Source organism: Photobacterium iliopiscarium, assembly GCF_003026395.1.
Taxonomy (GTDB): Bacteria; Pseudomonadota; Gammaproteobacteria; order Enterobacterales; family Vibrionaceae; genus Photobacterium; species Photobacterium iliopiscarium.
In genome coordinates, this window is record NZ_PYOO01000006.1 from 1 (window position 1) to 57,671 (window position 57,671).

Below are 57,671 nucleotides of genomic sequence, written 5' to 3' on the forward strand. Positions count from 1 at the left end.
TCCTTGCAACGTGAATGAAGCCATACAGGTTCGGGGTAGCTCCCCATAAAGAAACCGAATATACGTGCACTTGCCAACACGCTTTCTCAAACTCTTGCATTACACGGGGAGTCCATATACGTGCCTCTCTTCCGAGATGACGGATTATTTCCTTTATGATGAAGGGCTTAGTTCTACTTATTCCATTAATTAAGTGGTCATATTTAAAAAGCTAGATTCCCTATCGCCCTTGCGGACATTCATTGTAGGGAATGACGATATTGAGCCACAAAAAAACCGCTACTAGCATTCACTAATAGCGGTTTTTATTTATTCTTTTTTACGACTGATTAGTTGGTTAAATCGTCGAAAAACTTCTTTACACCGTTGAAGAAACCTTCAGATTTTGGCTTATGCTTACTCGCATCTTTACCACCAAATGTTTCTTCTAGTTCTTGTAATAGTTCTTTTTGACGCTTGCTTAAATGTACAGGTGTTTCAACCACCAACTTACAAATAAGATCACCGCGTAAACCACCACGAACCGAGTCAACGCCTTTACCACGCATACGGAACATACGGCCCGTTTGCATTTCAGCCGGTACTTTTAAGCTTACACGGCCATCAAGGGTTGGTACTTCAACTTCACCACCTAATGCTGCCATTGTGAAACTTACAGGCACTTCACAATGTAGATTATTACCTTCGCGCTGGAAAATGTGGTGTTCTTTAACATGTACTTGAACGTACAAGTCACCCGCTGGTGCGCCTAATTCTCCAGCTTCGCCTTCGCCCGTTAAGCGAATACGATCGCCAGTATCGACACCCGCAGGGATCTTAACTGATAGCGTTTTAGTTTCTTCTACACGGCCTTCGCCATGACACTTACCACATGGGTCTTTGATAATTTGACCACGACCATGACAGTGTGGACAAGCTTGCTGAACCGCAAAGAAACCCTGACGCATCTGCACTTGTCCAGCACCATGACAGGTACTACACGTTGTTGCAGATGAACCTTTTTTAGCGCCGGAACCGTCACAGCTATCACAACCAACTAATGTGGGTACACGGATTTCTTTCGAACAACCGCGAACAGCTTCTTCCAACGTTAGTTCCATGTTGTAGCGAAGATCTGATCCACGCTGTGCGCGTTGTTGACGACGACCACCGCCACCACCAAAGATATCACCAAACACATCACCAAAGATGTCACTGAAATCTGCACCGCCGCCAAAGCCGCCGCCGCCACCGCCCATACCACCTTGTTCAAAGGCTGCATGGCCGTGTTGATCGTAAGCAGCGCGTTTTTGGGCGTCTGTTAGAATTTCATAAGCGTATTTCACTTCTTTGAATTTCTCAGCAGATTCCGCATCACCCTGGTTACGATCGGGGTGGAACTTCATTGCTAAGCGTTTATAAGCTTTTTTAATGTCACGCTCACTTGCGTCACGAGCCACACTTAACACTTCGTATAAATCACGTTTCGACATAACTTGATTGTCACCTAGCTAGATATAGTTACGGGCGTTAGAGTAACCTCAAACGCCCGTAATTTAAACAAGATGTTAATTAATAGATATTAATAACGTCTTATTTGTTGTCTTTAACTTCTTCAAACTCAGCATCAACAACGTCGTCGTCTTGCTTAGCTTGTTGCTCGCCAGTTGCGCCATCAGCTTGTTGTGCTTGCGCTTTTTGTTGAGCAACTTCCATTAGTTTTTGAGATGCAGCAACAAGCGCTTGAACTTTCGCGTCGATTGCTTCTTTATCTTCGCCTTTGCGTGCTTCTTCTAGTTCAGCAACAGCAGCGTCGATTTTTGCTTTCTCATCAGCAGGAAGTGCATCACCAGCTTCTTCAATTTGCTTACGAGTACCGTGAACAAGTTGGTCAGCTTGGTTACGAGCAGTTACTAGCTCTTCAAACTTCTTATCAGTTTCTTTGTTAGCTTCAGCTTCCTGAACCATCTTCTCGATGTCAGCATCGCTTAGACCGCCAGACGCTTGAATAGTGATCTTCTGCTCTTTACCTGTAGTCTTGTCTTTCGCAGAAACGTTTAGGATACCATCGGCATCAAGGTCAAACGTTACTTCGATTTGAGGCATACCACGTGGTGCAGCTTGAATACCTTCTAGGTTGAATTGACCTAGAGATTTGTTAAAGCTTGCTTGCTTACGCTCACCTTGAATAACGTGGATAGTTACCGCGTTTTGGTTATCTTCAGCAGTAGAGAACACTTGGTTCGCTTTTGTTGGGATAGTGGTGTTCTTCTCGATAAGCTTAGTCATTACGCCACCCATGGTTTCAATACCAAGAGATAGTGGAGTAACGTCTAGAAGTAGCACGTCTTTAACATCACCAGCAAGTACACCAGCCTGAACAGCAGCGCCTACAGCAACAGCTTCATCAGGGTTAACGTCTTTACGTGGCTCTTTGCCGAAGAATTCAGTTACTTTAGCCTGAACCATTGGCATACGAGTTTGACCACCAACAAGGATGATGTCGTTGATGTCGCTAACAGATAGACCAGCATCTGAGATAGCTACTTTTAGTGGCTCAAGAGTACGTTGAACTAGATCTTCAACTAGTGCTTCTAGTTTCGCACGAGTCACTTTAACGTTCATGTGCTTAGGACCCGTTGCATCAGCTGTGATGTAAGGTAGGTTCACATCAGTTTGCTGTGCAGAAGACAGTTCGATCTTCGCTTTTTCTGCTGCTTCTTTTAGACGCTGCATTGCTAGCGGATCGTTCTTAAGGTCAATACCTTGGTCTTTTTTGAATTCGTCTACTAAGTAGTTAATTAGACGTGTATCAAAGTCTTCACCACCCAGGTGTGTATCACCATTAGTTGCTAGAACTTCAAATGTCTTCTCGCCATCAACTTCATCGATTTCGATGATTGAGATATCAAATGTACCACCACCAAGGTCGTAAACAGCGATAGTGCGGTCGCCGCCTGTTTTATCAAGACCGTAAGCAAGTGCTGCTGCTGTTGGTTCGTTGATGATACGTTTAACATCTAGACCTGCGATACGGCCAGCATCTTTTGTTGCTTGACGTTGTGCATCGTTAAAGTATGCAGGTACTGTGATAACTGCGCCAGTTACTTCCTCACCAAGGAAATCTTCAGCAGTTTTCTTCATTTTCTTAAGAATTTCAGCAGATACTTGAGGAGCAGCCATTTTTTGGCCTTTCGCTTCTACCCATGCATCACCGTTATCAGCCTTAACAATTTTGTAAGGCATGATTTCAAGATCACGCTGAACTTCTTCGTCTTCAAAACGACGACCAATTAAACGCTTGATAGCGAATAATGTATTTTCTGGGTTTGTTACCGCCTGACGCTTTGCAGGTTGACCAACTAGTGTTTCGCCATCTTGCGTGTATGCAACAACTGATGCTGTTGTACGCTCGCCTTCTGCGTTTTCAATTACACGTGGCTTGCCGCCATCTAATACAGCTACACAAGAGTTAGTTGTACCTAAGTCAATACCAATGATCTTACCCATCAGACAATCTCCGAAATTCGTTATATGTTCTTAACTATACCCAAAATCATAAATGGGTTAGCGGTTCGGGATAACCCCGTGACAAATACATTTAATGTCTTATGACTACTAGATAAGGTCGCCAGATTACTTTTCAAGGGGAGATCCCAAAAAAAATGCAAAAAAATAAAAAAACCCACCGAAGTGGGCCTTATTTTGCGACATTATCAAGTAAGCCTTGCTTAATTCGCTTAAATTACGCTTGAGTATTTACGTTACCCGCAGCAGCTTTTGATACCATAACCATTGCTGGACGGATCACGCGGCCATTTAATTCATAACCTTTTTGCATTACAGCCATCACTGTATTGGGTGCAAAATCAGCACTTTCTTGCATAGCCATTGCTTGATGGAATTCAGGATTAAATGCTTCACCTTGTGGATCAATCACTTTTAAACCAAATTTGCCAACAGTTGATGTCATTGTCATCAATGTTAGTTCAACACCTTCCATCATTGCTTTAGTTGCGTCGTTATTCTTGTCGGCCATATCAATAGCGCGCTCAAGGTTATCAATAACAGGCAATAATTCTTCAGCAAATTTGTTTAATGCGTATTTACGTGCTTTATCAATTTCTTGCTCAGAACGACGACGAACGTTATCGCTTTCAGCACGAATACGTAAAGCCATATCTTTTACTTCGTTCACTTCAGCATCTTTTGCTAATAGAGCAGCTTCTAGTTCTGCAATACGAGCTACGTATAACTCTTGCTCAGATTCAACAAACTCACCCTCGACAGCTTCGACTTCAACAGCTTCAACTGCATCGTTTAGCTGCTCATCCTGTACATTGTGTTTTTTGTTAGTCATGCGTTGGTTCTCCGCCAAGATAAAAGGGTTTTATTCACTCAGTAGCCTTAATTGGATAAGTGCTACTTTTAAAATAGTCTTGAGCATATTATGGGGATGAACTTCAATGATTCAAGCCAATATTAACAACAAACCACGACAAGTTGTTTTTTCTAAGGCTATACTGAGCCACCATCATTTGTCGGAACAGGGACATGAAGCGTATTTTTGATACTATCGCGTTAATTGGCAAACCACGTAATCCTGAGGCATTGCAAACGCATACTAGCCTTTATGAATGGTTAACCGCACAAGGTTATAACGTGTTAGTCGATCATCGATTAGCCAACGATATTGACGTACCTGAACATTGCTTTTGTGATTTACTCACCATTGGCGATAAAGCAGATTTAGCGGTTGTTGTAGGTGGTGATGGCAACATGTTAGGTGCTGCTCGCGTATTATCACGGTTTGATATTTCAGTGATTGGCGTTAATCGCGGTAACTTAGGGTTCTTGACTGATCTTGATCCTGAAGATTTTGAGCAGCAACTTGCGCTTGTGCTTGCTGGCGAATTTATTAAAGAAGATCGATTTTTGCTTGAAGCCGAAGTGCATCGTCATGGTCAAATTAAAAGTCGTAATTCCGCCTTAAATGAAGCGGTGCTACACCCTGATAAAATTGCCCATATGATCGAATTTGAAGTCTATATTGACGATTGCTTCGCGTTCTCACAGCGTTCTGATGGCTTAATTATTGCGACTCCAACGGGCTCAACCGCTTATTCACTTTCTGGTGGCGGTCCTATTTTATCAACCAGTTTAAATGCCATCACACTGGTGCCCATGTTTCCCCACACTTTATCATCACGGCCATTAGTCGTAGATGGTGATCGTTGTATTAAACTATTGGTTTCACCCAATAACGGCAGCACACTAGAAGTTAGCTGTGATGGTCAAGTCTCGCTTCCCGTAAGCCCCGGTGATGAAGTTCATATTTATCAAAGTGAAGATCGCCTGCAATTAATCCACCCTAAAAATTACAGTTACTACAATGTACTACGTAGAAAATTAGGTTGGTCGAGCCGATTATTTTAAGACAACAACGCCCCTATTCCCTTAAACCAGCACATTTTAGTGGCTGGTTTTTTTATAACTGCGCAAAAAGTTAACCTAAGTCACATTTTATCTGAATAATTATCACCCTAGTACTTTACTGGTTATAGATACAGTATATACTGTATGAAAAAACAGGTGTTGATTTAAACAGGTGAACACAATGCTCGCGCATATGACGATCTCTAATTTTGCTATTGTCAAAACTCTTCAATTTGAACTAAAACCGGGAATGACCACTATTACAGGTGAAACCGGTGCCGGTAAATCTATTGCTATTGATGCATTAGGTTTATGTTTAGGTGATCGCGCCGAAGCTTCAATGGTAAGGCCAAATGAAGATAAAGCTGAAATTTCAGCCGCATTTTTATTGGCAAACAACCAAGCAGCTCGACGTTGGCTCGAAGATAATGAGCTCATTGATGGTGAAGAGTGTATTTTGCGCCGAGTGATCACCAAAGAAGGCCGTTCACGTGGTTTTATTAACGGCAGCCCTGTTCCAGCATCACAACAAAAAGCATTAGGGCAACTGCTGATCAATATTCATGGTCAACATGCACATCAACAATTAATGCGCCCTGAATACCAACAACAAATGCTTGATCAATATGCAGGTCATCATCTATTGATCGATCGTACTCGCAGCGCTTATCAACGCTGGCGTCAAGCACATAACGAGCTAAAACGGTTAACCCAAAGCCGTGATGAAAACGAAGCTCAAAAACAATTATTGCAATACCAAGTCAAAGAACTCGATGAATTAGCCTTAGGCGAAGAAGAGTTTAGTGAGATTGAAGAAGAGCATAAACGTCTGTCTAATTCAGGTGAGCTCGCAATTTCAAGCCAAACAGCACTGTCGGTTCTGTATGACAATGACGATGGTAACGCCCTGCAATTATTACAACTCGCTTGCCAAGAGGTAAACAATCTTGGTGAATATGACAGCAGTTTAAGTGCGATTCCGCAGATGCTTGAAGAAGCGATTATTCAAGTTCAAGAGGCAAGCCAAGAATTACGCAGCTACCTTGATAACTTAGATATGGATCCTCATCGGTTAATTTACCTTGAAGAGCGCTTAACTAAAATCATGTCGATGGCACGTAAACACTATGTAATGCCCGCCGAGCTTTATCAAAAGCACCATGATTTACTGAAAGAACTTGAGAACCTTGATTGCAGCGATGAACGCCTAGAAGACATGGCCGCTAATGTTGAAAATCTACGTCAGCAATGTATTGAAGCCGCTGAAAAACTAAGCAAAAGCCGCCAGCGTTACGCTAAAGAGTTAGATCAAAAAATCACCGAAAGTATGCACATGCTAAGTATGGAACACGGTGAATTTGAAATTGCACTAACCAGCGATCCTGAGCGCATGTTAAGCCCATTAGGTTACGACAGCATTAATTTCTTAGTGTCAACTAACCCCGGCCAACCGTTACAGCCATTAGGCAAAGTGGCATCGGGTGGTGAGCTTTCACGTATATCCCTTGCAATTCAAGTGATCACCGCTCAAAAAGTTGAAACTCCAAGTTTGATTTTCGATGAAGTCGATGTCGGTATCAGTGGTCCAACAGCCGCTATCGTAGGCAAAATGCTACGAAAATTAGGTAAATCAACCCAAGTGATGTGTGTAACGCACTTACCGCAAGTCGCCGGTTGTGGTCATCAGCAAATGTTTGTCGCCAAGAAAACCACCGATGGTCAAACAGAAACGCAGATGCGCCCATTAAGCACTGACGATCGTATTGCTGAACTAGCACGTCTATTAGGTGGCAGTGAAATTACTGAGCGCACTCTCGCAAATGCGAAAGAACTGCTAGTTGCGGCTTGATTTAATTTCGCATCTTGCGCGAATATGAAATAAACTAAAACCTTGATGCAACTATTGCCATCAGCAGTAGTCAAATATCAAAATATATTACTTTTTTTCTTTACCGCTTTTTACTTCTGCCAAGACCTTGTTTATCATCGCAGCAGTTAAAGCTAAAAAGCCAGGATGCTATGAGTTGGAAAAACATTGCAGCCCTAACCTTAGTGTTGGGCTTACTTAGCGGCTGTTCAGTCGCTGAACGTTTGGTTTATCGTATTGATATTGACCAAGGCAACTATGTAGAACAAAAAAGTGTTAATACCTTGCGTGTTGGCATGACAAAAACACAAGTTCAATATGTGCTGGGTACACCTATGTTAGTTGACCCAAGTTACCCCAACACATGGAACTACATTTTCTACGAACAAAATGGTCATGATAAGCCAGTCCAAAAGAACTTGTTCTTAACCTTCAACCAACAGGCACAGCTTGTTAGTATGAAAGGCGATTACAAGCAAGGCCCTAACTTCATGGATCCTATGAATTAATTCTATTCATAGAAAATGGTTGTTTTTAAAGCTATAAAAAAAGCTCGCTATAATGGCGAGCTTTTTGTTGTCTGCAATAAAATAAATATTACTTTTCAGCGTCTTTTTTCGCTTGTTCTGCACGCTTACGGCGGATCTCACGCGGGTCGGCCACTAACGGACGATAGATTTCAATCCGATCCCCATCACGCGCAGTCGCATCTAATTTTACATTACGACTATAAATACCGATTTTATTGATATTTAGATCAATCTCAGGGTACATGGTTAAAATGCCCGATTGTTCAATGATCGCCTGAATAGACGTTTCAGCAACAACCGCCAGCTTTAACACTCGTTGTACGTTGGGCAGTGCAAAAACAACCTCAACATGAATTAAGGGTTGATCAGAATGCATACACTTCTCTTGCTCGCTGTGTGAACGCCTGCACCATATTACCGGTCAGATCGCGAAAAATTTTACCAAAGGCAACATCAATCAGCCCACTGGTAAATTCAAACTCTAAGTTTAATTCAATTTTACACGCTGTCGCATCAAGTTCAGTAAATGTCCATCCGCCGACTAATTTTCGAAAAGGACCATCCACCAACTGCATTTGAATCTGGTTAAAATCAACCAATTTATTATGCGTCACAAATGTTTTACGTATACCCGCCTTAGCAACATCAACCGAGGCCATCATATGGCTGGCTGAACTCTCAATAATTTTACTGCCTGCACAGCCGGGTAAAAATATCGGGTAAGATTCAACATCATTTACCAAGTTAAACATTTGTTGTGCGCTAAAAGGCACCAGTGCCGAACGGCTAATTTGTGGCATAGTTTCTCCTTCATCGAACACATCCTCACCCTGAAGATAAAATCTATTCGTTGCGTTTAGTCAATGATACCATTACTGGGCTATCGACCAAAATAACAGTTACCATCAAGCGGTATTATGGTAACGTCAATAGCTTATTCGACCAGAAAAATCACTCACATGAAATTTTGTTCTGGGACTGCAACAATGACTCTACGAGGTCAACATGGCTAAAAAACCAAAGCAAAGTAGCAATACTATTGCCAAAAATAAAAGCGCTCGTTTTGAATTTGCCATCGGCGACGAATACGAAGCCGGTATGGTACTCCAAGGTTGGGAAGTAAAAGCCATCCGTGACGGTAAAGTAAACATGACTGAAAGCTATGTTTTCTTACGTAACGGTGAAGCATTTATTTCAGGCTTAACCATTGCACCATTAAATGCAGCATCAACCCACGTTGTCGCTGATCCTACCCGTGTACGTAAGCTATTGCTTAACCGCCGTGAACTGAGAAAACTAGAAGATTCAGTGAACCGCGAAGGCGATACTATCGTGGCATTGGTAATGTACTGGAGCACTTCTTTCGTAAAAGTGAAGATCGGTACTGCACGTGGTAAGAAACTGCATGATAAACGCGCTGACAGCAAAGCCAAAGATTGGCAACGTGATAAAGCCCGCATCATGAAAGGCACTAACCGTTAAGCTACCTATGCAACATGATGTTAGCATTTGAATAGTAATCAATCACTTGGTCAGTAAATTACAATATAGTTATTGACCTCGTTAAATATTCTGCTAACATCGAACGCATCTGGGGCTGATTCAGGATTCGACAGGATCACGAAGGCTTGTGGAGCATGTCGAGGTGCGGTTTGCCTCGTTAAACAACCGCAAAAAAATAGTCGCAAACGACGAAAACTTCGCACTAGCAGCTTAATACCCTGCTGAGAGCGCTCCTGCCCTAGCTTCCGCTTGTAAGACGGGGAATAACAGGGGTTCAAACCCAAACGAGATAGCGAGGGATTCTTTGACTAGAGAGATGAACCGCGAAATAGAATTCTGGTATGTATTAGCATAGCGTGTCAATTCGCAGTGACGATACGAGAATAAAGATTGACTAAGCATGTAGCGCCATCTGTTAGACTGATTTTGGACGCGGGTTCAAATCCCGCCAGCTCCACCAAACGTTTGGAAAGGGCCACTTCTTTGGAAGTGGCCTTTTTTAATACCTAAAATTCAGTAAAATCATCGTATTAGCTTAAATTCCACTCAAATTATTCACTTCAATCACCAACAAATCTCTTCTTGCTCTCATCATTTTCCAGAAGCTGGTGGCTGTTCACCATGAACCCTTCTGCTACAATGCGCGCAATTATCTTATTGTTACTTTGATTAAGAAGCCTTCATGCCTAATTCTAATTTTACCCAAACCGCTGCCTTCATTTGGTCTGTTGCAGACCTACTTCGCGGTGATTTCAAGCAATCTCAATACGGTCGTGTCATTCTGCCGTTTACCCTGCTACGTCGTCTTGAGTGTGTACTGGAAGAAAGTAAAGATGCGGTTGTTGCTCAAGCAGCAACAATCAATGCTATGAGTATCACGGAAGAAGCTAAAGAAAAAATGCTCAAACGTCATACTGTTTCAGCATCAGCACCTAAAGGCTTGTCGTTCTTCAATACCTCACCGATGGATCTAGGAAAAATAGGTCAAAGTGACATTAAAGATAACCTAGAGAACTACATTCAATGTTTCTCTGCTGATGCTCGTGAAATCTTTGAACACTTCAAGTTTGATGAATTTGTCGGTTTATTGGATGACGCAAACTTACTGTTCAAAGTGGTAAAGAAATTCGCCACCACTGATCTTAGCCCAAGCAACGTATCAAACCATCAGATGGGGTTAATCTTTGAAGAATTAATCCGCCGCTTTGCTGAAAGCTCCAATGAAACAGCAGGTGAGCACTTTACCCCTCGTGATATTGTTCGCTTGACCACATCACTTGTTTTCATGGAAGACGATGAAGCCCTGACTCAAGATGGCATCATCCGTACTATCTATGACCCAACAGCAGGTACAGGCGGTTTCCTATCATCAGGTATGGAATACGTTCACGAGTTGAACCCTAAAGCGGTGATGCGTGCCTTTGGTCAGGAGTTAAACCCAGAGTCTTACGCTATCTGTAAAGCCGATATGCTCATCAAAGGGCAAGACGTTAGCCGTATCAAGCTCGGTAACACCCTATCTAACGACCAACTGCCAGCCGACCAATTCGATTACATGCTGTCTAACCCACCGTTTGGTGTCGATTGGAAGAAAATCGAAGGTGAAATCAAAGACGAACATACCCTTAAAGGTTTTGATGGTCGCTTTGGTGCAGGTTTACCGCGTGTGTCTGATGGCTCATTGCTGTTCTTGATGCACCTTATTAGCAAAATGCGCGATGCCAGTGATAACGGCGGTCGTATCGGTATCATCCTCAATGGCTCTCCACTGTTTACAGGCGGTGCAGGTAGCGGTGAAAGTGAGATCCGTCGTTACATTCTTGAAGCTGATTTATTAGAAGGCATCATCGCCCTACCAACTGACATGTTCTACAACACAGGTATTGCGACCTATGTGTGGGTGCTATCCAACAAGAAAGCGGCTGAACGTAAAGGCAAAATTCAACTAATTGATGGCTCTAACCTATGTGACAAGATGCGTAAATCGTTAGGCTCTAAGCGTAACCTAATGAGCGAAGACGACATCAAACTCATCACCCGTACCTTTGGTAACTTTGAAGTGGTTGATGCTACTTCTCTTGCAGATTTGGGGCTTAATAAGCCAGCAGAACAAAAATCTAACCGTGGTCGTACTTCTTCTGCAACAAAGGGTTCCACCAGCAAAAAAACAGCACCAAAGACATTCGCCAGTAAGATTTTCAATAGCACCGACTTTGGCTACCGTCGTTTAACCATTGAACGTCCATTGCGTCTATCGTCACAAATCACTGATACAGCGATTGAAAGCCTACGCTTTGCACCAAAGCCACTCAATGCACCAATGGATCGTTTATATAACGCATTTGGTACAGTGTGGAATGAAACTGACTACGGCTACCTTGCTGAAGTTGAAACAGAAGTACGTAAGATCATCAAAGCCGAGTTTAGCGAACTGAAAGAAAAACAAATCAAAGATCTGTTAGATAGCAAGCTGTGGTTATTCCAACGCTCACTAATGGATAAAGCTCAACAGCTACAAACAGCAGTCGCTGCTATGTCTGTTGGAAAAGAAATGGCTGGTGGTCGAAATGTGGTAAGCAACGACTTCAACCAATTCGACATCACCATGAAAGGCGCATTCAAAGCAACGGGTATTAAATTTGATACCAAAGAGAAGAAACAATTCTTTGATGCGGTAACGTTCAAAAACCCAGACGCTGAGCCTGTGATCAAGAAAGTCATCAAAGAAGCCGCACAGCCGTTATACGGTTCATTTAACTACAACGGTAAGGTGGTTGAATTCCAAGCAGATGGCGATCTACGTGATAACGAGAACGTGCCGCTTGATTCTAGCGTTACCACCACTGAGTCAATTGAAAGCTACGTCAAACGTGAAGTATTGCCACACGTTGCCGATGCATGGATTAATGCAGATAAGCGTGATGAGAAAGATAGCGAGATTGGCATTGTAGGTTATGAAATCCCATTTAACCGCCATTTCTACGTCTATCAACCACCTCGTGCACTAGAAGCCATAGATGAAGATTTGGCACTAGTCAGCGATGAAATTATGAGCCTACTGCAAGAGGTGCGTTCGTAATGACAGCCATGAGCGAAACAAAAAAGGCAGCCTTGAGCGGAAAATATGCAGCGTATCCAGAATATAAGGATTCTGGTGTTGAGTGGTTGGGCGAAATACCTGAACATTGGCAATCAACAAAAATCAAATATGGCTATGATGTTACGTTAGGTAAAATGCTTCAAAAAGCACCAAAATCAGGTACTGATACATACCGGAAATATCTAAAAGCACAAAATATTCAACCTAATGGTATTGATATCTCTAAAGTTGACTCTATGTGGTTTTCTAATGAAGAACTGAAAAAACTGCGCCTTCAGTGTAATGATGTATTAGTCAGTGAAGGTGGTGACGTAGGTCGTTCAGCTATTTGGAAAGACCAATTATCTGAATGCTATATCCAAAATGCGATTAATAGAATCCGTCCTAAAAAAGGAAATTCTCCGTTCTACTTTTATTACTGGATGTGTTCTTTAAAAGCATCGGATTACATTAATATTATTTGTAATAAAGCTACAATAGCTCACTACACCGCTGAAAAAGTGGAAGTAACGCCACTATTGCTACCACCAATAAAAGAACAAACCCAAATAGCAGCTTTTCTCGATTACGAAACGGCAAAAATCGACACGCTTATCGAAAAGCAGCAGAAACTCATCGAACTGCTTAAAGAAAAACGCAAAGCGGTGATTAGCCATGCGGTCACAAAAGGGCTAACCCCTGATGCACCAATGAAAGATTCTGGTATTGAGTGGTTGGGTGAAGTGCCTGAGCATTGGGATATTAAGAAATCCAAGCACGTTTTTGAATTTGTCACCAGTGGCTCTCGTGGTTGGGCTGAGTATTATTCAGATAGTGGAAATTTGTTTTTTAGGATAGCCAACCTTACAAGAGATACGATAGAACCAAAATTAAATTCTATTCAGTGTGTATGCCCACCTAGAGGTTCTGAAGGTGAAAGGTCAAAAATAAAATTAGATGATTTACTCATTTCCATTACGGCAGATTTGGGATCTGTATGTGTTGCAAATAGTGTAATAGCAGATGGTTATGTAAGTCAACATGTGGCTCTATGTCGCCCTAATTCTCTCATTGCATCATCTCGCTGGTTTGCATTCTTTATATTATCTGATGCAGCAAAAGAACAGCTGCTTGGTTCTGGATATGGCGGTACAAAAATACAATTGAGTTTAGAGGATATCAGAGAACTAGTGATCGCATTTCCACCACAAAAGGAGCAATGTGAAATAGCACAATTCATAGATAAATCTTTGAATACGTTTGAACAATTAATCAGTAAAGCAGAAATACAAGTCGACTTATTAAAAGAACGCCGCACTGCCCTTATTTCAGCAGCCGTCACAGGTAAGATTGACGTTCGGCACTTTACCTTGAAAGAAGGGATAGCACCCACCACCAACAGTGATACCAATGAGGCAGTACAAGAGGCAGCACAAGAGGCGATGGCATGAGCAAAGACACCACTCAAGAACGTATATTTCAAGATGAAATGATCGCTCAAATGGTCGCTAACGGTTGGAAGCTTGGTAAACCTGACCGTTATGATCGTGAACGTGCTTTGTATTGCGAAGATGCACTTAACTTTGTGCAAACCACCCAACCTAAAGAGTGGGAAAAGTTTGCCAAAGTGTACCCCAACGACACCGAGCGTCACTTTCTTGATGCGCTGGTGGCACAACTGAAAAAAGCCGACAGTAACGCTACAGATGCCGTTTCTCGCACTTATGGCACATTGGGCGTGCTTCGCCATGGCTTGAAGATTCGTAATGCCCGTTTCTCGCTGTGTCAGTTTAAGCCAGAGCACAACCTAAACCCTGAGACACTGGCGCGTTTTAAGCAAAACATCTGCCGTGTAGTACCAGAGTTAGTTTATAGCCCTTACGCTACCGCAGAGCACTTAGCCCTAACAGGCAAGAAAGCCAAAGCATGGCGTATTGATTTGGTGCTGTTTGTAAACGGCTTGCCTGTATCGACCCTTGAGCTAAAATCTGAGTTCAAACAAGCGGTACACAACGCCATTAAGCAATATAAACAAACTCGTTTACCCAAAGATCCTGAAACCCAAAAGCCTGAGCCATTACTAAGCTTCAAACGTGGTGCATTGGTACACTTTGCTGTCAGCCAATACGAAGTCTTCATGGCAACCAAGCTTGCTGGTGATGACACCTTCTTCCTACCGTTTAACAAAGGCACCAAAGAAGGCGGTAAGGGTAACGATGTACCCGAAGATCAAAACCGCTACGCCACTGATTACCTGTGGAATGAAGTATTACTGCCAGAGAACCTACTCAAGATTTTGAGCAACTACGTTCATCTACAAATTGAAGAAAAAGAAGACTGGCAAGGACTTAAAAGTAAGAAAGAAACGCTGATATTCCCGCGTTACCATCAATGGGATGTGGTGAGTAAACTGATAGGCGCAGCCATTGCCGAAGGGACGGGTAACAAATACTTGATCCAGCACAGTGCAGGTTCGGGTAAATCCAACTCGATTGCATGGACAGCCCACCAGCTCTCTACCCTTTATGATGAGCAAGGTGAAAAGCAGTTCCATTCGGTGATTGTGGTAACAGACCGCACCGTACTCGATGATCAGCTTCAAGATACTATCTATCAGTTTGAACATGCTGATGGTGTGGTAGGACGTATCAACAATAAAGAAGGTGACGGTTCTAAGTCTGAAAAGCTGGCGGCTGCACTTGAGAACTCACAACCTATCATCATAGTGACGATTCAAACCTTCCCGCATGTACTAAAAGCAATTGAAAACAGCGTTAGCTTAAAACAACGTAAGTATGCCGTGATTGCCGATGAAGCCCACTCATCACAAAACGGCTCTACCGCTCGCAAGCTAAAAGAAGTGTTGATGACCGAAGAAGCCGATGATGATGTGATGTTATCGTCAGAAGATATTCTTGATGCAACCATGGCGGCACGTAGAAACAGTAATAATCTTAACTACTATGCGTTCACTGCAACACCGAAAGCCAAAACCTTAGAGTTGTTTGGTCGCTTACCAAACCCTGATGAGCCAGCGTCTAAAGCCAACAAGCCACAAGCCTACCATGTGTATTCTATGCGTCAGGCAATCGAAGAAGGCTTTATTCTAGATGTACTCAAGAACTACACCAGCTATAAAGTGGCGTATAAGCTAGTACAGAAGATGGAAGCCTCTGATAAAGAAGTCGATAGCAAGAAAGCCAAGACCAAGCTTAATCAATGGGTACGTCTGCATGACTACAACATTTCACAGAAAGTAAAAGTGATTGTTGAACACTACAAAAACCATGTGATGGGCTTATTAGGTGGTCAAGCTAAAGCAATGGTAGTAACTAGCTCTCGTAAAGAAGCAGTACGCTATAAGCTGGCGTTTGATAAATACATTACCGATAACAACTACCAACGCATTGCAGCAATGGTGGCGTTTTCGGGTGAAGTGGAATTTAACGACAACGATCCTGATAGCCTTGCGCTGCTTAATAAGAAATTCACTGAAAACAACATGAACCCTAACTTAAAGGGTCGTGATATGCGTAAAGCGTTTGATAGTGATGATTACCAAGTGATGCTGGTGGCTAATAAGTTCCAGACAGGCTTTGACCAACCAAAACTGTGTGCAATGTATGTTGATAAGCCTTTAGGTGGTGTGGAGTGCGTACAGACCCTCTCACGCTTAAACCGTACTTATCTCGGCAAGGCTGAAAGCGGTACATTTGTATTGGACTTCTTTAACGAGCCTGATGACATTCTCGAAGCATTCCAACCTTACTATCAAACTGCTGAGCTGGTGGATGTCACCGATCCTAATCTTGTGTTTGATTTGAATGAAAAGCTACGTTCTAGCGGTATTTTCTTATGGAATGAAGTTGAGCAATTCTGTGTTGCCTTCCTGACTAAAAAGAAATCTAACGCAGCGGTCAGTAATATTTGCAAACCTGCGGTTGATCGTTGGCAACATCGTTATAAATCTGCGATTGATGCTTATATTCAATCAAAAGATATGTTCGAACGCACCAAGAAGACCCAAGATGCGGTATTGATTGCCAATGCAGAGAATGCTTTTAAAGAGTGTAAGCAGGAAAAAGACCGCCTAGAGATCTTCAAGAAAGACTTAGGTAGCTTTGTACGCTTCTTTGAGTTCATGTCACAGATTATCGATTATGAAGATAAAGAACTTGAGAAACTGAGCCTGTTTGCCCGTTATCTACGTCCCCTACTGCATGAACAAAACGTGCAAGAGGATGAGATTGATTTAAGCAACGTCGAAATGAGCCACTACCGCTTATCAAAGATCCGTGAACAAGACATCAAGCTCAAAGAAGACGCAGCAGATTACAAACTAGAGCCAAGTAACGATGTCGGTACGGCTAAACCTAAGAACAAGGAAGAAGACTTCTTATCGCTGATCCTTAACCGCTTAAACGAGTTGTTTAGCACTGAGAACTTAACTGATAGTGACATGATCAACTATGCCAAGACGGTACGTGACAAGTTATCAGAGAACGAATCAGTAATGACCCAGATTAATAACAATACTCGTGATCAAGCCATGCTAGGCGACTTCCCACAAGCCATTGATGATGCGGTAATGGATAGTAATGAATCACACCAAGAAATGATGATGCAATACCTATCAAACCCAGAACTGGCAAAAGGCTTTGCCCGGGTAGTGTTTGATATGTTGAAGGGATCATAGAACCACCAGCACAATGACTGTAGATTAAACTATTACAGTCATTATTTTTGTTCTTAATTTCATAACACAAGGACGGCATATCAGTGAGCGTTAAGGTATCTCATATTACGCACGTTAGTAATCTCAACAATATTATTGCTGAAGGCTGCTTATGGTCTGATGCAAAACGTATTGAACTGAATCTAACTAATGAAAATATTGGCTATAACCACATTAAGGCACGCCGCCTACAACATTCTGTAACAGTTGCTGCTGGTGGCTACATTGGGGAATATGTTCCTTTCAATTTTTGTCCACGATCAGTGATGCTATACGTCATACACCAAGGACACGAAAATTATCATGGTGGACAAGAACAAATATTGCACCTTATTAGTGATGTCGACACGATTAGAGCAACTGACTCAGATTGTTTTTTCACAGATATTCATGCTGATTTAGCCTTTGCCGAACAAATAGACGATTTTAGTCGTATTGATGAACTTGATTCTAAGAAAATTCATGCAAAATATTGGCAAGACTGTAAAGAAGAAAAACAGGCAGAATTTTTAGCTCACCAATCAGTTTCTTGGAATTGTATTCGACAGATTGGCGTAAAAACGCCAGAATTAGCCGAAGAAGTAAAAAAAATTATCGCATCATCTAACCACCAGCCAGATGTTGTCATTAAACCTGAGTGGTATTATTAATTGAGTAGTTCACAATGATTTCGTACGTTAAAGGCAATATTCTTCACGATCAAGCTGATGCCATTATCAATACCGTCAATACTGTTGGCGTTATGGGTAAAGGCTTAGCTTTGCAGTTTAAGAAAGCATTTCCTGATAATTTCAAAGCTTACAAATTAGCTTGTGACAATAAAGAATTAACGACAGGGCAACTGTTATCTATACCTACTCACTCAATGAATGCCCCTTACTTTATTATTAACTTTCCAACTAAAGCACACTGGAAAGGTAAATCAAAAATAGAATATATCCGTGAAGGGTTAATCGCCTTAAAAAAAGAAGTTGAGCGTTTAAATTTAACATCAGTCGCTATACCAGCTCTTGGTAGTGGTTTAGGTGGATTGCTATGGTCTGAGGTTGAATCTGAAATCTTAAGCTCGTTAAGCGACATGCCTAATGTTGAGTGGCGTTTATATCCCCCTCAGAATGCCCCACAAGCTGAATTGATGATCAATAAAACTCCAAAGCCTAGGATGACAATTGGTCGTGCTGCTGTTATTGGCTTAATAAATCAATACCTATCAACAGGTTTACATTACAACCTATCACTACTTGAAGTTCAAAAACTGGTGTACTTTTTAACGGCATCAGGTGAAACACTGAATAAAGTCCAGTTTCAAAAGCATCACTATGGTCCGTATGCCGATGTATTACGCCATGTACTTAATAAAATGGAAGGTCATTTTATTTCTGGCTACGCTGACGGTAAAAATACACCAGATGTGCCAATTTCATTGAAGCAAGATGCAATTACCAGTGCGCAGTCATTTTTAGACTCTCACCCAGAGACAAAGCATCACTTTGATGAGGTAACCAAACTGGTCAATGGCTTTGAGTCACCTTATGGCATGGAATTACTTTCAACCGTTCACTGGGTCGTTACTCATGAATGCGCAGGTGATGAAATTAATCCCGATGATGTAGTGAGTAAGGTTCACTCATGGAGTGAGCGGAAAGCGCAAATGAAGCCAGTTCATATAAAGGCTGCATTAAAACGGTTATGTGATGAACAGTGGTTAAATAAGGTTGCGCCGTCTTATTAAAGTAGTTGTAAAATAAAACGCGAAAACAATATGCATCAAATATTACTTATTGTGTAATTTAATTTGTGACCTTCTCCCCAAAAAACTAAAAACAAGATCCACTTCACATAATACAAAAAATACACTAACAAAAACATTTAGTAGTACCGATAGTAGTATCGCCAATAATCAAATCGAACAATAACAATTAAAAACAAATACATACAGCATCAGTTACGATGACGCCAGCCCACCAAACGTTTGGAAAGGGCCACTTCTTTGGAAGTGGCCTTTTTTAATTCCTAAAATTCAGTAAAATCATCGTATTAGCTTATTTTACGTCCTTATATTCCCTCTGTTGACTTACTTTAGCTCACCATTGATATGCAAAGTTATGGCTGTCCTTTGTTTTTTTCTTTTTTTTCCAGTAATAAAGTCTTGTAATAGTTGAACAACAAATACAACGTTAAAGTTGTAAATCCCCCTCAAACAACGTGTAAGTTGTACCGAGCATCAAATACAACCTTTAAGTTGTATTATTAAGAGAATTGAGCGAATTAAAGTCAAAGGTTTAACTATTAAAATAAAAAAAAACGCCAGCAAATCTACATTGCTAGCGCCTTAAATAAACCATCATGTTACGTATAGCGCACATGGTGGTTTAATGATTACATTGAGTGACTACTCATCAATGCCGCAATCAGTACAACTTTGTAATACGATTTCGTGTTCAAACACAGCGGTTTCGCTACCGTCAGCTAGTAGCTCTGCGATTTCTTCCGCTACTTCTTGCTCATCTTCTGCTTTTACTTGATTTGCTAGTGCTTCTTCTGAGTAACCGTAGAAGTTTAGCAATAAGTAATCACGCGCTTCATCTTTAGTGCAAGTTACGTTCACCAACAATTCTGGCTCAACATTATCTTGTGCGATCATCGCGGTTACTTGTGCGATAACCTCTTCTTTCATTGCTGGTGTTAACCAACCAAGATCAGCGTTTACTGTGTTTTTTTTGCATTTATAACAAGGCAATTTATGGAAGTAATATTGAAAGCTAGTCATGGGTCATTTCTTCTTTAAGTTTTGTATAACACGATTATGAGGATTTTCTCACAAAATACTATCTCAATAGGTATTGAAGATAAAAACTCTTACTGATAAGCAAATAAACATCATCACCGCATTCTTAGATAATACTTATGAGGCATTAATAACCATCTTGTTTGACCGAAAATGGCATATAATATTAATAAATTGAACTAATAAATAAGTATTACGAATGGATAATATGCAAAAGGGGATCCATTATAAGATCACCCACCCAGCTCATAAACTATGGATGATTGCGTTAGTTGCCGCAGCAGGATCTGCATTATGTATTGGTATTCTTGCCTTTGTAGATGGTGTCGCCAAGGGTGACTATTTATTAGTCGCGCCTTTTGGAGCCACAATGGTGTTGGTTTTTGGTTTACCACAAAGTCCTTTAGCCCACCCTAAAAATGTCATCTTCGGTCACTTAACAACAGCGATCATCGGCATTATATTTGCCAATCTTTTACCTGTAACGTTTTGGTCTTTAGGCTTAGCTGTGGGTGTGGGGATATTTCTAATGATCATGCTCAATGTTACTCATCCACCCGCTGGCGGAAACCCGTTGTTGATCATGTTAGGTGCACATACCAGTATTCTGTTCGCGTTTTATCCCATTTTTGCAGGTAGCTGCTTCATTGTTCTTATTGCACTGTTGTACCATGCATTAGTCTCTCGTTTAGAATATGCATGGGTTAATAAACCTAAAGAAGGCAAAGATGTATAAAAAAGTATTGTATGCGCTAGATATCGATTCTAAGCCCTATCTTCTTAAAGCGATTGCTTTAGCTGATCAACTCAATGCAGAACTGTTTGTGGGTTATGCAACGAATCTTGATGAACAACTATTTTCTGATGATGCATATTTAGGAAATGCTGTTGGGAATGATATTGTTAACACAGAAAAAGCCGAGCTAGAAAGTAAAATACAGGCGTTAATTACTGACACGACCTTAAATAGAGATCATGTTTATATTGTTAATGGGCCTGTTGGTATGGCGATTGAACGATTGGCGACAAATTTATCGGTTGATCTCGTAGTGATGGCTAATTCTCATCATTATTTTAGCTTTTTATCGAAAAATGCGCTTCTAATAAAATTAGCAACTCACCATGATTTTTTAAGTTTGTCTTGATGGTAAGTGGGTTACATTTTCAAAAAGGTCCTATTTTATAGTCAAATAAAGTAGGACCTTTTTATTCCCCCTGATGACTCGATTTACTCAACAAACTATTCCCTTTGTTATTTCATCCATCACACTCTTACATACCTAGCTATATTACAGACCTAAAGCATTCAAACATTCAGGTATTATCGCCCATCATACCCTGTCAGCATTAATTCAGAACAGATACTCATCAATAATAGGTTTTAGCTATTGAATATATCGGCTGTAACGATTTCCTTAATATCCCTGTTTTGACAATAATGGCTCCAGAGATTTAATTTGCATTACGCAGAAAAATTTAAAATTATTTAAAAGGATTCCATCATGATCAACACTGAAATCAAGCCATTTAGCGCTACTGCATACAAAGAAGGCAAATTTGTAGACATTACTGAAGCTGATGTTTTAGGTAAGTGGGCGGTATTCTTCTTCTACCCTGCTGACTTTACTTTCGTATGTCCTACTGAACTTGGCGACTTAGCTGATCACTATGCTGACCTTCAGTCTCGCGGTGTTGAAGTATTCTCAGTATCAACTGATACTCACTTCACTCACAAAGCATGGCACGACAGCTCTGATACTATCGGTAAAATCAACTACTTCATGGTAGGCGACCAAGCAGGTAACATCACTAATAACTTCAACGTTATGCGTGAAGGTCAAGGTCTTGCAAACCGCGCAACTTTCCTAATCGACCCACAAGGTGTTATCCAAGCAATGGAAATCACTGCTGAAGGTATTGGCCGTGAAGCTGAAGACCTAATGCGTAAAGTGAAAGCTGCACAATATGTTGCATCACACCCAGGTGAAGTTTGTCCTGCAAAATGGAAAGAAGGCGAAGCAACACTAACACCTTCACTAGACCTAGTTGGTAAGATCTAATCTTATTAACCTTTGATGACAATATTCGTTTTTGACGCCGAATCTGAAATAAATATTATTCATCTTACTTTTAAATAATCGTTTATTTAAAAGTAATAAGGCATCAAACATCTCCTCATGTTTGGTGCCTTATTAATTAGAAGAGCTTCAAAACATATTTACGCCTTTTTATATAGGCAATATGTCGTATTACAGTAGACCCGCATTCATTATCTGCTGTTAAGCCGTGAACAAATTAAAAAGGCAAAATTATGTTAGAACAAAGCATGAAGCAGCAACTAAAAGCGTATTTAGAAAACTTAAAAACTGATGTACAACTGGTATTAAGTTTAGACGATAGTGACACTGCACAAAAATTACATGAATTAGCTTACGAAATCGCAGAACTTAACGATAAAGTCAGTGTTATAGAAGATAATAACGCCAGCGTACGTAAGCCCGTAATGCAAGTGGTTAACCCAACCAAACAGACATCAATGAGCTTTGCTGGTCTGCCAATGGGACACGAATTTACATCATTGGTATTAGCACTACTGCACAGCGGTGGTCACCCAATGAAACTAGAACAACCAGTTATCGACCAAATTGCCGCATTAGATCAAGACATCATCGTTGAAACCTTCATTTCACTTTCTTGCCAAAACTGTCCTGACGTTGTGCAAGCTTTCAATATGATGGCTGCTATCAACCCTCGTATTAAAAGCAGCATGATTGATGGCGCAGCATTCCAAGCGGAAGTGACTGAACGCAACATCATGGCGGTACCGACTGTTTATGTAAACGGTGAAGTATTTGGTCAAGGCCGTATGTCGCTAACTGAAATTCTAAACAAATTAGATACTGGTTCTGCTAAAAAAGCGGCAGCAAGCTTAAATGATAAAGCCCCATTTGATGTATTAGTCGTTGGTGGTGGTCCTGCTGGTGCTTCTGCTGCCATTTACGCAGCACGTAAAGGTATTCGCACTGGTGTTGTCGCTGAGCGCTTCGGTGGTCAGGTGATGGATACTATGTCTATCGAAAACTTTATTTCTGTTAAAGAAACCCAAGGTCCTCGCTTAGCTGCAAGCCTAGAAGAACACGTAAAACAATACAACGTTGATATCATGAATGAACAACGTGTAAGTAACATTGTTGAAGCGGCAAATACTGATGACGGTTATGCCCATATCTACTTAGAAAGTGGCGCAATGTTAAAATCTCGCAGTGTGATCATCAGTACCGGTGCTCGCTGGCGTGAAATGAACGTCCCCGGAGAGCAAGAATACCGTAATAAAGGTGTAGCTTACTGTCCTCACTGTGATGGTCCATTATTTAAAGGCAAACGTACTGCGGTTATCGGTGGCGGTAACTCTGGTATTGAAGCTGCCATTGACCTAGCAGGTATTGTTGAACACGTTACTGTGCTTGAGTTTGCTGACACATTACGTGCCGACCAAGTGTTGATCAATAAAGCAGAAAGCTTGCCTAACATCGATATTATTACAATGGCTCAGACCACTGAAGTTGTTGGTGATGGCACGCGCGTTACAGGTATTAGCTATAAAGATCGTAATACTGATGAAATCAAACACATCGAACTTGCAGGTATCTTTGTTCAGATTGGTTTAGTGCCAAACACTGAATGGCTAAAAGAATCAGCGGTAACATTAACACCACGTGGTGAAATCGAAATTGGTGCTCACGGTAATACTAACGTTAATGGCATCTTTGCTGCGGGTGACGTGACAACTGTGCCTTTCAAGCAAATCATCATAGCGATGGGTGAAGGTGCAAAAGCAAGTTTAGGCGCATTTGATTACTTAATTCGTACGCCAGCCCCTACTGCTAAATAATAATATCAGCGATATAAACAAATAACATAAAGGCCTGTTCTTAATAAGAATGGGCCTTTAACACATCAGGAATTCACATTCTAAATCTAATCTAATGATTATTTACAGCCAACAGAGTTAAATCATCGCTGTAGCGTCTGTTTATGATTAATCACTTCTCATAACGTCTATTCTTATATTCGTTATTGATACCCCCTCTTATGCGACTCTTTATATGCCACAACAAGGTTTATATCGAATCAAAAAACGCATTGTTATATGATATTTTCGACTAAAACACTAAATACTTATTACGCATACCTAGATGTATTTAACATTCCCCATACAAGTATTACTCTCTAATTAACCAATAATAAAATTAATACCCATAAACACTATTTAATTTTATTATTGACTCAACTATCATTATTTTTATTTATTTTACAAAACAATTTATAATTTACAAAAATAAAAAAACAAATCTCATTATGTTTTTTAACACTCAAGAGTTTACTTTTAAAGCATTTAAAATCATGCTGTTATAACTATCTGTTATTTGGACCAGTCCGATTCCTATTCCCACATTCACTTATGGTAGTAATATAAAACTGCCTCTTTTCACAATCAAAACTTATTTCTTTCTGCGTATTTTGTTCCACTTTTTACCCATCTTTCCTGTGGGGTATATTTCTTTAACCAAATCAATCGCACTTTTTAATGAACAATGATTCCTTTTCTACACATTTCAGTAATATCTTTTATAACTATTGAGAATTCATATTGTATTCACCCCCCCTATTTGAAGCAGGAAGCTAGTTACATGGAATATTTAGAGAGAATTAAGCGTTTAGCTAAAGTTCAAGGTATCAGTCAAAAGCAACTTGGTGAAGCATTAACCCTTCAACAAGGCACAATGAGCCGTAAACTTTCAGGTAAATATGGTATTGAAGTTCGCGAATTAGAAAAGATTGCTGAAACATTAAATACATCAATTGGTTATATTCTGACAGGTCAAATTGACACAGGCACACAAGCAACGACAACGATCAGTACTGAACACGATAGCTCTGCAACGTGTACCTATATTCCAGTGATCCATCGTAAAGACTTTTCAGCTTACAATTTAGGTGATTCAGTTGAGGTGATCAGCAAGCGTGCGATCCCCCAGCATTTAGAGCGTGATGCATGCCTAGGTTTATTCATTGATAATGAAAATATCTCACATTGTGCACCTGTAGGTAGCTACGCATTAGCAACTAAAGAAGCCGCTTATCGTCCAAAGCAACCTGTCTTTGCTTCTGTACGTGGTAGTGAGCCTGATTTTTACCACATGACACAACTGGCTGATGGTGTTGTATTCTCAACCTCACAACCTGATTTTCCAAACCTATTTGTCAATAACGGTGAATTTCAAATTCACGGTTACATTATCCAATCAGACTGGGCTTACGATCGTTAATCACAACGACTGTTCAATTAGGGTTTAAACAGCTCATCTTATTATGATGGGCTTTTTTATTACTTTTGTTTTCAACATAAAGCGGTTATTTTTAGTTTATTCCATACTTTCTTTAACCGAATTTATATTTATGCCAACCATTATTGTTGCCTCAACCAACCCTGCAAAAATCACTGCTGTAACAGATGCCTTTAACGCTGCATTTCCACAACAATCCTTTACCACAACAGGTGTAAGCACTGACAGTGGCGTGCGTGATCAACCGTTAACCTGTGAAGAAACATTATTGGGTGCGAACAATCGCGTTATTTCATGCCGTCAGCGTTACCCTGATGCAGATTACATTGTCGGATTAGAAGCAGGATTAGATGATAATTTTACTTTTGCATGGATGGTTATTGAACACCAAGGCAAAAAATCGACGGCACGTTCTGCTTCGCTACCTTTACCGCCACTGGCTTTAGAGAAAATAGCACAAGGAATGGAGTTGGGAGATGTGATGGATGAAATGTTTGCTCAACAAAATATAAAACAAAAAGGTGGCGCTATTGCAATGTTAACCCACCATTTATTAAGTCGTAGTAGTGTTTATCAACAAGCATTAATTCTCGCGTTAATCCCTTTTTTACATCCTGAATTATACTAAAGACAATTCAGTGTGTGTGGCTAACGCGCGAGATCTTAATAGCAACTAATTAGCATTATTCTGCGGCAGAAGGGGAATTTTTAGCTAAAAAATCAGCTAGCCATGCTTTTGTTGCATCGTCTTGATGTTTAAGTTCGTTTGAACCGCGTGTAATAGTAGCCACCCCAACACCGAGTAACTCGCTAATTTTACGTTGACTACGTTCACCATTAAGTAGCTCGTGTACGATATTAACTCGAGCGATCAATGCTTCTCTTTCATCATGAGTTAATAATACTTTAAACAGTAACTGATCGCGCTGCTCCACAGAAGCTTGCTGAAGTAAATCTAAAATCTGCTGCCAGTCAGTATATTTTGGTGAGTCTACAGCCATTTTCGTTTATCCCGTAAGGCATTATATACGCGGTGCAGTGTACCGCGATTCCTACATCAGACCAAGTAACCGTCGTATTTATAGTTCATAAACAACGGAATAAACCATCATCATCATGCTCGCTAATGTAAGTCAAATATCATAATAATAACGCATCATTCTAAGAACATTTATCACCTTCAGCACCAGACTAAAAAGTAAAAACACAACATACTGTATAATAGTGTTACTGCGATTCTTAATCTTGTTTTGTCAAAAACAGTTATCGTTAAAAAATTTTCTAATTTTTAATGTTAAAAAAAGAAAATACACATAATATATAGCAAGAATTACGAATATTTCATCAAAGATGACAATAATCAATACTAAACATTTATGATTTTGTTCTTTCATATATTCTTTTACGATAAAAACTTGACATAGAGATAACAGATAAAAATCATTAATGTAGTTATACTTAGCTATTCGTAAAGAATGCTGATATTCAGTTAATATATAAAAACACGAATGAATCTATTGGTTTTAATTATAAAATAAACAAATAATATTTATAGTTTAGATAAATAACAGGCAGAGAACCTAATAATGGAAAGCTTACAATATCGCTTATTTTCAGGAGTAGTATCCAAACTCCCAATAAAATTAAGATTACAACTATTATATTTCAGAAAATTTAAAAAATTCATTAATTTTACTAATCCACAAACATTTAATGAAAAAGTTCAATTAAAGAAAATTCATGATCGCAGTGAATATCTCACTATTGGTGCAGATAAGTTAGCATCAAAAACGTTTGTTAAAAAAATAGCGCCAGAGCTCTACATTCCAAAAACATTATGGGTTGCGAAGTACATTGCTGATTTTGATACTTTTCCATTCTCAGAAATGCCAAGTAACTATGTATTAAAAGCGAATCATACAAGTCAAACCATCGAATTTGTTCGCGATGGTAAGCATTTTTCTAAACAAGAAATGAAAGATTTTGCATCTCGTTGGTTTAAGAAAGATCAATCAGGCTCATTAGGTGAATGGGGTTATAAAAACATTCCACCACGTGTATTTGTCGAAGAATTTTTAGATTTCAATGGCACAGTTCCAGATGATTACAAACTGCATGTCATTGATGGGAAAGTAGAATTTATTCAATTAGATCAAGGTCGTTTTGAACAACACTACCGTAATATGTTTGATCGCGATTGGAATGAACTCGGTTTTATTCTAAATAAAAAACCACGCTTACTTCCTGTACCTGAAAAGCCACCTTTTATTGATCAAATGATTGAAATAGCTGAGCGTATTGGTAAATATTATGACATGGTACGGGTTGACCTTTACTTCCATAATAATCAGGTAACATTTAGTGAGCTAACAATGTACCCAGCAGCTGGTTTCTCTAAATTCCCAGAAGAATGGAACCATAAATTTGGCGAACGTTGGATACTCGATTACCCAACCTTTTCTCAAAAAAAATAACAAATAAGCATTCATTTATATCAAATTAAAATATTTTCATTCTTCTTTATGTTTAGCCGCTACTGTCATATCTCTGCATAACAGTAGCGGTTTGTTTTATTACTTATATATATAATAAGTTTATTACATACATTGTATTTAAAAATGCTTATCTAAATATATTACCAACATTAATAGTGTGCCTTTAATTCAGCAGGGCTAAATAATACCCCTTTGCGTCCCATTAATTCATTGTAATAAATATCAAACATCAGCACATTTTGAACATAACCACGGGTTTCATTAAATGGTATTTGTTCTATAAATGCATATACATCAAGTTTACCATCAGTTATTTTTTTCCATTGTGATACGCGACCAGGGCCGGCATTATAAGAAGCAAAAGCATAAACACGATTATTATCATTACGCTTTAACATCATTTCTAAATACGCACTGCCTAAACGAATATTCACACTTGGATCAAATAAACTTTGTTTACCCTTGTATTTATAATCAAGTTTTTTCGCTGTTTCAGCAGCGGTTGCTGGCATAAGTTGCATTAATCCACTCGCACCAACATGTGATCGTGCATGAATATTTAACGCACTTTCTTGACGCGCTAATGCCATCATGGTCGATGTTGGAATATTTCGTTGCTCACCAAAGAAATCAAATAACCATTGGTGTGCTAATGGGAATCGCAATGTCATATGATCCCATAACTTACCCGAAATAGTGGCTTGTACTGCTAAGTAATGCCATTGATGTTTCTCTGCATATACCGCTAATTGACGCTTAGTTTGAACATCTGTGACTTTAGATAATAAATATCCCCACTCACGGTTAGCAGCGGTAACTTTATCAAGCGCAAGTAACTCTTTAATGCGTGCTAAACTCTTTTTATAAGGCTTTAATAACGCGGTTGATGTTGGGGCTTTAGTTAATGGGTACACGATAGGTTTATTTAATATCGTCGCCGCCGCTGCACTGTAAAAATCACGCTCTCCTAATAAAGAAGTATAAATTTTATCCGCTTGTTTTTTCTTGCCGTTTTGCGCTAACAACTTGGCTTTCCAAAATGTCCAACGCGGCGTCTGTTGTGCTTCTTTTGGTAAGCGATCAAGCCACTGTTGGGTCTGTTTCCAGTTCGCCTCACGAATGGCATTACGCACACGACGCTCTAACAGGCTGGCATTGTCACTCTGTGCTAATTTGCTGTCACGCCACTTTGCTAACGCCGTGTCTGATGTCGACATTAATCGAGAAGCGACCGCATCAGCCAATGTTTGCTTGGTGGCTTTATCAAAATGCTGTCCGCGTACCACTTGGTCATACTCAGCAACCGCTTGTTGAGTATCTGTACGTGCTAATAATAAAAAGGCATTTTGAGTCAACGCTTGGTTAAACGGTGTGACTTTACTTTTTTTAGCGAACTCACCCACATTTTGAGGTTGGTTATATAACGCTAACACAGCCTCACCACTAGCTTGCGCATCGCCCGTTAATAACTTATCAAGGTAGCTTAATAAACTTTTATTACCCTTGGCATAGGCTAATACCATGCGATCTAGCACCATCGCATTAGTGCGTTTACCTGCGGTATTCCAACTGTCTAATAAATTATCGCAACTAGCCGGTAACGAACTGCCTGTTTGCCACAATTTACTCGCACCTTGCCACGCTAATTGAGCATGGCCCATTTTATCTTTAGCGTAATAAAATGCACATTGAAGATCAGTATTACGAGGGACAGCAGGTTGAATCATTAAAAAATCATGCCACCGCCCAGTCCTCACTAATTGGTTTAAATAGCGGTTTTTAATCGACTGGCTAAACGGTAACATTTTATATTTATCAATAAATACCTGCACCTGACTCGCTTTTTTCGTTGCTAACTGGGCATTAAATTCACGATATTCCAAATAAGGGTAAAGTGGGTATCCCCCTAATTTAGTTTTTTCCTGATGAAATACGGTCATATTGTTAGCTGAAAAAGCAGTTTGGGCTTGTTCATACCATGTTCGTTGTTGCTCTAAAGACGCAGCTTGAACAGTTACCGTGCTCGTTAATCCGACCGTCAACAAAGCAAATGAAAAAACGCGAGAATAACTAAATAGACGTGCCACGATTAACTCCATATCAAAAAAACACATGTACAATCCTTGCTCAAGGATAGCAAAATAAAAACACACTAACGTAAAATAGAATGATTAAATAAACACTGTCTACGCTCGAGAGCTTGTAATTACTATAAGATATGATTGTGATGGTAACCATTACAATAAACAATCTCTTTCTACCGCTAAAATACATTAATCAGTCGTGGAATAAACAACAATTCGGATGAACTTTTAAAGATTATAGGTACTATATAAGCTTCATTTTAGAGTAGAGATCACACACGGATATGGCTGATTACGTCTATACCATGTCGCGAGTGGGCAAAATCGTCCCACCTAAGCGTCAAATCTTAAAAGATATTTCACTGAGTTTTTTTCCTGGTGCCAAAATTGGTGTCCTTGGTCTTAACGGTTCAGGTAAATCAACCTTACTGCGCATCATGGCAGGCATTGATACTGATATTGAAGGTGAAGCACGCCCTCAAGCTGGCCTTAAAGTCGGTTACCTACCTCAAGAACCGGTATTAGATGAAACCAAAACAGTACGTGAAATTGTTGAAGAATCGGTTTCTGATGTTAAAGAGGCTTTAATTCGTCTCGATCAAGTGTATTCAGCCTATGCTGAACCTGATGCTGATTTTGATGCACTCGCAAAAGAACAAGGCGATTTGGAATCATTAATTGAAACCAAAGATGGCCACAACTTAGGCATGCAACTTGAGCGTGCTGCCGATGCATTACGTCTACCCGATTGGGATGCGGTAATTAAAAACCTCTCTGGTGGTGAGCGTCGTCGTGTCGCTATTTGTCGTTTATTGCTTGATAAACCCGACATGCTGTTACTTGATGAACCTACCAACCACTTAGACGCCGAATCTGTGGCATGGCTAGAGCACTTCTTGGTAGATTACAGTGGTACTGTGGTAGCAATTACCCACGACCGTTACTTCCTTGATAACGCTGCTGGCTGGATTCTAGAACTTGACCGTGGTGAAGGTATTCCATGGCAAGGTAACTACACCTCATGGCTTGAGCAAAAAGATGCACGTCTAAAACAAGAATCCACTCAAGAACGTGCTTTGCAAAAAACCATTGAAAAAGAACTAGAATGGGTGCGTCAAAACCCTAAAGGCCGTCAAGCTAAATCAAAAGCACGTATGGCGCGTTTTGAAGAGCTTAATACGAGCGATCACCAAAAGCGTAATGAAACTAACGAGTTGTTCATTCCGCCAGGTGAGCGTTTAGGCGATAAAGTCATTGATGTTAAAAATCTAACCAAATCGTTTGGTGATCGTGTATTGATTGATGATTTGTCTTTTAGTATGCCTAAAGGCGCAATCGTCGGTATTATCGGTGCTAACGGCGCGGGTAAATCAACCCTATTTAAGATGCTAAGTGGTGACGAACAACCGGATTCTGGCACTATTGAGCTAGGTGAAACGGTGAAATTGGCGTCAGTGGATCAGTTCCGCGATAGCATGAACGACAACAACACGGTTTACCAAGAAATCTCTGAAGGCGCTGATATTCTTAAAATCAACAATTTTGAGATCCCAGCACGTGCGTATGTATCACGCTTTAACTTTAAAGGCAGTGATCATCAAAAACGCATTGGTGATTTATCAGGTGGTGAACGTAACCGTGTTCACTTAGCGAAACTACTCAAATCAGGCGGTAACGTATTACTGCTCGATGAACCCACCAACGACCTTGACGTAGAAACCTTACGTGCATTGGAAGAGGCCTTACTTGAGTTCCCTGGTTGTGCGATGGTTATCTCACACGACCGTTGGTTCTTAGACCGTGTAGCAACGCATATTCTTGATTATCGTGATGAAGGAAAAGTAAGCTTCTTTGAAGGTAACTTTACTGAATATACCGATTGGCTGAAGAAAACATTAGGGGCTGATGCCGCTGATCCTCACCGCATCAAATACAAGCGTATTACCAAATAATTAGTGTCATCCTATAAAAGAGCTGCTTAAACAGCTCTTTTTATCAAAATAAAATCTTCCTTAAAACCAACAACTTTAATTAAGCATTAATCAATAGATACAATATAGCCTCATTTTTGTGACGTGATAACTAGCAATAATGAAAATGAAGACATAGACTGAGTCGCTTATTATTTATCACTCGTTGGCACTTCTGACCCCAACAATGACAGCTTAAATTCGTTGTTGATTGTCGACTTTCTCTTATTTATCAATAATAGCTATCGATTATGCCTCATTTAGAACCACCATCATCAAAATCGTCATTCGTCACCAAACCTTTCCGCCCTTTACAACAATATTATCGCGGTATCATTATCATAGCGGTATGCGGGCTGTTTAGTTACGCGGGTTATTCAATGTTTCATCTTTATCAAAACGCTAAGATTTCGCAGATTAAAGCCCAAAAACTCAGTGCACAAGCTTTAGCATTAAGTGCGTCACTGTCAGAAGAAACGGCAATGAATCAAGATCTCAACCAAGCATTAGCCGCTAAGAAAAAATCATTAATTGCGCTTAATCAACGGATTGATGACATGGAAACTGTATTGGGTATTGAGCCACCAGCCGATAACCCAACCATAACCCAACGGGTTGATACAGCAGCGATTAATTCGGCCGTTAGAGCAACGTTATTTCAATTAATCCCTAATGGTGCCCCAACCCCTAATATCCAATTAACATCAGGTTTTGGTACCCGTGTTCACCCAATCACTAAAAAACGCAAACGTCATGATGGCCTTGATTTTGCGGCTAAAATTGGCACTCCAATTTATGCCCCTGCCGATGCGGTTATTGAACGCGCCCGTAACAGTAATTACGGTTATGGCAATCAATTAACCCTTAATCATACCATGGGTTTTATTTCGACTTACTCACACCTAAGTAAATTTAAAGTGAAACAAGGCGAGTTCGTTAAAAAAGGTCAACTTATTGGTTTAACTGGCAATTCAGGATTATCAACAGGCCCCCATTTACATTATGAAATTCGCTTTTTAGGCAAACCATTAAATCCACGACCCTTTGTGAAATGGGATATTGAAAATTTTGATGCGTTATTTAAACAAGAAAAGAATGTCCAATGGGCATCACTGTTAAATACCATCAATAGTATGGTTGCGATGCAGGTGCAGTTAACAGGCGATGAAAATCACAATACGGGTATGACAACAGTCAGTCATACTCAACCGTCATCAAACCACGATGAGCTGTAAACAAAACCAACCTTAATTACCTGTAATAAATAACAAAAAAAGGCCAACCACGATAATGTGGTTGGCCTTTTTATTTGAAGCGACTGTTGTTAATCGTCTTAATTAGCGCATTGGTATTAGTTAATCAACTCGATCAATTCATGGATAGTTTTCACCGCCACTATTTTTGCGCCCAGCCCTTCCATTGATTTATGGTAATTACGATAAGGAATAAAGATTTCCGTAAAGCCATGTTGCGCCGCTTCTTTTACCCGTGGCACGCCACTGTCTATTGGGCGCACATCACCATTTAGACTGAGCTCGCCCATAATGCAGGTTGTACGCGGTACCACAAACTCGTTTAAGCTACTTAATAATGCAGCCACTAACGCCAAATCAATACAGGTTTCTGATTCATCGATTTTTAAACCACCGACAATATTGAAAAAAGTATCATGGAATATTTTGGTTTTCGCGTGCTTGCGTAAAATACCCGTCAACATTTTAATTCGATTCATGTTTAAGCCAACACAAACCCGTTGAGGAAACTCCCCTTCTGTTTCAGTGGTTAAGCATTGGATCTCAAGTAAAATATTCCGATTACCTTTACGAATACAGGTAATTGCAGAGCCTGATGATTCAGTGGTTGATCCCGATAAGAAAATTTCACTGGGGTTATCAACACTGAGCATTCCGCGCTCGGTCATACGGAAAATACCGACCGTATCAACATCACCAAAACGGTTTTTATTAGCGCGCAGTGTACGTACTTGACCGTCATTAGTATCGATATGCAATAACGCATCGACAATATGAACCAATGTCTGTGGACCTGCTATTTCGTTATTTTTATTAACGTGGGCAATCAAAAACATGGTGACGTTGTTTTGTTTACAATATTGCGTCAGTGATTGCGCCGCAGTTTTTACTTGTGACGGTGAGCCAGGGCTACCATTGGCTAATTCAGTTGATACCGCTTGAATGGAGTCAATAACCGCAAATTTAATCTGTTTCGCGTCTAATTCTGCAATAATAGCTTCAACACTGGTTTCAGCCATTAAATACAAATTATCTTCATTGCAGTCTAATTTAAGTCGATTAACACGGTTTTTAAACTGCGATAACGATTCCTCCGCGGTACAGTATAACGATGGCATTAATTTCGACATCCGTGCCACTAAATCAGACAATAGTGTGGTTTTACCCGCACCGGGATCACCCGAAATAATATTAACTGAGCCGGTGGTTAATCCGCCGCACAATACGCGATCAAGCTCACCAATGCCGGTAAGCATTTTCTGGGCATCAACCGCTTCAACTTCATGCAGTTTTTTAGAACCACCCCCCGCAATACCGGCGTAGCCAGACATACTTGAACGAGCCGAAGTAGCGACCCCAGTTTTGGTATTTGGAATAGTAAATTCAGTGATCGTGTTCCATGATTTACACCCAGAACATTGACCTTGCCAACGTGCAAAATCCATCCCGCAATCACTACATACATATGCTCGTTTTGCTGCTTTTGCCATTCTACATCCTACATCACTTATTTATTCACAATCATTAATCATACTAGCGTCAATAAACTATCGAATAATGACAAATATATGCCAGTTAACGCTAAATTTTTTACTTTGTTGGTCGATGATATAACTAGCCATTCATCAATAGATCCAAATCATGCATCTCGACGATTATAAAGCACTGATTGAGCAATTATTGCCAATTTATAACCAACCCGATTTTGACGCTGTGTTCAACTTATTAACCGAACACGAAACAGGGCCAGTGCGACTACAAATAAAAATGGAAATCAATCGCTTGATGACCCCCTGCAATAAAATTATTGATCTGCGCGGGCGGGTTAAAGGCCAATGTCGAGAATACACCTTTAGTGATCACAGCCATTGGTTAGATGATGTGGCTATCAATATTTATCATCGTCGTAAAACGGTGTTTGGTGGGCAATATTGCTATGGTTTATATGAAGAATTAATCAATACTCACAATAATTTTCGTATTCTTCATCAGCAACAAAAAATGCCACCGATTTATACTACACCAGAAGATAATCCATATAGCTTATTTCAAGCTCAGCTGATTCGATTTGGCTATTACCTTAGTCGCGAAGAAAAGCGACTCAGTATTGCCACCCCAATAGCCCTAACGTTGGCTAATGAACAACAAATTCTAGCCACCACCGTTGATCTGTCTTTTTCAGGTGCCAAATGTAAAGTACCCGCTGCATTTGATTATCAATTAGGTCAAACTATTACAGCTTCATTTCCACAACTGGCACAACAATACCAAGATGCTCGACTCAATCAAAGCCACTATTATCGTATTTTAAGTATTGATACTATTCAAGATAACGACAATATCAAATGGTTACGCTTACTGGCATTAACGGACAATACCGCCTTACAAGCAATCATTAAACATGATCAGCACCAATCGTTAAGCCATAACAATCATGATGACAAAATCATTCAGTTACGCACTCAAGGTTATGAGCATTGCTACCTTAAACATACTCTCACAATGCCATTATTTTTTGCTGGGAATAATTTAAAATACAGCTTATTGACTGACCATAATCAACATCAATGGCAATATTGGCATGATGAACGCAATCAACCAGTGATCAATCATTTGTTGTCTGCAACGCGAATCAATAATCTTGAGCTAAGTGGTATTTCTCATACCAGTACCTTAATTTATAGCTTCTTTCATGAACATCAAGGACAACGCTACTTTTATTCAGCAGCACTGCCAGAAATGACACGTCAACAACGGCTATTATTTTGGCAAATAGGCGCTAAACGTGAAAGTTGGCGTGTCATGCGCTTAACCATATACCCATTAGCACAGAATGACATGCAAGCATTGGCACAGCTAACCCCTGAAATGATGCCTTACTGTCAGGACTTATCCCATATCGGTACTTTACAAGATTTAACTCATGCTGAAGTACAATCAGACTACCTTTGCGGCATAACATCAACCTTACCTCCCTCAGAGTTAAATCAATTTCGTCATCTTCGAAATCCCATCAGCCAAGCAGAAGCAATTCATTTTGATCCCAAACCACTACGTAGCGAAGATCGGTTCCGTTATAAAACCACGATTACATTACAGCAAGATCTAACAACCATCGGTGGCGTTTCTATCGATTTTTCCAGCCGTGGACTTAATATCAATTTAGATCAACCACTACGATGTAAGCAAGGCGACACGGTTTTCATTGAATTTACTCACTTGGCCCGCAGCACGAAAAACGATATTTTAAAAAAAATGCCGTACCAGATTATTCGAACTAGCCCTAGTGGTAAAAACATTCAACTCATCACCATTGAAAATGAAGACGGTTTATTAGGCGGGCAATTTCTACGGACCTTAATTGAATCTAATCTTGAAAAATTAGCGCTCTGTAAAGAACCTCAACCTTCACCCGCCATGCTATTAACCATGCATCAAATGCTACTGACGCGGCTGCATAGCTTGCCGTATTTTGCTGAAAAGATAGATCATAAAATAAAAGTAAAAGCGGTTGGCTCTAATTTTCCATTATCTCCTCTGGCAAGTATGTTGCGTCAACTAAGTGATAATAACCGCTTAGATCTTGATGTGATTTTTAGACAACGAGTAAAACAAATGCTCGCCGATCCCATGCGACCACGGAATAAACAACAGCAACAACCGCCATTTATTCATGAGTTATATTTAGCGGTTGAATACCACGATAAACAGATCCATAAAATGGACACTAAACTGCGGAGTGATTTTGAAGATCTTGCCGCGCAACGACAATATATTCAGCAAGCTCGTCAACACGGAGATCTGTTCGCATTACGCATTACAGCACTACCGTTATTAAATCCACTGACGGCATTGATTGGTGAAAAACTCAGTAAATTAGCCCGCTTAACATTACACCGAGCTCGCGCATTAGAAATGGAATTTACGTCGTTAATGGGCTGTGGTGAAATTTTTGATATTACCGATGAAGTATTAATTCGGCTTGAAATACATTAGGTCTAATCACCTTCCGCACCCTCTCAGGTGCGGAATGTTTGAGGGTAATTAACGCACTCATTGTCTCACTATGCTAACCGCTACCATGCTAAGCGTTGTTCGGCTAACGACGCTGATAGAATACAAATAATCGCGCCTAAATTGGCATGTCGAATCGCTACATCTGCTTGCTGATCAACATTAGGTTTCGCGTGATAAGCAATGCCTAATCCGGCAACATCCATCATTAATAAATCATTGGCACCATCACCAACGGCGACGGTATTATGAGGTTCAATATCAAATTCTTCAGCCAGCGCCAATAAAACCTCTGCTTTTGCTTTTGCATCAATGACATTACCAATCACTTTTCCCGTTAACTTACCGTCAATAATCTCAAGGGTGTTTGATGTTGCTGATACCAAGTTAAACTGTTGTTTAAGCTGATCAGAAAAATAGGTAAAACCACCTGATGCAATCGCGACTTGCCAGCCATAATGATACAAGGTGGCAACAAGTTGTGGTAACTCGGGCATTAACGGCAACGTATCACGTACTTGAGTTAAAATGGCGGCATCGGCCCCTGCTAACGTTGCTACACGTTGACGTAAGCTTTGTTCAAAATCTAACTCGCCTAACATTGCCCGTTCCGTCACTGCTGCAACCTCTTCACCGACCCCCGCTAAGATGGCAATTTCATCAATACATTCAATCTCAATCGCGGTCGAGTCCATATCTAACACCACAATCCCTGGCATCGATAAATCAGGAATATCACTCACATAAGCAACATCTAAATGTTGATCAATCACTGTTTGTTGTTGTACTGGTGTAAGCTCGCTAGCAATCAAAATCACATCATACGATCCTACTTTCCATGCTGCGACAATGTCAATCTCAGCAGTGGCGACGGCATTGATAGCGTCAATATTATCAACCGTAATATGGGAGCCATATACCAGCCAATTGGCTTGGCGTTTACTGGTATTGGTGACAGATAATATTTCTGGAAAGCGTTTATATAAGGTCGGGTGTTTATTGATTTTGAGTACGTTAGCAACATCCATTGCGTCATCCTTAACAATTTAATTACTATAAACCTAACGATTGTGCACATGAAGAGCAAGTTCAATTGTAAACTTATTGTTATATCAATAACTAACAAGCTTCAGTTAACTTATTTTAAATCATTAGCTTACATCTTGTTTTATTTATTATTCATTTTATGGGGAAAGGTGTTAATAAACAGTAACACATCCTTACAAAGGGGAAATAATCATCCGTTATTTTTTTAGTGTAGAATAACTGTAGTCAGAGTAATCAGGTAAGATGAATGATCCAATGGAACACTAAGCGCTGGCAACGTCAGCGGCTACAAAAAGCCATGATATTGTTTGTATGCCTATTAACGTCTATTGGCATACTGCAATACGGTGCGTTACTTAGCCAACAAAACTACCAAATGCTCAGTGAGCAGACTCAAGCCTTATCACAAATTATTATTCGTCAAGCGGCTAACAATGCTGCGGATGATATTGAAAATAAAAATCAGCGCCAACTGCAATTATTAGTCAATAATTTAGCAGCAGAACCTCTTATATTAGATGCAAGTATCTATAATCTTGAAGGGGTCGCACTCGCAAAAACGAAAACGGCATTGCCATTAGAGCAACTGACGGGACTGTCGACGCCATTAGCACTTGCAAGTATTGGTCGTCAGCAAATTGCCGAACCCGTATTGATGAATGGTCATATTATTGGCTTTATGCGCATCACTCTAGAGCACGATAAATTACTGATTAATGCCATTGATCACATGTCGACCATGACTGCGATTATTCGCGGACTTATTATTGCGGCACTAATTATTGGAATTTTACTGACCATCGTCTTTAGTCGTCAACGTTATCAAGGCAGTTTTCCTTTTCTGCGTAATCAGCACCCATAATCTTATCTTTCGCACATAAAAAAGCGGCAACAGCCTTAACTGTTACCGCTTTTTTTAATGCTTATGACAACTGATATACAGTGTCAATCAAGCATTCGATTACTCAGCATCGCCAAGTAATACTGATTCTAGTGCAATTTCAATCATCTCGTTGAACGTTAATTGACGCTCTTCAGATGTTGTTGCTTCACCACGTAGAATATGGTCAGAAACAGTACAGATAGTCAGTGCTTTAGCACCAAACTCAGCAGCAACACCGTAGATACCTGCCGCTTCCATTTCAACACCAACAATGCCGTATTTGTCCATTGTTTTGAAGAAATCGAAATTTGGGTTGTAGAATAAATCAGCTGAGAAGATATTACCCACTTTAACAGGAATACCTTTTGCTTTTGCTGCATCTACTGCATTTTGTACCATACCGAAATCAGCAATTGCTGCGAAATCGTGGCCACCAAAACGGATACGGTTTACTTTAGAATCTGTTGATGCACCCATGCCAATAACAACATCGCGCAATTTAACGTCATCACGTACCGCACCACAACTACCAACACGGATAAGTTTCTTCACGCCAAAGTCTTTAATTAACTCTGTCGCATAGATAGAACAAGAAGGGATACCCATACCGTGGCCCATAACAGAGATCTTACGACCTTTGTAAGTACCAGTGAAACCAAGCATGCCACGTACGTTACATACTTCTGTCACATTCTCTAGAAATGTTTCAGCAATAAATTTAGCACGTAGCGGATCACCCGGCATCAATACTACGTCTGCAAAATCGCCCATTTCAGCATTAATATGTGGAGTAGCCATAGTTATATCCTTTCTGTTAATTGAATCAGTAATCAATAATGACAACGTATATTCATACTCGTCGATCACCTATTACTAATAACCGTTTAATATCGATCTGATGACGATCGCTATTATACAAACATGTCCATTTTACTATTCAAGGCGATCAATCTCATGATTAGCCGCCCTGATGATTAAGATAACAGCGCTGGATTACGTTTTATAGAAACGATTTACCGAAATCCATATCAGAAGTACCAAAATGCGTTGCTAAGCTTTGACCGATATCAGCAAATGTTTCACGACGACCTAATGAGCCCGCTTGAACTTTTGGTCCAGTTACGATCACTGGAATGTGCTCACGTGTGTGATCAGTACCAGGCCATGTTGGATCACAACCATGGTCAGCCGTAATAATTAATACATCGTCTTCTTTTAGCAATGCTAAAATTTCAGGTAAACGGCGGTCAAAATACTCAAGTGCCGCAGCATAACCTGCAACATTACGACGGTGGCCGTATGCTGAGTCAAAGTCCACAAAGTTAGTAAATACGATGCTGTTATCACCCGCAACATCGATTTGTGCTAACGTTGCATCAAACAAAGCAGGAATACCGGTTGCTTTTACTTTGCGAGAAATACCACAGCCCGCATAAATATCAGAAATCTTACCGATAGAAATCACTTCACCTTGCTTCTCTTCAACTAATTTTTGCAAAATAGTGATTGCAGGTGGCTCAAGAGATAAATCACGACGGTTACCCGTACGCTCAAATTGACCTTTACCAGAACCAATAAATGGACGCGCAATAACACGACCAATATTATAATCTTCTAGTTCTTCACGAACGATATGACAAAGTTCCATCAGCTTATCAAGACCGTAAGTCTCTTCGTGACATGCAATTTGGAATACAGAGTCAGCAGATGTATAGAAAATTGGTTTACCTGTTCGCATGTGCTCTTCACCCAAATCATCCAGTACTTGTGTACCCGATGCATGGCAGTTACCTAAGTAACCGTCTAAGCCTGCACGCTCAAGGATGCGATCAGTTAACTCTTTTGGAAAACTGTTCGTTTTATCGCTGAAGTAACCCCAATCAAACAATACTGGCACACCTGCAATTTCCCAGTGACCAGAAGGGGTATCTTTTCCTGATGAGATTTCTTTCGCATGGCCATAAGCACCTACGATTTCAACATCAGCAGCCATACCTTCAGGATAATGACCACATGACTCTTCACACGCTTTTGCTAAACCTAATTTTGTTAGGTTAGGCAAATAAAGTGCGCCGCTACGATCACCATTATTAGCTTCGCCACGTGCACATGCTTGAGCAATGTGACCTAAGGTGTTTGCACCTACATCACCAAAATCAACCGCATCTTCCGTCGCGCCGATACCAAAAGAATCTAAAACTAAAATAATTGAACGTTTCATGTTTGCTCCGTTATACGTCTTGTTCGCCAATACGACGGTATACTTCAGGGGTTGGCTCTGACTGTGTATCAGCAATACTGATATTAGCACGAACCGCTTTAGCCGCTTCTTGCCATTGCGCTTCAGTACGTGCGTGTACCATTGCTAATGGGGTATCTGCATAAACCTCATCACCAAGGCGAATCATATCTGACAAACCAACAGCATAATCAATGCTATCACTTGCAACACGACGACCACCGCCCATGCCAACAACAGCCATACCTAAACCACGGGTATCCATCGCAGTTGCAAAACCGGTTGTTTCAGCAAAGACAGGTTTAATGATTTCTGCTTTATCAAGATAGTTATCATAATTATCGATAAAATCAGTTGGACCACCAAGACCTGCCACCATTTTGCCAAAACGTTCTGCTGCTTGACCATTATCTAACACTGTTTGAAGTTTCGCACGTGCTAGAGGTAAATCTGATGCCAGTTTACTGATAACTAACATTTCAGCACACAATGCCATCGTTACTTCATAGAGACGTGGGTTACGGTATTCGCCGGTTAAAAACTGTACCGCTTCACGAACTTCAAGCGCATTACCCGCTGTTGATGCTAACACTTGATTCATATCAGTCAACAATGCTGATGTACAAGTGCCCGCACCGTTAGCAACCGCTACAATTGATTTAGCTAATTCTTCTGATGCCGCGTAAGTTGGCATAAATGCGCCAGAACCTACTTTTACATCCATGACCAAGTAATCAAGACCTGCCGCTAATTTCTTCGACAAAATAGACGCGGTGATTAATGAAATATTATCCACTGTCGCCGTGACATCACGGGTCGCGTAGACACGCTTATCCGCAGGGGCTAAATCACCGGTTTGACCAATAATAGCCACACCCGCTTCTTTGGTTACTTTACCGAACACTTCATTGCTTGGCGTAATGTTGTAACCTGGAATTGATTCCAGTTTATCTAGCGTACCACCCGTATGACCAAGACCACGGCCAGAGATCATTGGTACATAGCCACCACATGCCGCTACCATAGCGCCCAGCATTAAAGAGGTCACATCACCCACACCACCAGTTGAGTGCTTATCAACAATTGGGCCATCAAAATTCATATGGCTCCAATCGATCACCATACCTGAATCACGCATAGCACATGTTAATGCAACGCGCTCATCCATGGTCATATCATTAAAATAAACCGCCATTGCAAATGCAGCAATTTGGCCTTCAGATACCGTATTTTTAGCAACACCTTGAATGAAGAAATTAATTTCATCGGCAGTTAGAATAATATTGTCGCGTTTTTTACGGATAATTTCTTGAGGTAAATACATGACGATCCTCTTATTGATATGTATTTCAATCGGGAAAATTAACTATTTATTTATAAAATTCACGTGCACGAATCCACTCAATGAGGCCAAAACATCATTGGGAATAGCATTAAATAAAATAGATAATTGCAGCTAAATATAAAATACTTAGCGTTAAGAATAATAAATATAAATTAAGGTGGCATGACACCACCTTATTTAGCTAAAGCTTAGTAACCGCCTTGTGCCGCTTGCTCGCCTTCACCTAACGTGTGAAGTAAGTTAGCAAGTAGGCTTGAAGCACCAAAACGGTAATGACGGCTATCAGCCCACTCATCACCAAGAATAGTGTTTGCCATTGCTAGGTATTGTTGAGCATCTTCAGCAGTACGCACGCCACCAGCAGGCTTAAAGCCAACTGTTTTTGCTACGCCCATATCTTTAATCACATTCAACATGATTTCAGCATATTCAGGTGTTGCGTTTACTGGCACTTTACCTGTAGATGTTTTAATAAAGTTAGCACCTGCATTAATACAAATTTCAGACGCTTGCTTAATTAATGCTTCTGTTTTTAGCTCACCCGTTTCGATGATAACTTTAAGAAGCGCGTTATCACCACACGCTGCTTTACATTGCTTCACAAGCTCAAAGCCTACTTCTGCATTGCCAGCCATTAGCGCACGGTATGGGAAAACTACGTCTACTTCGTCAGCGCCATAAGCAACAGCCGCTTTCGTTTCAGCCACAGCGATCTCAATATCATCATTACCGTGCGGGAAGTTAGTGACGGTTGCAACACGTACATCAGGTGTACCTTGCTCACGTAACTGCTTCTTAGCAACTGGAATAAAACGAGGGTAGATACATACAGCAGCAGTGTTACCAACAACTGTTTTTGCGTTCTTACATAGCGCGATCACTTTTTCATCAGTGTCGTCTTCATTTAATGTTGTAAGATCCATTAATTTTAATGCACGTAGTGCTGCTGCTTTTAAATCGCTCATAACTCTCTCCAGTCGTAATGTTTGATCGCGGTAGTGTTAATATTACTACCTGAATACTTGCTATAAATTCAGCAGTGACCTCATTAAATTCACTGCGGTGCAACAACATTCATTGTCGTTGTCATCTATGAGCAGACTTTATTCCTTGAAGACCCAGAAGCCAATAAATGTCTTCTAGTTACTATCCTTATTACTGCATAGGCTACCTAGTACAAGATTCAGTCGCCTTAACTTGTTTAGGTTTTACTTACTTATAATATCAACTCAACCACGACTCGACCACCAAACTTGTGTTTCCTGTGGTGGATAATATGTTTACTGAAATCAAAAGTCTTTTCACAACTGATGCGATTAAGACATAAAAAAAGCGCTTTTTTGCATAACTTTTATTTATGATGCAAATAACATCAATAACGCGATCAATAACAACCACGCGACTGTTTCTATAAGAGAATAATAACAGAGTGAAAATTAAGAAAGGGGAACGCAATCGATTTTATTACATTAAGCCAAACTTAAATGGAATCGCTTTTCTCTAAACAAAAAAAAACGCCACAGCATGAGCCATGGCGTTTTTTCTCTGAGGTTAGTGTTTATTTATCACTATGACGCGAGAGTAATAAACAGACCTGCAATGGTTGCTGACATTAGGTTAGATAACGTACCTGCCGCAACAGCCTTCATACCAAAGCGTGCGATTTCAGCACGACGCGTTGGTGCTAGACCACCTAAACCACCCAGTAGAATAGCGACTGAAGATAGGTTTGCGAAACCACACAATGCGAATGAGATGATAGCTTTGGTCTTATCTGTCATTTCTACGCCAGTTTGTGCCACAACCATGCCGCCATCAGCCACATCTTTTAGGTAAGGGGCAAAGTTTAGGTAAGCAACGAATTCGTTAACAACAATCTTCTGACCGATGAATGAACCAGCAACTTGTGCTTCACCCCATGGCACACCAATAAGGAATGCAAGTGGCGAGAATACATAACCTAGAATCAATTCTAGTGTTAGTTCTGGCATACCGAACCAACCGCCGATACCACCAAGCATGCCATTCACTAATGCAATCAAACCGATGAACGCTAGTAGCATTGCACCAACGTTTAGTGCTAGTTGCATACCAGATGATGCACCCGCTGCGGCTGCATCAATAATATTAGCAGGTTTTTCTTCGCTTTCATCTTCATCGTTACCTGCGATTTGCTCAATTGGCTGCTCGGTTTCAGGCTTAATGATTTTAGCAAATAATAGACCACCAGGGGCTGCCATAAATGAAGCGGCAATCAAGTACTCTAGAGGCACACCCATTTGTGCGTAACCAGCAAGTACACCACCTGCTACTGACGCCAAACCACCACACATTACTGCAAACAGCTCAGACTGAGTCATCTTAGGAACAAACGGACGAATAACCAAAGGCGCTTCTGTTTGACCTACAAAAATATTAGCTGTTGCAGACATTGATTCTGCGTGAGAAGTACCCAGTACTTTACGTAAACCGCCACCCAGAACATTGATAACAACCTGCATTACGCCGATGTAGTACAACACGCTGATAAGTGCAGAGAAGAAAACGATAACTGGCAATACGCGTAATGCGAATACAAATCCACCGCCACCGAATAATTCAAACATTTTGTTTGATGTTAAGCCACCAAACAAGAAGTTAATACCGTCATTACCATAACCAATAACGTTAGCTACTGCTTGCGACATGCCATACAGCACGTCACGGCCTACAGGCACATAAAGAACAAAGGCACCCAAAAGAAATTGGATAGCAAATGCACCACCAACAGTACGTAAGTTGATCGCTTTACGGTTATCAGATAGAAGTACGGCAAGTAATAGCAGTACCACCATCCCAACTAGGCTCATTAGCAGGCTCATGATTTATGGAATCCTATAGTTAAGTTTTGGCGTATTGACAGTTAGGCTCTTTTATAGAGTCGGCGCATTATACTCATGGAGTTACGGATGATGTAATGCAAAGATCACAGTTTATGAGGAAATTTGATGTACCATAATCAGCTATTGTGACTCGCATCACAGAACACTTACGTTACAAGTCACACTGTTAGCGCAATCGTTTGGCTTTGGCAGCAAAATCACACCTTTATTTGAAATAATTCAGTACATGTTAAGGTTGTTGCTTGTGCTATCTGTGCATAAGTGTCACCTCTTATATCCGCCAATGTTGTAACAATATCAACTAAACGCTCGGGGCGATTTGGCTGACCTTGATACCCAAATATCGGCATATCAGGTGCATCAGTTTCTAATAACAACGTTGATAATGGCAATTTCGCTATAGTAGCGCGGGTCTTTTGAGCACGGCTATAAGTAATTGTGCCACCAATTCCAATTTTGATACCAAGATCAATAAGTTGAGTTGCCTGCTGGTAACTGCCACTAAATCCATGATAAACACCTCCCATTTTAGGCGGATGCTGGCGCAGTAATTTTAACAATTTAGGAAAGGCTTTACGGCAATGAAGAATCACGGGTAAATCATACTCATTGGCGAATTGAAGTTGCGCTTGTAACCATTGCAATTGTTGGTCTTGATTAACATCAGCGACAGCAAAATCTAATCCACACTCTCCCACTGCCACACATCGCTCATCATCCTTAGCTTGAGTAAGTTGACATGCTAATTCTGCCACCACATTCACTGAATGTTGATGGCTAAAAAAAGGATGAATCCCCAATCCATAATATAAACCTGTAAATTGCTGACATAAGCTTGCAACCGTCTGCCAATTACTGCTGCCGACCGTTGGAATAACCAACGCTTTTACTCCCGCTTGCTGCGCTTGAGCCCATGCTTGAGCGGGATCCTCCGAAAATGGTGCGAAGTCAAAATGACAATGACTGTCTATTACTACCGATTGTTTTTCTCTTACAGCCATAATCTTGGTATCTATATTAAGAAAGTGATGCTTATTATGCCGTGAATTATCCATCAAACGGGTCATTATTTACCTTTGTGAGTAATTCTCGCTGCGGCTAGATTGAGTATAAGGATAAAATCAGCGACAATAGTAAACAATGCACTCCATTCAAAAAGAACATGCTAATGTCGCTAACACTGTTTCAAGGCGAAGTATCGAAACGTCGTACTTTCGCTATTATCTCCCACCCCGATGCGGGTAAAACCACCATTACTGAAAAAGTATTGTTGTTCGGAAACGCGATCCAAAAAGCGGGTACCGTAAAAGGTCGTGGCTCTAACCAGCATGCAAAATCTGACTGGATGGAGATGGAAAAAGAACGTGGTATCTCGGTAACTACATCTGTTATGCAGTTTCCTTACCATGCTTGTTTGGTTAACTTACTCGATACTCCAGGACACGAAGACTTCTCAGAAGATACTTACCGTACCCTAACTGCCGTTGACTCTTGTCTAATGGTTATCGATGCCGCGAAAGGTGTCGAAGATCGTACTCGTAAGTTAATGGAAGTAACCCGTCTACGTGACACACCTATCGTTACCTTCATGAACAAATTGGACCGTGAAACACGTGATCCAATGGAACTGCTTGATGAAGTTGAAGTTGAACTAGGTATGGCATGTGCGCCAATTTCATGGCCTATTGGTTGTGGTAAAGAATTCAAAGGTGTTTTCCATATTCACCGTAATGAAACGATTCTTTACAGCACAGGCCAAGGCCACACTATTCAAGAACAACGTATCATCAAAGGCTTAGATAACCCTGAGCTAGACGTTGCAATTGGTAGCGACCTTGCGGCTAACTTACGTGAAGAACTAGAATTAGTAATTGGCGCATCAAATGAATTTGATCGTGAACTCTTTTTAGCGGGTGAACTAACACCGGTCTTCTTTGGTACGGCACTGGGTAACTTTGGTGTTGACCATATGCTTGACGGCTTAACAGAGTGGGCACCTGCACCATTACCTCGCCAAGCCAATACCCGTGAAGTTGAAGCGACTGAAGAGAAATTCTCAGGCTTCGTGTTTAAAATCCAAGCTAACATGGATCCTAAACACCGTGACCGTATTGCCTTTATGCGTATTGTGTCTGGTACTTACGACCAAGGCATGAAGATGAACCATGTTCGTACAGGCAAGAGCGTCAGTATTTCTGATGCCGTTACCTTTATGGCGGGTGACCGTTCACGTACTGAAGTCGCTTATGCTGGTGACATTATTGGTTTGCATAACCACGGTACGATTCAGATTGGTGATACCTTTACTCAAGGTGAAGACCTCAAGTTTGCGGGTATTCCAAACTTTGCCCCTGAACTCTTCCGTCGTATTCGTCTAAAAGATCCACTTAAGCAAAAGCAATTGCTAAAAGGCTTAGTGCAACTTTCAGAAGAAGGTGCGGTACAGGTATTCCGTCCACTACAAAACAACGATCTGATCGTGGGTGCAGTGGGTGTACTTCAGTTTGATGTCGTTGTTGCGCGTCTTAAAGCTGAATACAACGTTGAAGCGATTTACGAAGGCGTTAACGTGGCAACCGCACGTTGGGTTGAGTGTAATGATGCGAAGAAACTTGAAGAATTCAAGCGTAAGAACCAAGCTCATCTTGCATTAGACGGTGGCGATAACTTATCGTACATCGCACCAACAATGGTTAATCTAAACCTTGCTAAAGAGCGTTTCCCTGAAGGTGATTTCCGCGCGACGCGTGAACACTAATCAACGTTCTGGTTATGATGTCTCGTTCTAAAACAAGTTAAATACAAAAAAGCCGCCATCATATGATGTGCGGCTTTTTTATTAATCTTAATTTAGTAACTAACAGTATTAACCAAAAGGCATAAACATATAGGCCATGATCAGCGCATCTTCACGGCCATCAACTGCGGGGTAATAACCGACACGGCGATTAGTTTCGTTAAATCCTGTTGCTTCATAAAGCTTGTACGCACCAGTATTGCTCTCGCGTACTTCAAGCCAAATTTCTTCTGCTTGTTTTGCTTCTAATGCATCAATAAAGCCATTAAGTAATAACTTACCATAGCCCTTACGTTGCTGAGCAGGATCAATGGCGATATTCAGTAATGTACCTTCGCCCGCAACTAATTGCCCAAAACAATAACCCACCACCTGCTCATCCACCACTAATACATAATTAGCAGCAATGCGATTAGGCTCTTTACGGATCATTGATTCAGCCCACGGAAAGGTATTGGCTGCTTGTTCTATACGCCAAACATCATCAGTATGGTGTGCTTCTAATGGAATAATTTTATGAGTCATAACTACAAATCTGTTGCCATAATGCTTTCTTAGAAGAAGGATCATTATGCATAAGTTTTAATGAGGCCGAATTCAGAACCTGACAACCAGTAGGGTGTACCCCTTGGCAACCCGCAAACCAACACCACATTAAATGGTGTTCTGCGATTTGATCAAGTGCCGATAACGGCAATGATAATGCTTGTTGTGGCGTCAATTTCATACTTGATAAAATGCGTCCAAACAACCAAGCATCATGCTCATTCAATTCCTCAGCTGTAATAAAAAGCAGCTTACACTCAGCGGGCAGATTAATGACAGGCAGCACTTGGTTAGGAAAAAGCTCAGGCTTTCGTACTTGCCAATAAGTAATTCCCATTTCCTGTAACACCTGAATATCGCGTTGCTTCATACCCTACCTGCTATGGAATATAAATGGAGGCTGATCCTAGCAAATCCACACTGCTTTGTACTCATAAACTATCATCTTCTATTCTCAATAGCATAAAAACAACAATGCCGACATTTAGTCGGCATTGATTATTATTATTCAGTCATCATTAACATGAAAAATTAGTCATGGTAACGTTGTGCTAATGCATCAGCAGCAACCATTGCTTGGTAAACACGATCAGCATTTACTTTAACGGTCATATTACACATAGTGTCACCTTCAGCACAGGCAATTTCAGCCACTTGGCGCCAATCAGCTTCCACCATTTCTTCAATACCAAAATCAGCCAATGTTAATGGTAAACCCGCAGTTTTCATTACATAGATTACGTTTTCAATTTCTTCTGCGTCTGCTTTTTCAAGTACTAATTGAGTTAGCAAACCAAACGCCACTTTTTCACCATGTTGAATATGGTGTAATTGTGGTAATGAAGACATACCGTTGCTCACTGCGTGTGCTGCGGCTAAACCGCCTGACTCAGCACCGATACCACTTAGGTAAATCGTTGCTTCAACCATTTCTTCTAATGCTGGCGTAACCACATGACGACGCGCTGCATCCATTGCCATTTCAACGTTTTCAACAATCAGTTCATAACACATTAATGCCATACCAAGACCGGTACGTGATACGCGTTTTTGAACAAGGTTTAAACCATCAGCATAACAACATGAACGCGCTTCAAAGAACGTCGCTAGTGCATCACCAATACCTGCTGCAAAAAACTTCGTTGGTGCTGCGGCAATAATACCGGTATCAGCAATAACAGCATCAGGGTTTTGAGGTAAGAACAAGTAACGGTCAAATTCACCATCATCTTTATATACCACAGACAATGCAGTACAAGGCGCATCAGTTGATGCAATTGTTGGGAAAATAATCACCGGAATATGAGCAAAATGCGCAACCGCTTTTGCAACATCCATGGTTTTACCACCACCAATACCCACAACCACATTTGCACCGTGGTGTTTTACGATCTCATGGATACGACCAATTTCAGTATCAGTACATTCATATTGAAATTGTTCTGCATGAGCGGTAATGCCTGCTTTTTCTAAAGCTGGTAACGCTTCTGCTTTAACTTTATTTAGAATAAATTCATCACAAATCAATAAAGCATTATTACCAAAATCTTTAATAAACCCATCGAGTTGAGGCAATAGGTTTTGGCCAATAATGAATTTTTTTGGTGAAGTAATACTACGTGGGATCATGGATGCTATTCCTTAAGGATTTTTTCTTAGCAACAAAATACCACCACCAAATATTAACCTAAATGACAAATAAAGAATTCTTAATTCTCAATATTAACCTTATTGCACTAAACTATGAATAGGTTATTAATAGACACTAAAAAAGCCACTTTCTCCTTATTCAGCTTAGTGATTACACTACCGCATTAAAAAGAAGATCATGGCTTTGGGTTATCGTCATTAACTCAGCAATGCATTTATGCTAACGCATTAAACTCTTCGCAATATTCAACTAACCCTTGATATTGTTGCACACTACCCGGCGCGATTTCTAACACCATAAAGGCTTCTTCTGTGCCAGGCCAACGACAAGTTAAACCATGTGGTAAAGCCGCTTGATAACCCGAACGGTGGTAATAATTTGGATCGCCTAATACCACAACGGCAGGATAATCAAAATCAGCTAACGTTGCTTGTGCCTCTGCTAATAAAGCTAAACCCACCCCTTGATTGCGGTGATCTTCGTGAATAGATAACGGCGCAAGCCCTTGCCAATTTGTTTCTTGTCCCGCTATCGTTACTGGACTAAAAAAAGCATGCCCAATCACTTCACCGTCATCAGTACAAGCAACTAATGATAAGGTTCGACAACCATTTTCACGTAAGCGCATCACTAAATTCGCTTCAGCGTCGGTGTCAAAAACTGATTTTAATAATGCATCGATCAATAAAATATCAGCGGGTGCTTCAGATCTAATGAGCATGTGTAACCTCGTTCTCAATTACGTTAGTCTGCATTCCCTGATGAATAAAATCAGCTGATTGCTGTAACACAAATTTTACGGGTGAAGGTAAAGAATCAAGATCAATACTGTCCATCAAATTCTTTACTTCCAAGCCCAATTCAGTATCCCCTTCAATACGAAGGCGACGTTGGAAAAACAGTGTATCAGGATCTTCTTTACGTGCTGCAATTAAAACTAAATCATTACACTCGCCACTAAAACTCACATCATGATGCTCACAGTGCTCGGCAACGACTAATTTCTGATCTTGATAACTAATGAACCACTGTAATCCTAAATCACGCACTTCAACTTTTAACCATCGATCTTCAAGAAATTCAAAATCGCCATCGGCTAATGCTTCTTTGAAAACCATTGCAAGGCTATCTAACATGATCTTTTTCTGAAGAGAGAAAGGTGTCAATTTTGCAGGGACACGTAATAATGCCGGACCATGTTGAACCAATTGTTTTCTAAGTTGAGCAATCACTATTTGTATTCCCGTTTAAAGTCGAACGCTAAAAATGAATTGTATGGCAATCTTAACCATTTGTTTTATGCCTTGAGTCAAAAAAAAGCAATTGCCTCACTAAAACAAGTCATTATTTTGTTAATACGCATTATATTTATACCGACTAACATTTACACTAGCGATGAATTAACCATACATTATCATTAACCTCAAACTATATTGCCAAGGATCAAACATTGATGCAGACAGAGCAACTTGACTATTGGTTTCCACTTTTAACGAATAATAGTCCCTTCTTGTTTGCGATCCTTGACGGTCAACACCGTTATCATCGTGTTAATAATCGTTATAGTGATATCAGCGGTAAATCTCAGCATCAATTAATTGGCAGTAATGACACCGATGTTCTTGGTCACTACTATTACCAATGTCTAAAACCGTATTATGAGCGTGCATTTAAAGGTGAAGTGATTGAAGCGGAAGTCACCATTAATGACACTTCGCATCACACTTGTTTACACATTAGTTTGGCACCATTAACGAATGCTCAAGGTGAAATTAACCATATTATTTCACATTCAATTGATACTTCAGAACGTCATATACTGATTAATTCATTACAAGAATCTGAGCACCAGTTAATCCAACTTCAAAACCTCATGACCGACGGTATCTGCATTGTAGAAAAAAATATCATCAACAATGCCAATCAACACGCCGTCGATCTATTAGGTATAACATCAAAATCAGCATTACTCGGGCAAAGCCTTGATCGCTTGTTACTCGACAGTAATAATCACCCTTGTCACAGTAATACATTCACCCAAGCATTCCATGATAACAAGCAGCATTATTACGCTATTAATCATATCGAACGTGCGCCATTAACCATCGCCACAACCCCGATAACCATCCTCGGTAAGCCAGCCTTATTAATCAAGCTGACCCCGGTACTCTGTACCAATGAGCAACAACATAAAATTGAACAATTAACCCAACGCGATCCATTAACGGGATTATTTAACCGTCATGGTTTTAGTCGCCAACTTGATCAATTAATGAAAGCCAGTACCCCATTGTTTATGTTGTATATTGATATTGATAATTTTAAAAGTATCAATGATTCATTAGGCCATCATATCGGGGACAAAGTATTACAAGAAATAGCCCAACGGCTACAACAACTGTTACCTGAAAATACCGTTATTGGTCATTTAAGTGGCGATGAATTTGCGGTTGTATTAACCAACCCAGAACATGAAAACAGTGGTGAACTCATCGCTGAACAGATCATCGCATTGGTTAATTTACCGTTTGATCTGCGCTATTTCAGCAAACATCTTTCTTGCTCTATCGGCATGGTCAAATCGCCAGGCAATGGTCATGATGCTCGAATGATGTTGCAAAATGCCGACACCGCTATGTATGAAGCTAAAAATCGAGGCCGTAATCGACTCGTCATTTTTAGTGAAGCGATGAGCAAAGAAGTAAGAATGCGATTATGGCTTGAAATAGAGCTTCAAAAAGCATTGCAACATAATGGCTTAGAAGTGTGGTATCAACCTAAAGTCAATGCCAAAAACTTTGAGATTGACGGCGCGGAAGCATTAGTACGCTGGAAACATCCCGTTGAAGGTTATATTAGTCCGGCCCAATTTATTCCAATTGCTGAGCGTTCAGGATTAATCGAACAACTTGGCCGCGTTGTGATGCGAGAAGTGTTCACTACCGTTAACCACTGGAAAAAACAACAACTCCTAAAAGGCCGCGTCGCGATCAATTTATCATCACAACAATTTGAAAACCCCAACCTCATCAATTTTGTTGACAAACTGCGCCAATCGACAGGTATTAATGCTGATGATTTTACTTTTGAGCTCACAGAAAGTGCCGTCATGAGTGATGGCGAACATACAATTCAAATGCTCAACGCCATCAAAAAACAAGGCTTTGCATTATCTATTGATGACTTTGGTACGGGCTATTCATCATTGTCTTATTTAGCCCGTTTTCCGCTTGATGAACTTAAAATTGATCGGGCTTTTATTAAAGATATCGACACCATCCCTAAGCAAATAATCTTAATTGAAAACATCATTAATATCGGTAAATCACTCAATATGAGTGTTGTCGCTGAAGGTATCGAAACCCACCAACAAGCCACTTTACTGTCAAACCTTAATTGTGATTATATTCAAGGATTTCATTTTCATCGTCCAATGCCAAAGCAAGAATTAGAAGCTTTATTATTAAAAGAAAAAATTTATCTCAACGGTTGATATAAGTCTAAAAACACTATTATTTAGTAACAATTTTATTGTTTAATATCAACAAAACCTGCCTCGAATCAAGATCCATAACCATAAACACTTTTACTATGATGCCATCGTTTTTATGCAAAGATTGGATAATAAAATAACATGGAGCTTCTTTGCCCTGCTGGTAATCTTCCAGCATTAAAAACCGCCATCGATAATGGTGCGGATGCTGTATATATCGGTTTTAAAGATGATACTAACGCCCGTCACTTTGCTGGTTTAAATTTCACCGAACGCAAACTAGAAAAAGCGGTACAGTATGTTAAAGATCATGATCGTAAATTACATGTCGCTTTAAATACCTTTGCTCATCCTGATGGTTTTAGCCGTTGGACAAAAGCGGTTGATAAAGCTGCGGCAATGGGTGTTGATGCGCTGATTGTGGCTGACATTGGTATACTTGAATATGCAGCAACGACTTACCCTGATTTAGAATTGCACCTCTCTGTTCAAGCTTCCGCAACCAATACCGCTGCAATTGATTATTATCAGCAGAATTTTAATATTAAACGTGTGGTATTGCCGCGCGTATTATCTATACATCAAGTTAAACAATTAGCCCGTAACACTGATATGCAATTGGAAGTATTTGCGTTTGGTAGTTTGTGCATTATGTCCGAAGGTCGCTGTTATTTGTCCTCATACATGACGGGCGAATCACCGAATACCGTCGGCGCTTGTTCGCCTGCAAAATATGTACGCTGGCAAGAAACCCCACAAGGGCTAGAGTCACGCTTAAATGAAATCTTAATTGATCGCTACGCTGAAGGTGAAAACGCAGGCTATCCAACCCTCTGTAAAGGGCGTTTTGATATTAATATTGACGGCGAACAAAAGCGTTATCATGCGCTTGAAGAACCCACCAGCCTTAATACGCTTGATATTTTGCCTGAGTTATTTAAAGCAAATATTGCATCAGTTAAGATCGAAGGCCGTCAACGTAGCCCTGCGTATGTTGAGCAAGTAACCCGTACTTGGCGCGCCGCGATTGATCACTATTTAGCGAATCCTGATGGCTACAGTGTTAATCCTGCGTGGAATTCATGTTTGGGTAATCTGTCTGAAGGCAAACAAACAACATTAGGTGCATACCACCGTAAATGGCAATAAGGGATCATTAATGAAATATTCACTTGGGCCATTGCTTTACTTCTGGCCTCAGCATGATGTTGAAACCTTCTATCAACAAGCAAAACATAGCAACGTTGATATTATTTATTTAGGGGAAACGGTGTGCTCTAAACGTCGCGCACTAAAAACAGCCCAATGGATTGATATTGCTAAAGAGCTTGCCGCTAATGGTAAGCAAGTTGTGCTATCAACCATGGCATTGCTAGAAGCCCCTAGCGAAGTTAACATCATGAAAAAATATATCGACAATGGTGACTTTATTGTTGAAGCTAATGATGTATCAGCAATTCAACTCGCATCACAAAGCAAAGTTCCGTTTGTGGTCGGCCCCGCAGTTAATTGCTATAACGCTCAAACGCTACAACTGTTTGTTAAACAAGGTATGACTCGTTGGTGTATGCCGGTAGAACTGTCTCGTGATTGGTTAAGTAATACTTTAACCGAATGTGAAAAACTCGGGATCCGTGATCAATTTGAAACCGAAGTCTTTAGCTATGGTTACTTACCGTTAGCGTATTCAGCCCGTTGTTTTACTGCTCGCGCTGAAAATAAAGCCAAAGATGATTGCGAGACGTGTTGTATTAAGTATCCCCAAGGGATCACAGTTAACAGCCAAGAAGATCAAAAAATCTTCACCCTTAATGGTATTCAAACTCAATCAGGTTATTGCTATAACTTGATCAATGATTTGAAAGGCATGAAAGACATGGTTGATGTAGTGCGATTAAGCCCAATGGGACTTGATACTTTAACGTTAATTGATGATTTTCGTGCTAATGAACAAAGCACTATTCACCATCCTCTTATTGATGGTCATCAATGTAATGGTTACTGGCATAATCTGGCAGGATTAAATATTCGCTAGAGATTCGAAGAGAATAAAAAATAGCCGCTAACTAGAAAGAGATAGTTAACGGCTATTTTTATATAAAATCATGATGACTATTCACTTAGCGAAGATAACTCTGGCGCTGCATTTTGTTCTGTTGTAAATATACGGCTTAATTCTAATAACGATAATCGATGTTCAATAAATTCATACACATTCCCAGACAAAGCAAGCTTATACAACATTATTGCCGTTGGGTAATCTTGGTTATGTTGGTATATTTGCGCTAAATAAAAATAACCTTCCGTCAATCGCAGTGCTAATTGCTCATTACTTTGACTCTGCTCCGCAATCTCAGTTAAAAATTGTTCTTCACTGATCTCACCAAGATACATCCGTACAATTTGCCAGCCCCAATCTTGTTTATCACTGGCCGTATAACGTTGTTGAAGCAACGTATTTGCTTGTTGCGGAGTATATTTTAAATCATTAATGTACAGCCAAATTACACGATAAGGATCATCAATATCCTGCTGATAATGGGGTAATAAGTCGTCATTAGCTAAATCGTAACGCTCGCCATAATACAGCGCAATACCACGATTTCGGTGAGCATAAGGATGATCAGGGGCTAAATCTAAGGTTGAATCAAACGATTCATAAGCAGAATCCAACATTCCCATTTGAGTAAAAATCACGCCTGCCACATTAAATAAATCAGGCTGGTTTGGATTGATCGTGAGTGACTTATTAAAATCAAGTCGTGCTAAATCACGTAAACCTAAACTGTCATGCAATAAACCACGATCATAATAAATAGTGGCTAACGTTGTTGGCGGAATATTGGGCCGTTGTAATATTTGCTCAATCCGTGCCAACTGAATCTGCTGTTGAAAATTAGCTTGATAAGGGATCGCCATGGGCGGCTGAGTCCATTGCGTTGATGTCGTAGAACATCCACTTATCGCCAGTACAGTAGCCATTACAACATATCGAATATGACATATTATCAACTCAGTTCTCCTTGTTACATTAATGACGATCCGGTGTCTATGATAATCTTTAGATCAAAAAAAGGGGCTATTAAGCCCCTTTATATCATGATATTAGCAAAACGGTTAGCCTTGTGGCTGTTCGTCTTGTGCAGGAGCTGCGGCTGGCGCTTCTACTGCTTCTTTCATGCTTAGACGAATACGGCCTTGACGGTCAATTTCAAGTACTTTAACTTGAACTTCTTGACCCATTTGTAGGTAATCAGACACTTTCTCTACACGATCTTGTGAGATTTGAGAAATGTGAACTAGACCTTCTTTAGTACCGATAACTGATACAAACGCACCGAAATCAACGATACGCATTACTTTACCAGTGTAAACACGGCCAACTTCAACGTCAGCAGTGATTTCTTCGATACGACGGATTGCTTCTTGAGCAGCAGTTCCTTCAGTCGCAGCGATCTTCACTGTACCATCATCTTCGATTTCGATTGTAGTACCAGTTTCTTCAGTAAGTGCACGAATAACAGCACCACCTTTACCGATAACATCTTTGATCTTCTCAGGGTTGATCTTCATCATGTGAATACGAGGAGCAAACTGAGAGATATCATCACGAGGAGCATTAATTGCGTTATCCATTACGCTAAGGATGTGCTTACGCGCGCCTTTAGCTTGGTTAAGTGCAATTTCCATGATCTCTTTAGTGATAC

Annotated in this window: 47 protein-coding genes and 1 other RNA gene (1 of these 48 running past the window's edge); 25 read left to right on the forward strand and 23 right to left on the reverse strand. The window is 40.4% G+C overall.

Annotated features, from left to right (window positions below; all coding sequences use genetic code 11):
* Positions 1–329: 329 nt before the first annotated feature.
* The 3 genes from dnaJ to grpE all read right to left on the reverse strand — a co-directional run bounded on the left by dnaJ (position 330) and on the right by grpE (position 4,339).
* Positions 330–1,472, reverse strand: coding sequence for a molecular chaperone DnaJ (gene dnaJ / locus C9J51_RS10925; protein ID WP_107237127.1), 1,143 nt, complete (start codon positions 1,470–1,472; stop codon positions 330–332).
* A gap of 100 nt (positions 1,473–1,572) precedes the next feature.
* Complete coding sequence (gene dnaK, locus C9J51_RS10930) at positions 1,573–3,489, reverse strand: molecular chaperone DnaK (protein ID WP_045039536.1); 1,917 nt, start codon at positions 3,487–3,489, stop codon at positions 1,573–1,575.
* Between the two features lie 235 nt (positions 3,490–3,724).
* The gene (grpE, locus tag C9J51_RS10935) at positions 3,725–4,339 is read right to left on the reverse strand and encodes a nucleotide exchange factor GrpE (RefSeq protein ID WP_045038491.1); all 615 of its coding nucleotides are present in this window, start codon (positions 4,337–4,339) and stop codon (positions 3,725–3,727) included.
* A 194-nt stretch (positions 4,340–4,533) separates the two neighbouring features.
* Between grpE and nadK the strand changes: the two genes are divergently transcribed.
* From nadK to bamE, 3 genes are all read left to right on the forward strand, one after another.
* Positions 4,534–5,415, forward strand: coding sequence for an NAD(+) kinase (gene nadK / locus C9J51_RS10940; protein ID WP_045038492.1), 882 nt, complete (start codon positions 4,534–4,536; stop codon positions 5,413–5,415).
* Between the two features lie 181 nt (positions 5,416–5,596).
* The gene (recN, locus tag C9J51_RS10945) at positions 5,597–7,264 is read left to right on the forward strand and encodes a DNA repair protein RecN (RefSeq protein ID WP_045038493.1); all 1,668 of its coding nucleotides are present in this window, start codon (positions 5,597–5,599) and stop codon (positions 7,262–7,264) included.
* A 170-nt stretch (positions 7,265–7,434) separates the two neighbouring features.
* Positions 7,435–7,791: an outer membrane protein assembly factor BamE gene (gene bamE, locus C9J51_RS10950; protein WP_036795911.1), complete on the forward strand. Its 357-nt coding sequence runs from the start codon at positions 7,435–7,437 to the stop codon at positions 7,789–7,791.
* 88 nt (positions 7,792–7,879) lie between these two features.
* Here the strand turns inward: bamE and C9J51_RS10955 are convergent, their stop codons facing one another.
* Both C9J51_RS10955 and C9J51_RS10960 read right to left on the reverse strand, forming a co-directional pair.
* Positions 7,880–8,188: an RnfH family protein gene (locus tag C9J51_RS10955; RefSeq protein ID WP_045038494.1), complete on the reverse strand. Its 309-nt coding sequence runs from the start codon at positions 8,186–8,188 to the stop codon at positions 7,880–7,882.
* Positions 8,178–8,612, reverse strand: coding sequence for an SRPBCC family protein (locus C9J51_RS10960; RefSeq protein ID WP_045039535.1), 435 nt, complete (start codon positions 8,610–8,612; stop codon positions 8,178–8,180). The genes C9J51_RS10955 and C9J51_RS10960 overlap by 11 nt, the downstream gene beginning before the upstream one ends.
* Before the next feature lie 205 nt (positions 8,613–8,817).
* Here C9J51_RS10960 and smpB point away from each other — a divergent pair, with 205 nt between their 5' ends.
* From smpB to darG, 7 genes are all read left to right on the forward strand, one after another.
* Positions 8,818–9,294, forward strand: coding sequence for an SsrA-binding protein SmpB (gene smpB / locus C9J51_RS10965; RefSeq protein ID WP_045038496.1), 477 nt, complete (start codon positions 8,818–8,820; stop codon positions 9,292–9,294).
* A gap of 111 nt (positions 9,295–9,405) precedes the next feature.
* Positions 9,406–9,775, forward strand: a transfer-messenger RNA (tmRNA) gene (gene ssrA, locus C9J51_RS10970).
* Positions 9,776–9,997: 222 nt separating this feature from the next.
* Positions 9,998–12,394: a type I restriction-modification system subunit M gene (locus tag C9J51_RS10975; protein ID WP_107275087.1), complete on the forward strand. Its 2,397-nt coding sequence runs from the start codon at positions 9,998–10,000 to the stop codon at positions 12,392–12,394.
* Positions 12,394–13,845, forward strand: coding sequence for a restriction endonuclease subunit S (locus C9J51_RS10980; RefSeq protein ID WP_244907474.1), 1,452 nt, complete (start codon positions 12,394–12,396; stop codon positions 13,843–13,845). Before C9J51_RS10975 ends, C9J51_RS10980 begins: the two co-directional genes overlap by 1 nt.
* A complete protein-coding gene (locus tag C9J51_RS10985) occupies positions 13,842–17,090 on the forward strand; it encodes a type I restriction endonuclease subunit R (RefSeq protein WP_107275092.1) in 3,249 nt (1,082 codons plus the stop codon). The genes C9J51_RS10980 and C9J51_RS10985 overlap by 4 nt, the downstream gene beginning before the upstream one ends.
* A gap of 83 nt (positions 17,091–17,173) precedes the next feature.
* Entirely contained in the window at positions 17,174–17,779 is a 606-nt protein-coding gene (gene darT, locus C9J51_RS10990; RefSeq protein WP_045039534.1) for a type II toxin-antitoxin system toxin DNA ADP-ribosyl transferase DarT, read from the forward strand.
* Positions 17,780–17,793: 14 nt separating this feature from the next.
* Complete coding sequence (darG, locus tag C9J51_RS10995; protein ID WP_045039533.1) at positions 17,794–18,861, forward strand: type II toxin-antitoxin system antitoxin DNA ADP-ribosyl glycohydrolase DarG; 1,068 nt, start codon at positions 17,794–17,796, stop codon at positions 18,859–18,861.
* Positions 18,862–19,521: 660 nt separating this feature from the next.
* On the opposite strand, the gene C9J51_RS11000 is transcribed toward darG, so the two are convergent.
* Positions 19,522–19,899: a hypothetical protein gene (locus C9J51_RS11000; RefSeq protein WP_045039532.1), complete on the reverse strand. Its 378-nt coding sequence runs from the start codon at positions 19,897–19,899 to the stop codon at positions 19,522–19,524.
* A 217-nt stretch (positions 19,900–20,116) separates the two neighbouring features.
* On the opposite strand from C9J51_RS11000, the gene C9J51_RS11005 reads away from it, so the two are divergent.
* From C9J51_RS11005 to yjjX, 6 genes are all read left to right on the forward strand, one after another.
* On the forward strand, positions 20,117–20,653 hold the full coding sequence (locus C9J51_RS11005) for an HPP family protein (RefSeq protein ID WP_045038506.1): 537 nt from the start codon (positions 20,117–20,119) through the stop codon (positions 20,651–20,653).
* A complete protein-coding gene (locus C9J51_RS11010) occupies positions 20,646–21,062 on the forward strand; it encodes a universal stress protein (protein ID WP_045038507.1) in 417 nt (138 codons plus the stop codon). Before C9J51_RS11005 ends, C9J51_RS11010 begins: the two co-directional genes overlap by 8 nt.
* 357 nt (positions 21,063–21,419) lie before the next feature.
* Complete coding sequence (gene ahpC, locus C9J51_RS11015) at positions 21,420–21,977, forward strand: alkyl hydroperoxide reductase subunit C (RefSeq protein WP_045038508.1); 558 nt, start codon at positions 21,420–21,422, stop codon at positions 21,975–21,977.
* Positions 21,978–22,228: 251 nt separating this feature from the next.
* Positions 22,229–23,809 (forward strand): alkyl hydroperoxide reductase subunit F, encoded by a 1,581-nt coding sequence (ahpF, locus tag C9J51_RS11020; protein WP_045039531.1) that lies wholly within the window; start codon positions 22,229–22,231, stop codon positions 23,807–23,809.
* Between the two features lie 799 nt (positions 23,810–24,608).
* Positions 24,609–25,247: a helix-turn-helix domain-containing protein gene (locus tag C9J51_RS11025; RefSeq protein ID WP_045039530.1), complete on the forward strand. Its 639-nt coding sequence runs from the start codon at positions 24,609–24,611 to the stop codon at positions 25,245–25,247.
* Positions 25,248–25,377: 130 nt separating this feature from the next.
* Positions 25,378–25,893, forward strand: coding sequence for an inosine/xanthosine triphosphatase (yjjX, locus tag C9J51_RS11030; protein WP_045036101.1), 516 nt, complete (start codon positions 25,378–25,380; stop codon positions 25,891–25,893).
* 55 nt (positions 25,894–25,948) lie between these two features.
* Here the strand turns inward: yjjX and trpR are convergent, their stop codons facing one another.
* A complete protein-coding gene (gene trpR, locus C9J51_RS11035) occupies positions 25,949–26,266 on the reverse strand; it encodes a trp operon repressor (protein WP_045036100.1) in 318 nt (105 codons plus the stop codon).
* 585 nt (positions 26,267–26,851) lie between these two features.
* Here trpR and C9J51_RS11040 point away from each other — a divergent pair.
* Positions 26,852–27,739: an ATP-grasp fold amidoligase family protein gene (locus C9J51_RS11040; protein WP_107237136.1), complete on the forward strand. Its 888-nt coding sequence runs from the start codon at positions 26,852–26,854 to the stop codon at positions 27,737–27,739.
* 170 nt (positions 27,740–27,909) lie between these two features.
* On the opposite strand, the gene sltY is transcribed toward C9J51_RS11040, so the two are convergent.
* Positions 27,910–29,874 carry a murein transglycosylase gene (gene sltY, locus C9J51_RS11045; RefSeq protein ID WP_244907473.1) on the reverse strand — a complete coding sequence of 655 codons (1,965 nt, stop codon included), beginning with the start codon at positions 29,872–29,874 and terminating at the stop codon, positions 27,910–27,912.
* Between the two features lie 254 nt (positions 29,875–30,128).
* On the opposite strand from sltY, the gene ettA reads away from it, so the two are divergent.
* Together ettA and C9J51_RS11055 are read left to right on the forward strand one after the other, a co-directional pair.
* The gene (gene ettA / locus C9J51_RS11050; protein WP_045036097.1) at positions 30,129–31,796 is read left to right on the forward strand and encodes an energy-dependent translational throttle protein EttA; all 1,668 of its coding nucleotides are present in this window, start codon (positions 30,129–30,131) and stop codon (positions 31,794–31,796) included.
* 269 nt (positions 31,797–32,065) lie between these two features.
* Entirely contained in the window at positions 32,066–33,049 is a 984-nt protein-coding gene (locus C9J51_RS11055; RefSeq protein ID WP_107275094.1) for a M23 family metallopeptidase, read from the forward strand.
* A 116-nt stretch (positions 33,050–33,165) separates the two neighbouring features.
* On the opposite strand, the gene radA is transcribed toward C9J51_RS11055, so the two are convergent.
* The gene (radA, locus tag C9J51_RS11060) at positions 33,166–34,557 is read right to left on the reverse strand and encodes a DNA repair protein RadA (RefSeq protein WP_045036095.1); all 1,392 of its coding nucleotides are present in this window, start codon (positions 34,555–34,557) and stop codon (positions 33,166–33,168) included.
* Positions 34,558–34,708: 151 nt separating this feature from the next.
* On the opposite strand from radA, the gene C9J51_RS11065 reads away from it, so the two are divergent.
* Positions 34,709–37,063, forward strand: coding sequence for a PilZ domain-containing protein (locus C9J51_RS11065; protein ID WP_107250373.1), 2,355 nt, complete (start codon positions 34,709–34,711; stop codon positions 37,061–37,063).
* A gap of 80 nt (positions 37,064–37,143) precedes the next feature.
* Here C9J51_RS11065 and serB read toward each other — a convergent pair whose 3' ends face one another.
* Entirely contained in the window at positions 37,144–38,109 is a 966-nt protein-coding gene (serB, locus tag C9J51_RS11070) for a phosphoserine phosphatase (RefSeq protein ID WP_045039528.1), read from the reverse strand.
* Between the two features lie 266 nt (positions 38,110–38,375).
* Here serB and C9J51_RS11075 point away from each other — a divergent pair, with 266 nt between their 5' ends.
* On the forward strand, positions 38,376–38,990 hold the full coding sequence (locus C9J51_RS11075) for an AhpA/YtjB family protein (protein ID WP_045036092.1): 615 nt from the start codon (positions 38,376–38,378) through the stop codon (positions 38,988–38,990).
* A gap of 99 nt (positions 38,991–39,089) precedes the next feature.
* Here C9J51_RS11075 and deoD read toward each other — a convergent pair whose 3' ends face one another.
* The 6 genes from deoD to C9J51_RS11105 all read right to left on the reverse strand — a co-directional run bounded on the left by deoD (position 39,090) and on the right by C9J51_RS11105 (position 46,544).
* The gene (gene deoD, locus C9J51_RS11080) at positions 39,090–39,809 is read right to left on the reverse strand and encodes a purine-nucleoside phosphorylase (protein ID WP_045039527.1); all 720 of its coding nucleotides are present in this window, start codon (positions 39,807–39,809) and stop codon (positions 39,090–39,092) included.
* A 202-nt stretch (positions 39,810–40,011) separates the two neighbouring features.
* On the reverse strand, positions 40,012–41,232 hold the full coding sequence (locus C9J51_RS11085) for a phosphopentomutase (protein WP_045039526.1): 1,221 nt from the start codon (positions 41,230–41,232) through the stop codon (positions 40,012–40,014).
* 10 nt (positions 41,233–41,242) lie between these two features.
* On the reverse strand, positions 41,243–42,574 hold the full coding sequence (gene deoA, locus C9J51_RS11090) for a thymidine phosphorylase (protein WP_045036089.1): 1,332 nt from the start codon (positions 42,572–42,574) through the stop codon (positions 41,243–41,245).
* Between the two features lie 209 nt (positions 42,575–42,783).
* The gene (gene deoC / locus C9J51_RS11095; protein WP_045036088.1) at positions 42,784–43,560 is read right to left on the reverse strand and encodes a deoxyribose-phosphate aldolase; all 777 of its coding nucleotides are present in this window, start codon (positions 43,558–43,560) and stop codon (positions 42,784–42,786) included.
* 603 nt (positions 43,561–44,163) lie between these two features.
* Positions 44,164–45,456, reverse strand: coding sequence for a NupC/NupG family nucleoside CNT transporter (locus tag C9J51_RS11100; RefSeq protein WP_045039525.1), 1,293 nt, complete (start codon positions 45,454–45,456; stop codon positions 44,164–44,166).
* Between the two features lie 218 nt (positions 45,457–45,674).
* Complete coding sequence (locus tag C9J51_RS11105) at positions 45,675–46,544, reverse strand: TatD family hydrolase (protein ID WP_244907472.1); 870 nt, start codon at positions 46,542–46,544, stop codon at positions 45,675–45,677.
* A 101-nt stretch (positions 46,545–46,645) separates the two neighbouring features.
* Here C9J51_RS11105 and prfC point away from each other — a divergent pair, with 101 nt between their 5' ends.
* A complete protein-coding gene (gene prfC / locus C9J51_RS11110; protein ID WP_045036086.1) occupies positions 46,646–48,235 on the forward strand; it encodes a peptide chain release factor 3 in 1,590 nt (529 codons plus the stop codon).
* Between the two features lie 108 nt (positions 48,236–48,343).
* Here prfC and rimI read toward each other — a convergent pair whose 3' ends face one another.
* The 5 genes from rimI to ubiT all read right to left on the reverse strand — a co-directional run bounded on the left by rimI (position 48,344) and on the right by ubiT (position 51,703).
* Positions 48,344–48,799 carry a ribosomal protein S18-alanine N-acetyltransferase gene (gene rimI / locus C9J51_RS11115; RefSeq protein ID WP_045036085.1) on the reverse strand — a complete coding sequence of 152 codons (456 nt, stop codon included), beginning with the start codon at positions 48,797–48,799 and terminating at the stop codon, positions 48,344–48,346.
* Positions 48,789–49,190 (reverse strand): DNA polymerase III subunit psi, encoded by a 402-nt coding sequence (locus C9J51_RS11120; RefSeq protein ID WP_045036084.1) that lies wholly within the window; start codon positions 49,188–49,190, stop codon positions 48,789–48,791. The genes rimI and C9J51_RS11120 overlap by 11 nt, the downstream gene beginning before the upstream one ends.
* A 161-nt stretch (positions 49,191–49,351) precedes the next feature.
* On the reverse strand, positions 49,352–50,449 hold the full coding sequence (locus C9J51_RS11125; RefSeq protein ID WP_045036083.1) for a glycerol dehydrogenase: 1,098 nt from the start codon (positions 50,447–50,449) through the stop codon (positions 49,352–49,354).
* 236 nt (positions 50,450–50,685) lie between these two features.
* Positions 50,686–51,192, reverse strand: a complete 507-nt coding sequence (locus C9J51_RS11130; protein ID WP_045039524.1) for a GNAT family N-acetyltransferase — start codon at positions 51,190–51,192, stop codon at positions 50,686–50,688.
* Positions 51,182–51,703 (reverse strand): ubiquinone anaerobic biosynthesis accessory factor UbiT, encoded by a 522-nt coding sequence (gene ubiT, locus C9J51_RS11135; RefSeq protein ID WP_045036081.1) that lies wholly within the window; start codon positions 51,701–51,703, stop codon positions 51,182–51,184. Before ubiT ends, C9J51_RS11130 begins: the two co-directional genes overlap by 11 nt.
* Positions 51,704–51,924: 221 nt before the next feature.
* Between ubiT and C9J51_RS11140 the strand changes: the two genes are divergently transcribed.
* The 3 genes from C9J51_RS11140 to C9J51_RS11150 all read left to right on the forward strand — a co-directional run bounded on the left by C9J51_RS11140 (position 51,925) and on the right by C9J51_RS11150 (position 55,999).
* Positions 51,925–53,964, forward strand: a complete 2,040-nt coding sequence (locus tag C9J51_RS11140) for a sensor domain-containing protein (RefSeq protein WP_045039523.1) — start codon at positions 51,925–51,927, stop codon at positions 53,962–53,964.
* Positions 53,965–54,105: 141 nt separating this feature from the next.
* Positions 54,106–55,113 carry a ubiquinone anaerobic biosynthesis protein UbiU gene (gene ubiU, locus C9J51_RS11145; RefSeq protein WP_045036079.1) on the forward strand — a complete coding sequence of 336 codons (1,008 nt, stop codon included), beginning with the start codon at positions 54,106–54,108 and terminating at the stop codon, positions 55,111–55,113.
* A gap of 10 nt (positions 55,114–55,123) precedes the next feature.
* Positions 55,124–55,999 (forward strand): U32 family peptidase, encoded by an 876-nt coding sequence (locus C9J51_RS11150; protein ID WP_045036078.1) that lies wholly within the window; start codon positions 55,124–55,126, stop codon positions 55,997–55,999.
* 77 nt (positions 56,000–56,076) lie between these two features.
* Here C9J51_RS11150 and nlpI read toward each other — a convergent pair whose 3' ends face one another.
* Positions 56,077–56,976, reverse strand: a complete 900-nt coding sequence (nlpI, locus tag C9J51_RS11155) for a lipoprotein NlpI (protein ID WP_258179609.1) — start codon at positions 56,974–56,976, stop codon at positions 56,077–56,079.
* 105 nt (positions 56,977–57,081) lie between these two features.
* Positions 57,082–57,671: the 3' end of a polyribonucleotide nucleotidyltransferase gene (gene pnp, locus C9J51_RS11160; RefSeq protein WP_045039522.1), read on the reverse strand. Its footprint extends 1,534 nt past the window's final position; only the last 590 of its 2,124 coding nucleotides appear in the window; its start codon lies beyond the right edge, outside the window; it ends in the stop codon at positions 57,082–57,084.

Bases quoted from the DNA above. Each gene is read 5' to 3' on its own strand.
- dnaJ (WP_107237127.1), bottom strand. From the start codon at position 1,472: ATGTCGAAACGTGATTTATACGAAGTGTTAAGTGTGGCTCGTGACGCA.
- dnaK (WP_045039536.1), bottom strand. From the start codon at position 3,489: ATGGGTAAGATCATTGGTATTGACTTAGGTACAACTAACTCTTGTGTA.
- grpE (WP_045038491.1), bottom strand. From the start codon at position 4,339: ATGACTAACAAAAAACACAATGTACAGGATGAGCAGCTAAACGATGCA.
- nadK (WP_045038492.1), top strand. From the start codon at position 4,534: ATGAAGCGTATTTTTGATACTATCGCGTTAATTGGCAAACCACGTAAT.
- recN (WP_045038493.1), top strand. From the start codon at position 5,597: ATGCTCGCGCATATGACGATCTCTAATTTTGCTATTGTCAAAACTCTT.
- bamE (WP_036795911.1), top strand. From the start codon at position 7,435: ATGAGTTGGAAAAACATTGCAGCCCTAACCTTAGTGTTGGGCTTACTT.
- C9J51_RS10955 (WP_045038494.1), bottom strand. From the start codon at position 8,188: ATGCATTCTGATCAACCCTTAATTCATGTTGAGGTTGTTTTTGCACTG.
- C9J51_RS10960 (WP_045039535.1), bottom strand. From the start codon at position 8,612: ATGCCACAAATTAGCCGTTCGGCACTGGTGCCTTTTAGCGCACAACAA.
- smpB (WP_045038496.1), top strand. From the start codon at position 8,818: ATGGCTAAAAAACCAAAGCAAAGTAGCAATACTATTGCCAAAAATAAA.
- C9J51_RS10975 (WP_107275087.1), top strand. From the start codon at position 9,998: ATGCCTAATTCTAATTTTACCCAAACCGCTGCCTTCATTTGGTCTGTT.
- C9J51_RS10980 (WP_244907474.1), top strand. From the start codon at position 12,394: ATGACAGCCATGAGCGAAACAAAAAAGGCAGCCTTGAGCGGAAAATAT.
- C9J51_RS10985 (WP_107275092.1), top strand. From the start codon at position 13,842: ATGAGCAAAGACACCACTCAAGAACGTATATTTCAAGATGAAATGATC.
- darG (WP_045039533.1), top strand. From the start codon at position 17,794: ATGATTTCGTACGTTAAAGGCAATATTCTTCACGATCAAGCTGATGCC.
- C9J51_RS11000 (WP_045039532.1), bottom strand. From the start codon at position 19,899: ATGACTAGCTTTCAATATTACTTCCATAAATTGCCTTGTTATAAATGC.
- C9J51_RS11005 (WP_045038506.1), top strand. From the start codon at position 20,117: ATGGATAATATGCAAAAGGGGATCCATTATAAGATCACCCACCCAGCT.
- C9J51_RS11010 (WP_045038507.1), top strand. From the start codon at position 20,646: ATGTATAAAAAAGTATTGTATGCGCTAGATATCGATTCTAAGCCCTAT.
- ahpC (WP_045038508.1), top strand. From the start codon at position 21,420: ATGATCAACACTGAAATCAAGCCATTTAGCGCTACTGCATACAAAGAA.
- ahpF (WP_045039531.1), top strand. From the start codon at position 22,229: ATGTTAGAACAAAGCATGAAGCAGCAACTAAAAGCGTATTTAGAAAAC.
- C9J51_RS11025 (WP_045039530.1), top strand. From the start codon at position 24,609: ATGGAATATTTAGAGAGAATTAAGCGTTTAGCTAAAGTTCAAGGTATC.
- yjjX (WP_045036101.1), top strand. From the start codon at position 25,378: ATGCCAACCATTATTGTTGCCTCAACCAACCCTGCAAAAATCACTGCT.
- trpR (WP_045036100.1), bottom strand. From the start codon at position 26,266: ATGGCTGTAGACTCACCAAAATATACTGACTGGCAGCAGATTTTAGAT.
- C9J51_RS11040 (WP_107237136.1), top strand. From the start codon at position 26,852: ATGGAAAGCTTACAATATCGCTTATTTTCAGGAGTAGTATCCAAACTC.
- sltY (WP_244907473.1), bottom strand. From the start codon at position 29,874: ATGTGTTTTTTTGATATGGAGTTAATCGTGGCACGTCTATTTAGTTAT.
- ettA (WP_045036097.1), top strand. From the start codon at position 30,129: ATGGCTGATTACGTCTATACCATGTCGCGAGTGGGCAAAATCGTCCCA.
- C9J51_RS11055 (WP_107275094.1), top strand. From the start codon at position 32,066: ATGCCTCATTTAGAACCACCATCATCAAAATCGTCATTCGTCACCAAA.
- radA (WP_045036095.1), bottom strand. From the start codon at position 34,557: ATGGCAAAAGCAGCAAAACGAGCATATGTATGTAGTGATTGCGGGATG.
- C9J51_RS11065 (WP_107250373.1), top strand. From the start codon at position 34,709: ATGCATCTCGACGATTATAAAGCACTGATTGAGCAATTATTGCCAATT.
- serB (WP_045039528.1), bottom strand. From the start codon at position 38,109: ATGGATGTTGCTAACGTACTCAAAATCAATAAACACCCGACCTTATAT.
- C9J51_RS11075 (WP_045036092.1), top strand. From the start codon at position 38,376: ATGATCCAATGGAACACTAAGCGCTGGCAACGTCAGCGGCTACAAAAA.
- deoD (WP_045039527.1), bottom strand. From the start codon at position 39,809: ATGGCTACTCCACATATTAATGCTGAAATGGGCGATTTTGCAGACGTA.
- C9J51_RS11085 (WP_045039526.1), bottom strand. From the start codon at position 41,232: ATGAAACGTTCAATTATTTTAGTTTTAGATTCTTTTGGTATCGGCGCG.
- deoA (WP_045036089.1), bottom strand. From the start codon at position 42,574: ATGTATTTACCTCAAGAAATTATCCGTAAAAAACGCGACAATATTATT.
- deoC (WP_045036088.1), bottom strand. From the start codon at position 43,560: ATGAGCGATTTAAAAGCAGCAGCACTACGTGCATTAAAATTAATGGAT.
- C9J51_RS11100 (WP_045039525.1), bottom strand. From the start codon at position 45,456: ATGAGCCTGCTAATGAGCCTAGTTGGGATGGTGGTACTGCTATTACTT.
- C9J51_RS11105 (WP_244907472.1), bottom strand. From the start codon at position 46,544: ATGACCCGTTTGATGGATAATTCACGGCATAATAAGCATCACTTTCTT.
- prfC (WP_045036086.1), top strand. From the start codon at position 46,646: ATGTCGCTAACACTGTTTCAAGGCGAAGTATCGAAACGTCGTACTTTC.
- rimI (WP_045036085.1), bottom strand. From the start codon at position 48,799: ATGACTCATAAAATTATTCCATTAGAAGCACACCATACTGATGATGTT.
- C9J51_RS11120 (WP_045036084.1), bottom strand. From the start codon at position 49,190: ATGAAGCAACGCGATATTCAGGTGTTACAGGAAATGGGAATTACTTAT.
- C9J51_RS11125 (WP_045036083.1), bottom strand. From the start codon at position 50,449: ATGATCCCACGTAGTATTACTTCACCAAAAAAATTCATTATTGGCCAA.
- C9J51_RS11130 (WP_045039524.1), bottom strand. From the start codon at position 51,192: ATGCTCATTAGATCTGAAGCACCCGCTGATATTTTATTGATCGATGCA.
- C9J51_RS11140 (WP_045039523.1), top strand. From the start codon at position 51,925: ATGCAGACAGAGCAACTTGACTATTGGTTTCCACTTTTAACGAATAAT.
- ubiU (WP_045036079.1), top strand. From the start codon at position 54,106: ATGGAGCTTCTTTGCCCTGCTGGTAATCTTCCAGCATTAAAAACCGCC.
- C9J51_RS11150 (WP_045036078.1), top strand. From the start codon at position 55,124: ATGAAATATTCACTTGGGCCATTGCTTTACTTCTGGCCTCAGCATGAT.